This window comes from Carboxydocella sp. JDF658 (assembly GCF_002049395.1).
Taxonomy (GTDB): Bacteria; Bacillota.
Genome location: NZ_BDLR01000008.1, coordinates 1 through 41965 on the forward strand (window position 1 = coordinate 1; position 41965 = coordinate 41965).

Sequence of the window (41965 nt, forward strand, 5' to 3'; positions counted from 1 at the left end):
GGGAATAGGTGCCATGGGTGAAGTCTCTATACTTGATAGACGGTCGGATGATTCATATCATATTTTTTCTGCCGACGGGTTACTAGAATTTTTAGTTGGGGCAAATGTCAATATTGACATTTATTTACAAGACAAAAAAAGCAAACACTAAAAAATACTTCAGCCAGAAAGGGATATAAACTATGGCGTTTAAAACTTTAAAAAGTTTATTAAAAAAACTATTTATTTTTGATGAGTTTATGAGGATGTACTTAATAATGTTCTCTATATTATACGTCATAGGGATATTCAAATTTATCTATCTCATAAACAGTATTATAGGATTCGTTCAATACGTGGGGTTAATGATTGGGCTGCTCATAGTTATTGTACTTGGTCTTCACTTCTTTCAATTTCTATGTAGGTTGGTTGGCATGGACAAAATCTATACTAATATGAAGCAGATTATAATGAATAGAAATAAGAAAAACTAATCATTAAAGATGCTTGAAGAGAGTACTACTCTATTAAGGTATGATTTATTGGGGTATGTAAATAGTTTTGTGTAAATGGTTTTTCCCTGGTAATTGAGGGCATACTATAAACGGCTCTTACATTTCATGAGGATAGGGCTCTGCTGGGGAGCAACCTGAGCGCCTGAAGTGGTTCTGCCAGGGGGGATTTCCCCCTTTTTTCTTCCTCCTTGGGAGAACAAAAGCGTAAAACCCCGGGGAGTTGGGGGCAGAGCCCCCAAGCATCCTTATTGCAGTTTATTAGATAAGCGATCACCAAAATATATTACTAATTGTGACATACATCTACCCCAGTCTCTGATTGGCATTGTCCATTTTTTGCTTATTTCCTGGGTTGCAAGATAAATTATCTTGCGCAAAGCATCATCCGTAGGATAAGCCGTTTTGGTTTTACATATTTTACGCAATTGTCTGTGGTAGCCCTCAACAATGTTTATTGTATATATGAGCCGGCGGATTTCTTCAGGGTATCTAAAATATGCCGTAAGCTCAAGCCAGTTTCTTTCCCAGGATTTTATGACTAATGGATATTTACTTCCCCATTTTTCCTTGAATTTTTCAAAATTCAGCTCTGCTTCTTCAAGAGTTAATGCTTTATAGATTGTTTTAAGATCTGTTACCAAGGCTTTACTATCTTGTAAGAAACATATTTTAAGGAATTTCTAATTTGATGGATTACACATAATTGTATTTCTGTCTGTGGAAATACAGCCGCAATAGCCTCAGAAAAGCCGGATAAATTATCCTTTGCGATAATTAAAATATCTTGTACACCGCGGTTTTTAAGATCGTTCAAAACTCCCAACCAAAAACTAGCACTTTCATTTTCACCGATCCATATCCCGAGTACAACTTTAAAACCATTTAGGTTAATTCCTAAAACTGTATATGCAGCTTTATTAATAATACGTCCATCCTGACGTACTTTGAAATGGATGACATCAAGAAATATGATTGGATAAACTGGCTCAAGAGGTCTGGATTGTCATTCCGTTATTTGAGGTAATATTTTATCCGTTATTTTGCTGATTAATGCAGGGGAAACTTTTATACCATAAATTTCTTTTAAATTGTCCTCAATATCACGATTGGATATTCATTTTGCGTACTTGGTATTATTAACCATTTACACAAAACCCTAAACATTCTCATTTATTGCTTAAGCTTACCAACAAGTGCGCCGATAGGCGCTTTTTTTAGTGCGCCCGGCATGGGCGTTGTCTATAGGGTGGAAGTCCCGAACGGCGAAGGTAGCAGTAGCCGTAGCGACAATTAAATAACGCCCTGAACAATGCCTACTGGCAAAGTCAGGGTTTGAAGAGTTTAACTGAACGTTATCATCGCATTCGTCAAGCTTGGTGAACCGCCGTATACCGAACGGTACGTACGGTGGTGTGAGAGGACGGGGGTTAATCACCCCCTTCTACTCGATTGTTTTGCGAGCTGGCTCCCTAATTTTGACACATACTCCTAATCTCAAGTTTTCATACCTGTTCAGAGTTCTGGCAGCATCTGTTTGATTTTCCTTATCACGAAGAATAGCTATTTCCCGTCTTTTTCACCAAGAAGTTTCTTTAGCTGCTCATTTTCCTTAGCAAGCTGCTTGTAATCAGGATAAATTTCATTAATAGTTGAATGACCCACTGACACAGATTGATGTTTGCCTTGTTTGTATTCTCTTGGCCAGCGGCTGACCATATTAGGATTCAGCTCATGCCTTCTTGCTACTATGGCATTATTTCCTGTTTCCAGCGCATCCTTAATGACTAATATCGCCTCCTAACATTTTTTAAACTATTAGTCGCAGTGTCCAAATTAGTTAGGGAGATAAAAAGGCAACCAGAAAAAATCCCGATTTACAAACTGGAAAAATAGTGCTAATATATAGTTAGCTGTATTATGTGTATTAATACGGATAGTGGGCCTGAGAAAGGAAGGGAATAAGGATGCTTCAACTGGATTTCAGGAGCAGGATGCCGGTTTATGAACAGCTTACGGAAAAAATCAAAGAGCTCATCGTCCATAACGTCCTGAAGAGCGATGAGCAGCTCCCTTCAGTCAGGGAACTGGCCCTTGAGCTTACTGTCAATCCCAACACCATTCAAAAAGCTTACCGGGAACTGGAACGCCAGGGTTATATCTATTCCATCCCGGGGAAAGGGAGTTTTGTTACGCCCAAAGAGAAAATTGACAACAGCCGGCGTCGAGAAGAACTTATGGAACAACTGAAAAAGGTAATTGCCGAATTGTTGTACCTGGGGGTTCCCGTCGAGGAAATCCGGGAGACTGTTGAAAAAACCAGAAAAGGGGGAAAGGGTACATGATTGAAGTAAGACAGCTGGTCAAGAAGTTTGGCAAACTTGAGGTGCTCAAAGGCCTGGACCTGAATGTGCACAAAGGGTCGATCTACGGGCTGGTGGGAGCCAATGGAGCCGGAAAGACTACCTTGCTCAAGCTAATTGCTGGTATTTACCGGCCGGACCAAGGAAGCATCCTGGTGGAGGGACAGCAGGTCTTCGAAAACAACCGGGTAAAGGAGAACATAATCTTTATCCCCGATGATCTCTTTTATTTTAGCCAGTATTCGATCAGGGAGACAGCGGATTTTTTCCGACAGGTTTATCCGACCTGGGATGAAGACAGGTTTACTGAACTGACGGAGGTTTTTGGCATTGATGTTAAACGCCGGGTAACCAGGCTGTCCAAAGGGATGAAGCGGCAGGTCGCTTTCTGGCTGGCTCTCTCCGTAAAGCCCCGGGTGCTTATCCTGGATGAGCCTCTAGATGGGCTGGACCCCATGATCCGCAGCAGGGTCAAAAAATTGCTGCTGGCCGATGTAGCTGAGCGTGAAATGAGCATACTCATTTCCTCCCATAACCTGCGGGAACTGGAGGATATCTGCGACTATATGGGGATTCTTCACGACGGCAGAATAATCATAGAGAGTGAGCTAGACACCTTAAAACGAGGGATTAGTAAGGTTCAGATCGCTTTTTCGGAAGGGATACCGGAAGAATTGCTAAAGGCAGAAAACATTTTGTACCACGAAAAGAGAGGTAGTGTTCACCTGTTGATTATGCGGGGAGATGAGCAGGCCATTAAAACCCAGGTGCAAGCTTTTAATCCCCTGCTGCTGGATGTGTTGCCGTTAACTTTTGAAGAAATCTTCGTATACGAGATGGGAGGGGTTGGCTATGACATCCGGAATATCCTCTAGTAAATGGGTTGTGTTTAAAAGCGCGGTGAAGAGGTTCAAATGGCTGGGCATCCTCTATGCCGTAGCGCTGTTTCTGGAATTGCCTCTGGTTTTATGGATGGCGCTCAGTAAACAAAAAGCCATCCAGGGAAATCTCTGGGCCGAGGTCGCCAGTAAAAGTCTCCAGCCCCATATCTTGTTCCACCCTGTTGCGCACCTTACCAGCATAGCCGTGGCGGTGATTTTCGGATTAATACTTTTCTATTACCTGCAAAATGACTGGGCCAGCACCTTTTTCCATAGCCTGCCCATTAAACGGTGGTCCCTTTACTGGCAAAACCTCCTGGCTGGGTTGACCCTGATCTGGCTGCCGATCCTGATTAACGGGCTGTTGCTATACGGAGTTATGGCTGTTTTTGGAGTGACGGAAGTCCAGTGGCCCAAGCAATATGCATATGACCCTGCAATGGAGATGGTTAATGCCAATCTGACCAATGCAGTTCCCGTCGGTAAGCTTGTTGCTTTCTGGTTGTTCCTGAATTTATTGATGACCGGATTGTTCTATATATTTACCGTGTTTGTCGGCATGCTCACCGGCAATGTGCTGCTCCAGGGAGCATTAACCTTTATTGGCCTGATATTGCCTTTAGGACTGTATTTACTGATAAAATTCAACCTGTGGAAGCTGTTATACGGTTTTCCGAGAGACATTGATGAAAGCACCGTGCTGTGGCTGTCCCCTCTGGTCAGATACCTGGATTATCAGAGTTACCAGCTCCTGTTTAAATCACAGGCAGGATATATATGGTATGGGGTAGCTGCTGTGTTGTTCTGTCTGATTAGCCTTTTCCTTTACAGGAAAAGGCATGTGGAGGCTGCCGGGGAAACCCTGGCTGCCGGGTGGATACGCCGGGTATTCATATACGGAGTGGCGACCTGCGCGACTCTGACCGGTGGCCTGTACTTTAGCACACTCAATGAAAGCAGCACCGGAGCATTATACCTGGGATATTTTATCGGCGGGGTGCTGGGTTATAGCATCGCCGACATGATCGCCTATAAGTCCTTTCACTTTTATAGGAGATGGAAGGGGATGGTGGTTTTCGGCGCTGTCTTCATCGTGCTTCTCGCTTCAGTCAAACTGGACTTGTATGGCTATCAAAAATATGTCCCGGAACAGGATGAGGTAAAAGAAGTGTTCTTTAACGGCCTGAACAGGGATAGCGTACCGGCTGTCGAAAGTCTGAAAGGGCAGGACAACATCAGGCGGGTGCGTGAACTCCACCGGCAGATCATCAAGCTGGAAAAGGAGAACCGGAACCTGGAGAAATCTTTAAACAGGCCGATACCCGACGGTGCTTTCAGACCCGAAGAGCCCAGAAGGGTTATGACAGCTGATATAACTTATGTTCTGGACAGCGGCCGCAAGGTTAAGCGGACATACATGATTGACATGGACCGCTACCGTGAGTTTCTCTACCCCATATTCAATTCTGAGGAAACAAAGAGAAGTATCTACGGGCGCCTGTTCAAAACCGATGTGAAAAAGATAGACGAGCTAAATATAAGCAACTATCATCTGGGTAAAAGTGTCCGCATCTATAAACGGGCGGAAATAGACGAAGCTCTGGCGGCCCTGAAAAAGGATGTGTTAAATGTCTCTTATGAAGCAGCCGTGGAAAACAAGCGGCCAACCCTGGCGATGTTTGAATTTATCGCAAAGACGAGCTGGGAGAGTAAGTACGTTTACTATACTTTGAATTATTATGAGGACTTCAAAAACTTTACAGCTTTTCTGGAGAAACACGGTTATATGGAAGAACTGTTCCTGAACCCGGAGGATGTGTCCGAAATAATTGTGAAAAAAGCTGGTTCCGCTGAGACCGTGGCAGTGAAGGATAAGCAGAAGATAAAGGTACTCTTGAACTGGTGCAACCTGGAGGATGAGCGGGCCTACCTCATGAGGCAGCAGCAGCCGGTCAACAAAGGGATGGTTGAATATTACGGCAAAATAGTAACGAAAAAGGGCAGCCCCATCTTTGTTGTGTTTGATAGCAGCCCTTATGCTCAGCAGTTGATTTTTAAAATGATGCAAGAGAAGTAGAGGAACTGGGACAAATTAGTTTTCTTAGGCGATCTTTCTTATCGTCGGTAACATTCCGCGAAGGGAAGATCGTCTTTTTTTATGGGCTGCATTTAGGAACCAGGTTTTCATTAACCAGGCGCAAAAAAGCCTGGACCGGAGCGGAGATTTTAGTGTCCTTGTGCCGCAGTAGCTTGATTTCCCGGCGAATGGTGAGTTCGGGTATTTTGATCACCTGCAAACTGCCGGCACAGACTTCTTGATCAATTACAAAGCGGGATAAGAGGGAAATACCCAGGTTGGCAGCTACAGCCTGTTTAATCGCCTCCAGGCTGCCGAATTGCATGGCGACTTTGATTTTTTTGCCCAGCAGTTGCAAACGTTGTTCCAGGGCAATCCGCGTACTGGAACCCGGCTCCCGTAAAATAAAGGGTTCGGCCAGTACTTGTTCCAGGGTAACTGTAGTTTCCCTGGCCAGGGGATGGTCTATAGCTGTAACTATTACCAGTTCGTCATAGGTGATGGTTTTAGCTTTGATTTGGGGATGAGCAATGACTTCGCCGCCACAGAAGGCGATTTCCAGCTCATGTTGCAGCAGTTTTTGCTCGATTTCCTGGGAGTTGCTAATTTCCAGCACTACTTCTATACCTGGATAGAGCTTGCGGTACTGGCCGAGAATCCGGGGCAGCACATAAATGCCGGGGGTGGTACTGGCTCCTACTAGCAAGCGGCCTTTGCCCAGGCCTTTCAAGTCCTTGAGGGCATTTTCAGCCTCTTCCAGCTGGTTGAAAATTTTACTGGTGTAATGAAATAGAGTTCGACCAGCCTCTGTCAAATAGACCTTACGGCCGAGTTTTTGGAATAATTCCAGGCCCAGTTCCTGTTCCAGATTTTTTATTTGCACAGAGATGGTAGGTTGACTGATCAGCAATTCTTCCGCTGCTTTAGTAAACCCCTGGTGTTTGGCTACGGTATGAAAAACTTTAAGATAATTTAAATTCATGCTCTCACTCCTGACGCATGACAAACAGTCATTGATATTATCAATTGATAACATTGAAAAGATATATTTTTATTATAGATGATTTTACTTTAAAATGAAAGTAAGCAAAAGATGGGGAGATGAGAACATGAAAGAAAAAATCAAACAGATACTGGCGAAGCGAGCCAAAATACAGTGGTTTCTGGCCCTTGGTTTCATCGCCTTGAATGGAGTATTGTTTTTCGTAACACCCAGGGCAGCCTATATTCCTTTTTTTGTCTTACCATTGATGATCATTAGTGTTTTTTTCTGGTCCCGGGCCTTTTGCGGCTGGGCCTGTCCACGGGCGGCTTTTCTGGAAAGAATTTTGAGCAAGGTGAGTTTAAATAAACCGGTACCGAAGTGGATGAACTATTACTGGGTCAGTGCCCTTGTCTTTATTGTCCTGATTTCCAGGGTAACCTATGTTGGCTTTACCAGGGGCTTGCTGGCTGCCGGTTTTCTGCTCTGCCTAGTTCCTACCATTGGTGCTTTGGTAGTCGGCTGGTATAGTCCTAAATCCTGGTGTGCTATTTGTCCCACCGGTACTTTGCTGAAAACCCTTGATCGCTTGCAAATTGCCCGGTTTAAAATCGCAAAGGAGGGCAAATGTACCAGTTGTGGTGCGTGTGACCGGGTTTGCCCTATGGGAGTTGAACCTTCAAAAGTACCATTGAACAGTGGCATTGAGCAGATGAACTGTACCCAGTGTGCCATCTGTACAGCCAGTTGCCCGTACAACAGCTTGCATTTACCGGAAAGGCTGAACAATCATATTAAACAGGGGGTAGCGGTAAGATGAAAGTGGGAATTATTCGTTGCCAGCAAACGGAAGATATGTGTCCCGGGACCACCGACTTCGCAGTGGCCAGAGAAAACAAAGGAGTTTTTAGTACCTGTAATGAACCCGTCGAAGTGATTGGTTTTGTCAGCTGTGGGGGTTGTCCGGGGAAAAAGAGTGTTACCAGGGCGGAAATGCTGGTTAAACGGGGGGCCGAGGCTATTGTACTGGCATCCTGTATTACCAGAGGTAATCCCATTGGCTTTGCCTGTCCGCACCAAGAGACAATGATAGCGGCGATTAAAAAAAGACTTGGGGATCAGATGAAGCTCATGGATTGGACTCACTGACAGATAGCTGAGGGGAAAATTTCCCCCGGCTTTTTTTATGATAAATATGATAAAATAATAAAGAGAGGGGTGACTGGTGATCAAGATTACTTTAGAAAAGGCATTACAAGAGTACAAACGGCTTAATTACGCTCGGGATGAATATCGAATCTTACATAAATATTTTTTACAGCAGGAAATAGCAATGGATGTTGACCTTAAGGCGAATCTGGAGAAGTTGCTGATCAAATGCGCTGATGGGATTGGCAGTTATACACGGGATAAGGGCAAGCTTACCAGAATCTTAAATCATTTTTTTAATTTTGTCAGTCAAAAGTATCAGCTTGACATCGAGCCGGAAGATTATTTTCCTGTCTTTAAAACCCTGGAGAAAAGCGAGCGCATGGTCGCTTTACTGAAATATTTACAGGAAAAACCCAGGACCAGAAAGGAAATCGCTGAACACTTTCATATAACAGAGAGAGCGTTAAGGGATAATTTGCAGGAACTACAATCAGGCTTTACTTTTCTAGGTTATACGATGAAAATAAAAGTGGACCCCCGAACGAACACGTATGATTCCACTATACACCCTGTTTTCTTACCTCTGAATCTCAGCGAGGTTTATGCACTTACAGTCGGTCTGAAGCTGATGGGCCGGGATTCGGTATTCGGTGATATTTTTTACTATATCGCTGACAGTATTTTTCAGCAGTTATCATCCTATGCCAGGCAACGGATAGCCGGGAAAGCAAATGAAGTAGGCATCTCTTTCAATGAGATCCCGGCACTGGTTTACAGAGCCGAAGATGAAATTATCGCTTCCGGTCGGGATCAGCTGCTGGCCTATTTTCTCAAATCCGGTGCTCCCTGCAAGATTGAGTATAATACCGAGGCAGGTATCCAGACTATTACCGGTAAAGTAAATTATGTAAAATCAGGCAGAAATTATTTGACCCATCGAATCATTGTTCAAAACGAAAAGAAGCAGGTAGAAATAGACTATGATCAAATTCTTAGCATCCAGTTTACCCGCTCTGAAAATTGAAGCTGAGCTTCCTTAACTACCAGGAGCCGCAATGTTAAAATGAAGAAAAAAACAAGGAGGTAAGGCTGATGTTAGTTAAGGAACTCAAAAAACTTGCAGAAAAAATCCGGCAGGGACAATGGCCCGAACTGGCCAAGGGGGAGTATTTGTGGCAGGGGGCGGATGTGATTATCGCTCCTAAGCTGACTGCCAGTCTGAAGGAGTGGGCTGGCGATGACTGCCTGGTGCTGGACTGGTCGGGTTTGCACAGGAAAAACCGGGTACTGGTCATTTCTGAACATGCACGGGAAATCAGCGCTCTTTTTTACACTCTCCGCGATTTGTTCAGAGATTATATCGACTTCTGCAACAAATATTATTTCTATGGACAGCTCGCCATTAAGGCCCGGGCTGCCATTGCTGCCGGTGCGGATTTGCAGACCATCTTACTGGCAATTGTCGCAGAAGGGCAAAAACTGGCCATTCTACTGGCAGGACGATTGTACTTTGCCTACGGCTCCAATATGGATGAGGCGCAAATGGCTCAACGCTGCAAGGGTGCTATCCTTATCGGCAAGGCTCGACTGGAAAAATATAAATTTTTAATCAACTCAAGAGGTGTGGCCAGTATTATCCCGGACGAAAACAGCTTTGTAGAGGGGGTTGTCTGGAGCCTGACGGAACAGCATGAGCAGGAGCTGGACAGGTACGAAGGAGTAGCGAAAAACTATTATTATAAACAGGAAATTCCGGTAAGTATAGAGGATATAGAGGCGCATGCCCTCGTCTATATTGCTGCCGATCAAACCCCGGGTCAGCCTCGTCCCGGCTACCTGGAAAAAATCCTGACAGCGGCGGAGAAATTCCAGTTCTGCCCTGAGTATAGAAAGGAACTGGCAAGCTGGCGCAGTATATAGAAAACATTTTATCTATTGACAATCGCAAGTTGTCTATTATAAAATATACTATACCCTGTAAATCAGGTTGGAGGGACCCGCAATGGCAGACAAGCAACAGGAAAAGGTAGTGGCAGAAAACCGTCAGGCCCGCTTTGAATACGAAATCCTGGAGGTCTATGAGGCCGGTCTGGAGCTCAAAGGCACAGAAGTCAAAAGCCTGCGAGCTGGCAAGGCCAACCTCAGGGACAGCTTTTGCCTGATAAAAAATGGTGAAGCCTGGGTCCACAACCTGCATATCTCTCCGTATGAACAGGGTAACCGTTTCAATCATGATCCTACCCGGGTGCGGAAATTGCTCCTGCACAAGCATGAAATCATGAAACTGTTTGGGGCTATTTCCCAGAAGGGGCTGACTATCGTCCCCCTGAAAATCTATTTTACCCGGGGGAAAGCGAAAATGGCCATCGCCCTGGCCCGCGGCAAAAAGCTGTGGGACAAACGCCAGGACATGGCCGAACGGGATGCCAAACGGGAAATTGAACGGGCTTTCCGCGACCGGCAACGTCAATAAGGGGGCGTACTGGTTTCGACGGGGGCTGAATGAGCGTCAGTAGCGAGCCGGGGTTCCATCTGCCCGTTAAGACGGTGGGAAAACAACGAATGCCAACGAAAATTACGCTTTAGCTGCTTAATTTCAGCTAACCTCCAACCCTCTGGGCTCCGGGTGAGGGCTTGGGGGTCACATTGACGGAGCTGGCCTGGCCCCAATTCTCGGAGGGGCGAGGCGAGATTTATCGAGATAGCTGCTGAAAAGCCTGTCGGTGGGCGTTTCAGCGGTGAAAGCTAAAACACCTGACTGCGCTCGGAGAAGCTGGCGTGGGTTCGCCTTCGGACAGGGGTTCGACTCCCCTCGCCTCCACCATTGAAAACCCTAACAGTAAGTTTTACGTCTAAGCCGTTATCTTTAGAGTGTAAAACTACTACTGAATCAACATATTCCTGCAATACCTGCTTTTTATCTTCATCGTTATCGGAGAAAAGCAGGTATTTTTTATTTTCCAGTACTTAATAATTATTGCCTCATCAAAATGATGGTGGATAGCAAGATGGGCGCAGCAGCATAAAACAGCGGGTACGCGGTTCGTTATTGCTCATCCAAACCCTTACGGGTTTCGCATACCCGCAAACCGTTATATGAAAGACTATGCCTTTTAAATATTCTGCGTTTGAGAGAAGTGTTTTTTTCAGTTAAAAATTCCCCCATTAGTTTAAAAAAAGATATTAATATTTATACTTTTCTTGAACCCATCGTTTGGTTTCTTTTAATCTTTTTCTAACAGCCTGAGAAGGTATTCTTCATAACTTAATTCGACTAATGCTGCCTCTTCTTCAAAATATTCTTTATTTCAGTTGTTTTTTAGTTGTGTAGCATATTTTTGTATTATATATATATTTTTGTAGATGAGAGTAGGATGATGATTAAATGTGGTATAATAATTCTGAGGTGAGATTTATGAATACAGCTAAGAGTATTTTATTAAAATTAATTGATGAAATTCCAGAAAGTCAAATACGAGAAGTTATTGATTTTATTTTATTTTTAAAAAATAAGCAGGATAATCAGGTATTCAAGGATTTATTGTCTGCCAGTGAGAGCAGTATAGATTTTTGGAACAATGATATTGATGATGAGGTATGGAACAATGTATAGGCAGGGCGATATCTTATTAATTCCTATTCCTTTTAGTGATTTGACTTCCAACAAAAAACGCCCTGTCCTTGTTTTATCTAATGATAATTATAACAGCAGAACAGAAGATATAGTGGTTGCGGCTATTACATCAAACCTTACAGCAAAGGATTATATTGTAATGCTTACCAGTAGCGACCTTGATGAGGGAACCTTGAAGGTGGATTCCTGTATAAGGGTGGATAAAATTTATACATTATCTCAAAGTATTGTTATAAGTAAGTTTGGTCAGCATGTTTGCACAGCAGAAAATTAGCTGTTATGCTCTTTAGTATAAAGAGAAGTGGGATTTGAGAAAAATATAGTGAGGTGACAAAAAATGAAGACTATGAAGGCCTTTGTTATGAAGCGCATTGGTGAGGTTGGATGGCTTGAAAAACCCGTGCCTCCCGATCCAGGTCCAAACGATGCTATTATTAAGCCAACTGCGGGTTTGGTTTGTACCTCAGATGTCCATACTGTGGAAGGTGCAATCGGCGAGAGGGAGAATCTTACCCTCGGGCACGAAGTTGTAGGTGTTGTTTACAAGGTGGGTAGCGAAGTAAAGGGCGTAAAAGAGGGGGATCGGGTTGCTGTTGGTGCGATAACACCCTGTTTTAAATGTGAAAACTGCTTGCGAGGTTTTCCTTCTCAGTGTACAGACATGTTAGGTGGGTGGAAATATGCCAACGTTAAGGACGGCACCTTTGCGGAATACGTCCATGTAAACGATGCCGATGCTAATTTAGCTATCATTCCTGAGTCTGTCAGTGATGAAGCGGCAGTCTACACAGTAGATATGATGTCAACTGGTTTCATGGCAGCTGAAAATGCCGATATTCCATTAGGTGGTACTGTAGCAATTTTTGGACAGGGACCTGTGGGACTGATGGCAACGGCAGGGGCACGATTGCTTGGTGCAGGTCTAATTATTGTTGTGGAGGCTGTCCCCAAACGTCAGGAACTTGCTAAATATTTTGGAGCTGATATTATCGTCGATTTCACTAAAGTAGACCCGGTGGAGGAAATTTTAAGGCTGACAGACGGAAAGGGAGTTGATTCTGCGATAGATGCAGTTGGGTCGCAAATTATTTTTGAGTCCTGCGTAAAAGCTACTCGACCCGGTGGTACCATTTCCAATGCGGGTTACCACTCAAAGGGCGATTATGTTATGATTCCCCGGTTAGCCTGGGGTGTAGGGATGAGCGATAAAACTATTAAAACAGGATTGTGCCCGGGTGGAAGGATACGCCTGAGCCGCTTACTCAGGCTAATTGAGACAGGAAAAATCGACCCAACGCCTTTAACTACTCATAAATTCTCGTTTGGTGAATTAGAAAAGGCCTTCCATCTGATGAAAACAAAAGAAGATGGAGTGATTAAACCGCTTATCATTTATTAATCAATTAAGGGGCATGTCCAGAAGTAGATAAGAACTTTTGGACAAATGCCCCTTTTTATATTTTTATCTTAAAAAAGATAGCATTACTGCGATTAGAGCCGCTGGTGTTCAGTTCTTTTGATAATCTCATTCTGCAAAGCTTCACTGAGGTCACAAAAATAGTCACTATAACCGGCCACCCGCACAATCAGATCCCGGTAGCGTTCCGGCTGGCGCTGCGCTTCTCGCAACGTGGCGGCACTGACCACGTTAAACTGAATGTGATGCCCTTTGAGACGGAAATAGGCGCGAATCAGGGCCATCAGCTTATGAATACCTTCTTCTGTTTGCAACAGGCCAGGGGTGAATTTCTGGTTCAAGAGAGTACCACCGGTGCGAAAATGGTCCATTTTGGCGGCAGACTTGATCACAGCCGTGGGCCCAAAGCGGTCAGCCCCCTGCACAGGTGAAATCCCCTCGGATTGGGGTTCCCCTGCCCGCCGTCCATCGGGGGTAGCGCCGGTGACTGCCCCGAAGTAGACATGACAGGTAGTGGGCAGGAGATTGATGTGATAGGTTGCCCCCCGGACCGATTTGCGTCCTTCGATAGCCTGGTAGTAGGCTTCAAATACTTCCTGCATTATAGAATCAGCAAAATCATCATCATTGCCGTATTTGGGAGTTTTGTTCTGCAAGAGCTGGAGCAAATCCTCCTGCCCCCGGAAATTTTGGCGGAGGGCGGTGAGCAATTGTTCCATCGTAATGGTACCATCGAGAAAAACATGTTTTTTAATAGCTGCCAGGCTGTCGGTAAGGGTAGCTATGCCTACTCCCTGGATATAGTTAGTATTATAGCGGGCTCCCCCGGCATTATAGTCTCTGGCATTGGCGATGCAATCATCTATTATAATGGACAGAAAGGGAGCGGGCATGTATTCACCATAGAGTTTTTCGATGATCTGATTTCCTCGTAATTTTATCTCCAGGAAATGCTGGAGCTGTTGTTTATAAGCCTGGAACAGTTCTACATAGCTGGTAAAGGTAGTGGGGTCGCCGGTTTTCGGCCCCAGCTGTTTGCCGGTGCGAGGATCGAGACCGTTGTTGAGGGTGATTTCCAGTACCTTAACCAGGTTAAAGTAGCCCGTAAGCCAGTAGGCTTCTTTACCGAAAGCTCCGGCTTCCACACAGCCGCTGGTACCACCGCAGCGGGCATCTACCAGAGATTTGCCCTGGCGTACCAGCTCAGCGACGACGGCATCGGCATTAAAGACCGAGGGCTGGCCCCAGCCTTTGGCGATGATCTGACAGGCCCGTTTCAGGAAGTCATCGGGGTTTTTCTGGCTGAGCTGGATATTGGAGCTGGGCTGCAGCAGGCGCATTTCATCGATGACATCCAGGATAAGGTAAGTAACCTCATTGACTCCATCTTCGCCCTCAGCAGTCAAGCCGCCGCAATTGATATTGGCAAAATCGGTGTAGGTGGCACTTTCCTGCAGGGTAATACCTACTTTAGGGGGAGCAGGCTGGTTATTGAATTTGACCCAGAAGCATTGCAGCAGTTCCTTGGCTTGTTCCGGAGTCAGGGTGCCTGCTGCTATTTCTTTTTGATAAAAAGGATAGAGATGCTGGTCCAGTCGCCCGGGATTAAAGGCATCCCAGATATTGAGTTCGGTGATGACACCGAGATGGACAAACCAGTAGGCTTGCAGGGCTTCCCAGAAGGTGGAGGGAGCTTGAGCCGGGACTTTGCGGCAGATGGCAGCGATTTGTTCCAGCTCCTGGCGGCGCCGGGGGTTGGGTTCACTGGTTGCCAGCTGCAGGGCTTTTTCTGCATGGCGTTCGGCGTAGCGGATAATAGCGCGGGCGCAAATGGCCATTGCCCTCAGTTCCTCCTGTTTCCGATAGGCTTCGGGGTCATGGAGGTAATCAATCTGTTGTAATTGCTGTTCAATCTCCCGCAGAAAATCAAGAAAGCCTTTGCGGAAGACTTTGTCATCCCCGGCGGTATGGCCGGGAGCCCGTTGCTCCATGAATTCTGTAAATATCCCGGCTTGATAGCAATCAAGCCATTCCTGGCTCATCCGGGCAAAAATGCGGTCCCGCATGGAGCGGCCCTGCCAGTAGGGGATGATTTTTTCCGCTTGAATACGTTTTTCTTTGTCACTGACCCGGAAGAAGATTTTTTCCCGGCTGTCAATGATGGTGAAATCCTCCAGAGTATGACAGCAGAGCTCGGGGTAGGTGGGGGTGGCTTTGGGGGCCGGGCCCCGTTCGCCCACAATTAGTTCATCTTCGCCAATGTAGATGGTTTTGCGCTCCATCAGGGCCTGAAAAACCAGAGCCCGCAGGACCGGGATGGAAACCTTGCCGGAGTATTGCTGGTAAACCTCGGTTACGATTTCGGCCCGTTCAGTAGAAAGGGTAGGGATAGCTTCCAGGCTTTGCTGGCGGAGTTTGGCAACCCGTTCATTCACTGTAATCAACCTCCAATCTGTATCTGCTCACAGTAGGGTTTTAAGGCTTCTGCTATCGCCTGCATTTGTTCAGGGGAAGGTTCGGGAGTGCCTTCTAGTGGATAGGGTTGGCCCAGACGGCGGTATTTGTCCTGCGCCAGAGCGTGGTAGGGTAACAGATTTATCTGTTTCACCTGCCCCAGTTCCCGCAAATGACTCTGTAATAAAGTGATTTGTTCATCAGTATCAGTGATACCGGGAATGATGGGAAGGCGCAGGAAAAAGTTTTTTTTCTGTCGTACCAGCCATTTGAGATTGCTTAGAATAAGCTGGTTGGACACTCCCGTAAAATATCGATGTTTCTCCTCAGCCAGCAGTTTGAGATCATACAGAAAGAGGTCGGTGTAAGGGGCGATTGCTTCCAGACTGGCCAGAGGTGCGTAGCCACTGGTATCTACAGCAGTATGGAGGGCCTGTTTACGACAGGTTTGCAACAGGGCCAGAAGAAAGTCAGGTTGGGCCAGGGGTTCGCCGCCGGAAAAAGTCACTCCTCCCCCGGATTCCTCATAGAAAACCCGGTCCTGGTTAATGGTGTCCATGACTTCGGATACAGTAACCCGGCGTCCTACCATCTCCCGGGCCAGGGTCGGGCAAGCAGTAGCGCAATGACCACAGTGCTGGCAAAGAGAGCGTTTCCTGGTAGCCTGGTGGGGGCAGGCGAATTGGCAACGCCCACAACCAATACAGCGCCGGGTAGCAAGCAACAGCCGGGGGTGAAAACTCTGGCTTTCAGGATTATGACACCACTGGCAACGCAGGGGACAGCCGAGGAAAAAGACGGTAGTCCGGATGCCGGGGCCATCCTGCAGGGAAAATTTCTGGATATTAAAAATCAGGCCGGATTTCATCTTATCACCTCAAATGGATATATAAGCAAAAAAGATGCCGACTGCAGACCGGGCTAAAAACAAGCCCCCGTACCAAAAATGGTACAGAGGCTGTCCCAACTATGGGATTACGTCTCGTCTTTGGGACGCAGGCCGTATTTTTTCAGTTTATTGTGCAGGGTTTGTTTAGGAAGGCCCAGTAATTGGGCGGCTCTGGTTAGCTGGTAATCTGCCTGCTGCAAAGCTGATTGCAGCAAACGGATTTCCAGGTCTTGCAGGGCTTGTTTCAAGGGTAAGGGCGGTTGAGTCCAATGAGGCTGGTTTTTGGGTCCGAACAAGCCGGGATGTTCCCGGGGTAAATCGGCTAGAGTAAGCAGGGGACCATCGGCCAGGTTGATTGCGCTTTCAATAACATGCTCCAGTTCCCGTACATTTCCGGGCCAGTTATGCTGCCAGAACAGCTCCAGGACTTCTGATGCTAGGCCCGTGATCTTTTTTCTTAATTTTTGCCGGTATTTTTGCAGAAAATGCTGGGCAAGTAAAGGAATATCTTCTTGCCGTTCCCGCAGAGGAGGTAAATGAAAGAAAATCACATTCAAGCGGTAATAGAGGTCCTGGCGCAGCCGTTTTTCCTCTAATAACTTGAGGGGATGTTCATTGCTGGCGGCAATTACGCGCACATTAACGGTACGGGTCCTGGTGTCACCGAGACGCCGGACTACGCCATCCTGGAGTACCCGCAGGAGCTTGGCCTGTAGCTCTCGATCTAGAGAGTTGATCTCATCCAGAAAGAGGGTACCGCCATCGGCCAGTTCAAAGAGACCGGGACGGTCTTTGGCCCCGGTAAAACTGCCGGCACAAGTGCCAAAGAGCAGGGATTCCAGCAGTGAGGGTGGCAGAGCAGCGCAATTCTGAGCAATAAAGGCATGGCGCTGCCGTTCTGGACAGGCGTTATGGATAGCCTGCACCAACAATTCCTTGCCAGTCCCGGTTTCACCGTATATGAGAATTGGCGAGGGACTGCAGGCCACCTTGCGGGCCCGGTGGAGGATATCCTGCAGAATCGGGTTCCTGGTAATAATATCGGCAAAAGTGTAGCGGGTACCATTACCCCGAGCAGGGTCAGTTTTTTTGTGACTTGCCAGTTGTTTTTGCAGGGCTAGAATTTTTTCCGATAGCTGGACTACCTGGGTCAGATCTTTAAAGATTTCCACCGCTCCCACCAGTTGGCCGTTTTCAAACATAGGGATGGTAGAAGTGACAGTGGCTACCTGCTTGCCCTGGTAGTTGGTATAATGCTGGACATGGTTGAGCAAAGGCTGACGCTGGCGCAGGACATAGTAAAAGGTACTGGTTTCCTCGGTGAGGCCTGGAAAGACGTCCAGAATATTTTTCCCAATAGCTGCTGCCGGGTCTATTCCACCGATATTGGTGGCAGGTTCGTTATAAAAAATGATATTGGCTTTAGTATCAGTAACAATGATTCCTTCATCCAGATTAGCCAGGATTATATCCAATAGATGTTTGTAATCCACCCCTATATCCCCCTTTGCTGGCTGTATGGGTGAACAAATTCTCCATAGCCGGGGGAAAGTCCTTTTTTGTTAGGTTAAACTACCAATTAAGGGGATGAGATTATACTATCACCACTGCTGCTATAATATCCCGTTGTTTAAAGTTATAACCCCTGTGTAAAAAGAAGAGAGGCCATGTGGCCTCTTTTCAGTCATCATGTTCTCCGTCATTCTGTTCTCCATCATTTATACCATCATGGTCATTGTCTTCATCACCATCGAGAACACCATCATGGTCAGTGTCAGGATTTTTAGGATCTTCTTTTAATACAAATTCTCTACCATTGCTGATTTTGTCCCCATCATCATCTTCATCAAAGTCCATAATACCATCATCATCAGAGTCACTATCGATGGGGTTGGAGCCTATGCTAAACTCCTGGGAATTAGAGAGTCTGTCCTTATCAAAATCCTCGTCACCGTCTTTCATACCATCCCCGTCTGAATCAGCTTTCAGCGGGCTGGTATGGATCACAAATTCCTGATAGTTGTTAAGGTTGTCTCGGTCCAGGTCTTCGTTTCCATCTTTAATACCATCTCTGTCACTGTCAGGGTTTAGAGGGTTGGTGTGAACAAGGTATTCCTGAAGGTTCGTCAGTTTGTCATGGTCCAGGTCTTCATTACCATCCTTGATGCCATCCTGGTCGGTATCGGCTTTTACCGGATTCAAGCCCAGGTAAAATTCCTGTTTAACAGTAAGGCCGTCCCGGTCCGGGTCAGTGTTGGCCAAATTTCGATAAATGCTGAGATGATAGCGCAATTCCCAGCTGTCAGGTATACCATTATGGTTTTTGTCTTTGCTTACTTTGGCATTGGCCGGGTTTGGGCTGCTACCAAGAAGGACTAAAGTAGCGAGAGCGATTGGAGCCATGGTAAAAAAGACTTTCCGTTTGTTCATAAAGAACCCCTCCTTAATTTAAAATCTTATCCCGAGCAAGCAGTTAAATTAAGGAGCTCGCCCGGCAGCTGGCTGGCATGGCTTTGCAGCATTAGCCCCTATAGCTTTGTGTCGCCGCCTTTCGACGGTTTTACTCTTTTCGGTTATCATATTATACGTTTTCAAAAAGTATTTTAGGGGGGATTTCTGGGAATTAAAAAAATTTTCCCCAGGCGAGAGAGTGCCATTTTGGAGAAATGTTATGCCCCTTGTTTAAAAATGAACAATTGTGCTACACTAAAAGAAATCTCATAAAGCAGGAGGTTAAATCATTGAAAGTAGCGGCAGCAGTGGCAAAAACCTATGATTATATTGAAGTGGAAGCGGGAGTCCAGGAGGTTCTAAACCAGTTTGGTGGCATGGAAACTTTGATTAAGCCGGGGGAGAGGGTGCTCATCAAACCCAATATGCTGGAAGGACTGCCTCCGGAGCGAGCAGTAACCACCCATCCGGAAGTAGTAAGAGCGGTAATTCGTCAGGTAAAGAGGGCCGGCGGCATACCTTTAGTCGGAGATAGTCCTGGAATTGGCAGTGGCATGAAGGCGGCGGAAAAAAACGGCATAGCCGGGGTATGCCGGGAAGAAGGAGCGGAATTGCTGGCATTTGCCGAATCAGCGGAGTATTCCTTTCCTGAGGGAAAAGTAATCCGCAAGTTCCATTTGACCGGTGAACTGCAACAGGTGGATAAAGTTATCTCTCTGGCCAAAATGAAGACCCATTCCTTTATGGGCATCACCGGGGCCGTCAAGAATTTGTTTGGCTGCATAGTGGGTCCAGGCAAAGCTCAGTTTCACCTGCGCCTGAAGCGACGGGACGATTTTGCTGCTATGCTGGTTGACCTGGCCCTGCTGGTTAAGCCGGTTTTTTTCCTGGTAGACGGAATTGTTGGGATGGAAGGCAATGGCCCCCGTAATGGTTCGCCTATTCAAGCGGGAGTGATTTTGGGCGGCACTAATGGCTTTGCTGTTGACCTGGTCATGGGTCAGATGATGGGTTTCAACAGTGAGGAATTGCCGGTATCACGGCTGGCCCTGGCCCGGGGGCTGGTACCGGGGTTGAAGAGGATTGAAGTGGTAGGCAGTGGCCGGGAGTTACGCTGGAATTTTCAGCCCCCCTATAACCTGGAGTCTCTGGATGGGCGGGTCCCGCCTTTTCTGGTCCGCTTTTTCCAGAACCAGTTCACCTATCGGCCGGTTATGAATGAAAAGTGTACCGGTTGCAGCCGTTGTGCCCAGCATTGTCCACCGCAAGCCATAAAGATCGAAAATGGGAAAGCGATGGTAGACTATGAGCAATGTATTCGCTGCTATTGTTGCCAGGAACTCTGTCCCTTTGATGCTGTTATTCTGGAACAGGGATTATTGCTCAAACTGTTCGGTCGGAAAAAGTAACCATATGCCAGTGGCAGGCATATACTAAGACAAGAAGCTTAATCAGAGCAGAAGGGATTATTGGGTCAGCTACAGCTAGCGGTATTTATGGCCTGGCTAAAGCGGCTATCAAAGAACAAACAACCCCGTGAGTACCAGGGCTCACGGGGTTTATTTTATGATCTGCACACGCTTTTGTTTACGCAGCACCAGGCGCCAGTAGATGCCTTCCCAGCCGGTGAGGGAGTGGTCATTAACAATTTGTTTGGACATTAACTCAAAAGGGCTGCGCGCTACCAGTTGTTCTACTTCTGCTTCGGTAAGGCAGCAAAGCTCGGGCAGGCCACAGCCGGGGATATCGGTCCAGAGGGCGGTAAAAACGGCAATTCCACCGGGTTTAAGCACTCTCCAGGCCTCATCTAATACCTGCTGCCGGTTTTCCTCGATGCTTTCTGTAAAAACATGAAGGAGCCCAAAGCTGTAAATGGCATCAAAGGAGAATTCCCGGAAGGGCAGATTAAGGGCATCAGCCACCAGGCACTCGAACTCTGCTTTTAAAGCCAGCCTACCGATAGCTTCAGCATCAATGTCTACAGCTACCACTTGCAGGCCTTGTTCAAAAAAATACAAGCTATCCCGCCCATTGCCACAGCCCAGGTCCAGAACTGGGCCTTTGGTAGCATGGAAAAGGGGAAGAACCCAGCGGGCAGTCTGGCTGGGTGGAGTATTTTGCGCTTTTTCACTGGCAAGCAGAGTATGAAAATCAAAGGCCATGGGCTGGTTGCCTCCTGTAATTAGACATATCCTTATACAATTTACCAGTTTTATGCTAGATAATCAACAGGAAATTTCACGAAAAAACAAAATATGTGTCTGTATTTTATGCAGGGCAAAAAACTTGCATTTTTGCCTAAAATCAGGTATTATAAGGAATGTGTTAGCACTCTATTTAATTGAGTGCTAATAGTACATAAAGAGGAGGTTTCTCAGTGATGATTAAGCCGCTTGGAGACAGAATTGTCATTAAGCCCTTGGCATCGGAAGAAGTAACTGCCAGTGGGATTGTGTTACCCGATACAGCCAAGGAAAAGCCCCAGGAAGGGGAAGTAGTAGCTGTCGGCAATGGCCGTCTGCTGGAAAATGGTGAGCGGATAGCCCCGGAAGTCAAAGTAGGTGACCGGGTGATCTACTCCAAATATGCCGGTACTGAAGTGAAATATGAAGGCGAGGAATATCTCATCCTGAATGAACGGGATATCCTGGCTGTAATCGAATAATAAGGGGGTTTAGCAAGTGGCGAAGCAGATTATTTTCGGTGAAGAAGCCCGGCGGGCTCTGGAACGGGGGGTAAATACCCTGGCTGAAGCTGTGCGGGTAACTCTGGGCCCCAAAGGCCGCAATGTGGTTCTGGAGAAAAAGTTCGGTTCCCCGCTGATTACCAATGACGGGGTTTCCATCGCCCGGGAAATCGAACTGCCCGATCCCTTTGAAAACATGGGTGCCCAGCTGGTCAAGGAAGTAGCGACCAAAACCAATGATGTAGCCGGTGATGGTACCACTACTGCGACTGTGCTGGCCCAGGCCATTATCCGCGAAGGTTTGAAAAACGTGGCTGCTGGTGCCAATCCCATGATCCTGAAAAAAGGGATTGAGAAGGCTGTAGCCGTTGCTGTTGAGGAAATCAAGAAAATGGCCCGTCCGGTAGAGAGCAAGGATGCTATCGCTCAGGTTGCTTCCATCTCTGCTGCTGATCCGGAAATCGGCAACCTGATCGCTGAAGCCATGGAAAAAGTGGGTAAGGACGGGGTAATCACCGTTGAGGAATCCAAAGGTATCGGTACCACCCTGGATGTTGTGGAAGGGATGAATTTTGACAGGGGTTATATCTCCCCCTATATGGTAACTGATGCCGAGCGCATGGAAGCGGTGCTGAATGATCCCTTTATTCTGATCACTGATAAGAAAATCAGCTCCATTCAGGAAATTCTACCTGTTCTAGAACAAGTAGTGAAAACCGGTAAGCCTTTGTTGATCATCGCTGAAGATGTGGAAGGGGAAGCCCTGGCTACCCTGGTGGTTAACAAACTGCGGGGCACCTTCAACTGCGTAGCCGTCAAGGCTCCTGGTTTCGGCGACCGCCGCAAGGCTATGCTGGAAGATATCGCTATTTTGACCGGTGGCCAGGTTATCTCCGAAGAACTGGGCCGCAAGCTGGATGCAGCTAACCTGTCCATGCTGGGTCGGGCCCGTCAGGTCAAGGTAACCAAGGAAGAAACCGTGATTGTGGATGGGGCTGGCTCTGCTGAAGAAATTCAGAAGCGGGTGGCCCAGATCCGCAAACAGTGGGAAGATGCCACTTCCGAATATGACAAGGAAAAACTGCAGGAACGGCTGGCCAAACTAGCTGGTGGGGTAGCGGTAATCCAGGTTGGTGCTGCTACTGAAACCGAAATGAAAGAAAAGAAACTGCGCATCGAAGATGCTCTCAATGCTACCCGGGCTGCTGTGGAAGAAGGAATCGTCGCCGGTGGCGGTACCGCTCTGGTGGATGTAATTCCGGCTCTGACTGCCATTGAGGCTGAAGGCGATGAAGCTACCGGTGTGGCTATCGTCCGCAAGGCCCTGGAAGAGCCTCTGCGTCAGATTGCCAATAACGCCGGTCTGGAAGGCTCCGTAATAGTTGAAAAAGTCAAGAGCATTGATCCTGGTATTGGCTTCAATGCTTTGACCGGTGAATATGTAGATATGATCAGTGCCGGTATCGTGGACCCGGCCAAAGTTACCCGTTCTGCTCTGCAGAATGCTGCTTCCATCGCTGCTATGTTGCTCACCACTGAGTGCCTGGTAGCCGATGAGCCCAAAAAAGAAGAACCGGCCATGCCCGGTGGCGGCATGCCTCCCATGATGTAAGCCAAAAGAAGGCAGGGATAATTCCTGCCTTCTTTTTATGTGTCATCGTCGAGAAAGTTTTTGGCGAACTCAGCCTGGTCCAGCAATACCAGGGTCTGATATTCATTGACCAGCAGTTTAAGCAATTTTAAAAGCTTATCAATAATTTCTCCCGTTTTCACTGTACGCTCTACGGCTTCATCGATTTCGCTGCGATGGGAGAAGGCGTTGGCACTGAGCTGATTGGCGGCACTGGCCATAGATGAATAGGCGGAGGCAAGGGTACCGAGAAAGCTGATGGTTTCCGAGAGCCGCTGTTTGACATACTGTAGAGCAGTTTCGGTTTCCGGGGGAAGCAGATTGCGAAATTGCTGCTCTTCCTGGCTCATGCCGCCATTCCTCCTTTCACCCTCATTTTATGCATGGATGGGAAGAAAAAGAAATATATCTTATAGTAATGGAAGGAGGGATTGGTGTGGAATGTAGCAGATGGGAAGGTCAACTGCGGGAGGTGATGGTGCAGGCAGTCTGTGCCCGCGGTGAGAAAAATCATATTCTGGAGTTTCAGCTCAAGCCCCTGCATCCAGCCAGCAAAGTCCTGGGCTGCTGGGCGGCAGATCATAACTTTTCCGGTTCTATAATTGGCGATACTGTGATTATAAATGGTGATCTGGAGCTGACCGTCTGGTATGCCTATGAGCAAAACCAGAAAACGGAGCTGCTGAGGGAGAGGCTCAACTATCTCTGTGAGATCGAACTGGAGAATCTTACTGGTCGGCTGGAACAGGGGGAAGAATTGCATTTAACTGAGGAAAAAGAACCCCAGGTCAGCTCTTATTATCTGGAGGGAGAAGAGATCAAGGGTGCGGTGGAGATTGGTTTTACCGCTGAAATCATGGGATTGACCAAATTGCGGGTATTAGCTTATCCTGCCGAAGAAGATTAAGAAAAAAGAAGGAAAAAGAAAAAAACTGTCGAAAATACAATTAAGAGAAAGAGAGAAAGTGCAAGTTGTTACGAGGAGGGAATATGATGGACTGGCGCCGGATCGCGCTGGCTGTAACCGTTGGGTTGGGGCTTGTCCTTTTTTTATTTGGTTGTAGTGGGGACAAGCCAAAAAAGGTAACTGAACGACAACCGGCGGCTGTCAGCCAGGAACAATTGAGAGCTTTTGTTACCACTCTCTCCGGGGTAATAAACAAGGAAGCAGAAGGGTATCAGAAGCTGATTGACAGTATCAAGGCCCTGGGATATGGGAAAACAACACCGGCCCAAACCAAACAGGAAGCCGAAAAACTTCTGGCTTTGAACCAGCAGTTGAGGCAGGAACTGGATGGCCTGCAAACCACTACCCGGGAAATGGAGGAAGCGGAAGGCAATATCGCTACCTGTATTTATTTGCGCAATCAGGTAGTAGAGAAATTTGTTCAGCGCCTGGCCAAATCTCCTGCGCCCAAAACCAGTGAACTAAATGGGGTTTTAAAAGAGTTACGGGAGTCAGAAAGTTTTGCTGAAGCTGCCTCCGGCAAGCTGGCTGTTTTGAAGCAACAGGTAGGCATGGAATAAGGGTTTGCGAAAACCGGCTCAAGCTGGTTTTTTTTTCTTTCTTCATAGGCATAGACTTTTTTCACCGAATTAGGTTATATTTAAGGCAGGGAGGAATGAAAAATGGCCAAAAATACTCGCAAACAAACCTTATTATCTTTTGCCAAGTTATTTGGGGCTGCGTTACTGGGAGCTATCGGACTGGATCAGGTCAAAGAAGGGCTGGTATTACTGGCAGCGGTGCCGGGGACATCCTGGCCGGAAGCTCTGGTGCGTCTGGGCCTGGGCTCGGCAGCATTGCTGTTTGGGCTTTATGTGATATTGCGTTTTGTTTACCACTATGACAAGGCACGGGGACGGGTCAAAAACAAAATCAAGTTTCTGGAGTAGATGAGAATGGATAAAAAGTTTAAGATCACTATCTATTCCAAAGAAAATTGTTGCCTATGTGACAAGGCTAAAGCCATTATCGACAGGGTGAAGCGTTACTGGGAACTGGAAGTGGAAGAAGTGGACATCACCATGGATCCGCAGCTGTTTGAGCTGTATAAGGAGAAAATTCCGGTAGTGGCCATTGATGGTGAACCGATATTTTTTGGTAAAATCAGCGAACTCTGGCTCAAGCGGGAACTGGCGAGGAGAGGAGAGTGAGAGCTTTGGAATTGAAACTGGACGAGCTGGCCGGTCTTTGTGAAGGGCTGGACTTGCCTGCCTACTGGGTGGACCGTTATGGTTTTATCCAGTGGGCTACATCTGCTGCCCTGCAGCGTTTAGGCTGGCCGCAAGGGCTCTGGCAGGGACGGCGGATCAGTGAAATGATGCCCCAGAGCCGGATTTTTGAGGTCCTGGCCGGAGGACAGTCTCTGCGCTGTCGGGAGCTGACCTATATCGGAGAAACAATCCAGATCTCCTATCAACCCTGCTGGCGGGAAGGAGAATTGCTGGGAGTCTGGGCGGTGATCGAACAACAGGAAAAAAGCTGTCTGGAACTGGAAGAAGAAGAAATAGGCGCTTCCCGACTCTTAATTCAAATGTACGAAACGCTGCTGGGTGACCTTCTATTAGGGCTGGCGGTAGTGGACAGCAATGGGGTCATCATTACCGTCAACCAGTACTGGGAAAAACTGTTCGGTGTCAATCTGGCTGAAATCCAGGGTATGCCTCTTAAAACCCTTTTTCCCGAAAGTCACATGGGTCAGGTCCTGGCTACCGGTCAGCCCCGGATCGGGGAAACCTGGACCAGGGATGATGAAGTCTATTTCCTCTCTGAATTGCCTTTACGTTGCGGTGAATTGATTATTGGCGGCCTGGTCAAACTGGTGCCGGTGGAAAATGTCGAAACCCGGGATCTGGTGGCTCGCTATCAATTGCTGGAACGGAAGCTGCTTTTTTACCAGAGTGAGCTTTCAGCTTTAAAGCATGAGGAAGACCCCTTTGTGGCCATTATTGGCGAAAATCCGCATATGGTGAAAGTTAAGAATATGGCTCGCAAAGTGGCTCGCGGTGATGCTACGGTTCTGATTCTGGGAGAAAGCGGTACCGGAAAAGAGGTTTTCGCCCAGGCTATACATCGGGCCAGTCCCAGGGCTGATCAGCCTTTTATCAGTATCAACTGTGCTGCGATTCCGGAAAATCTGCTGGAAGCTGAGTTGTTTGGTTATGAGGAAGGGGCTTTTACCGGGGCGGTAAAAGGCGGTAAGGCCGGCAAGTTTGAACTGGCTCATGGCGGAACCCTCTTTCTCGATGAAATCGGGGATATGCCGCTGGCCATGCAGGCCAAAATCCTGCGAGCCCTGCAGGAGCGCCAGATTGTCCGCGTAGGCGGACACAAGCCCATTCCTGTGGACGTTCGGCTGATAGCCGCTACCAATCGGGATCTGGTAGCCATGATGCAGGCCGGGGAATTTCGCAGCGACCTTTATTATCGCTTGTCAGTAATTACTTTACAGTTGCCGCCACTGCGGGAGCGGCGGGATGATATTCCGGCCCTGGTTAAGATGTTGATTGAGAAGTTTAACAAAAAGTATCTGACTTCAGTAGAGGGTTATGACAAGGAACTGGAACGATTTTTGCTAAGTTATAGTTGGCCGGGGAATGTGCGACAGCTGGAGAATGTGCTGGAATATGCTTTTAATATGCTGGAACCAGGGCAGAAACTGCTTACTTTGCAGGATTTGCCGGAACAGGTTACCGGGGGTGGACCGCTGGGAGAAAATGACCTGCGCCTGGAAACAGTAGTAGCGCGGGCGGAGAAAAAGGCGATTCTGCAGGCACTGCAGGCAACCAGAGGCAATCGGATGGAAGCGGCCCGGCTACTGGGGATCCAGCGTTCAGCCTTTTATCAGAAGTTGAAGAAATATGGCTTGTCCGGCAAGGAGGAGGACCATGATTAAGCGATTGATGGATGCGGCCAGACAATTGCATAAAAGTACCGGTACCGTGCCGCCACCGTCAGCGCTGGAAGATATGATGCTGGATTTGACCCGGCGGGCTTTGCATCTGGCGCGCGGTAAAGTCGAGCGCTGGGTATCCACCACCTGCGGGTATTGCTCTACAGGCTGTGGTCTCTTGCTGGGACTGGAAGGGGATACCCCGGTGGCGATCCGTGGTGATGAGGCCTGTGCAACCAACCGGGGCCAGCTCTGCATAAAAGGAGCCTATCAGTGGCGAACTCTCCGGCATCCGGAACGGGCTACCACGCCAATGGTCCGCAAAAACGGACAACTGGTGCCGGTTTCCTGGGAGGAAGCTTTGCAGGTTGTTGCCGACAAAATACGGGAAGCCATAGCGGAACAAGGGCCGGAAGGAGTAGGTATTTATGGTTCCGGTCAGCTGACTCTGGAGGAGAATTATGCCCTGACCAAACTGGCACGGGGGGTACTGAAAACACCTAATTTTGATTCCAATACCCGACTCTGTATGAGCGGGACAGTACAGGGGTTGATCAAAGTTTTTGGTGCTGATGGGCCACCGGGTTGTTATGAAGATCTGGACCTGGCGGATTGTTTGTTGATTTTCGGTTGTAATCCGGCGGAGATGCATCCACAGCTGTGGCGGCGTATGCTCAAGAACAAACTGGAACGAGGAGCCCGCTTGATAGTAGTTGATCCGCGCCGCACCATACCAGCACGAGTAGCAGATTTACATTTGCAGCTACGGCCAGGTACTAACATCTATTTGCTAAACGCTATTTTGCATGTACTGTTCCGGGATAATTTAATTAACCGGGAAGAAGTAGCCCGGCTGGCGGTCGGTCTGGAACGGGTAGAAGAAATCGTGAAAAAATATTCTCCAGCAGAAGTGGCTCCCCTTTGCGGGGTGGCGGCAGTGGATATTGAGCAGGTGGCTCGCTGGATTGCTGAAGCCAAGGCAGCTACCACTGTTTTTGTCCAGGGGGTTACTCAAAGTGCTGCCGGGGTGGAGGCTGTTTCCACCATTTGTACTCTTCATTTGCTGACCGGACATATTGGACGCCCGGGAGCGGCGCCTTTTTCCCTGACGGGGCAGGCGGCGGCCATGAGTGCCCGGGAGGTGGGAGCCAGTGGTTTCCTGCCTGGTTACCGCAACTGGCAGAATCCCCGGCATCGCCAGGAAGTGGCTGTTTACTGGGGGATTAAGCCGGAAGAATTACCCGCAGGTACCAATGATATTGGTATCATGCTGGACATGATAGCCGAGGGCAAACTGAAGGTACTGTGGAATATTGCCACTAACCCGGTGGTTTCCCTGCCTGAGCAGGCAAGGGTTCGGCCTTTGCTGGAAAAAGTATTTCTCATCGTGCAGGATATCTTTTATCCAGTAGAAACCGCGCAGTATGCTGATGTTTTCCTGCCAGCTGCTCAGTGGGGCGAGAAAACCGGTACTTATACCAACTCGGAACGGCGGGTGAACCTGGCGGAACGGGCGGTGAATCCGCCGGGAATGGCCAAAACGGATCTGGAAATCATTCAGCTGGTAGCAAAACGACTGGGAGCTGAAGAGGCTTTTGCCTGGCCGGATCCGGAAGCGGTTTTTGAGGAGTGGAAAGGACTGTCCCGCGGTCGGCCCTGTGATATGAGTGGTATTACCTATGGCTTGATCCGCCAGGAGCGGGGAGTACAATGGCCTTATCCGGCCGGGGGTGTTAGCCAGCAGCGGCTCTATACTGATGGACATTTCTGGACTGATCCGGAACAGAGCCAGAGTTACGGTGATTTTAATCAGGCTGCGGGAAAGGCCTGGCTTTTTGCTACGGATATACCAGGGGAAATTTTGCGTCCAACTGAGGAATATCCTTTCTATCTAAATACCGGCCGGATTATGGAACATTACCATAGCCGGACCAAAACCAAACGCATTCCCGAGATTCAGCAATTAGCGCCAGAACCCTTTCTGGAAATCAATCCGCTGAACGCTCAGACCCTGGGGATCAAGGAAGGAGAAAAGGTACGGATTGTTTCTCCCTGGGGGACGGCCGTTGCCCGGGCACGCTTGTGTGATACCGTTGCTCCCGGCCAGGTTTTTCTGCCCTTTCACTTCGGAGATGCCGATTACCAGCAACCAACTGCGGGCAACAACCTGATCGGCAATGTAGTTAACCCTCTCAGCCGTCAGCCATTGTTCAAACTGGGAATCTGTCGCCTGGAAAAGTGTCCTGATTAACGGACACTTTTCCGCATTTTTGGACACTTTTTATGCAAGAGGCGGTAGCCAGGTTACAACCGGTAAGTGGCATAAAATTTGCTAACTCAATATTTGCCTGGATTAATTCTATAACATAAAGTGAAGAGAAAAACTTTCTCAAAGCGAAGGAGGGAAAAAGGATGTTCCAACAACAAGGCAAAGGGATTTTGCTGGGAGCCGTGCTGATGCTGGCTTTAGTAGTTTTGTTTACCGGCGGCATGGCTTATACTGACAGCGGTGCGTTTTGCAGTAGTTGTCATGTTATGGCAGAAGCCCATAAATCCTGGCAAAACTCGTCTCACCGGGAGCTCAAATGTAATGAGTGCCACGCCCCCCATAACCTGGCGGCAAAAATCCCCTTTAAGGCAAAAAGTGGCCTCAGAGACGTCTGGGCGGTAACTTTAGGGGATGTACCTGCCCAGATTAAAGTGACACCGGAATCGAAAGCAGTTATCCAGGCTAACTGTGTTGAATGCCATCGCACTACGGTGAGCCGGACCCACGTGGAAAAACTTTCCGGCCAGGATTGTACCTTCTGTCACCGGGGTCTGCCCCACGGCAGAACGCAAAAATAGCAGAGGAGGGATACATATGTGGCAAAAGGCGAAAAAATGGTTATTAATCGGTATGTCCATTACCAGCATTTTTGCTCTGGCTGCCTGTGGTTCTAATACCAGCAGTCAGCAGGGTGGGGTTGGCTTAAGTGAGGAAGAAGCTGTAGATTCATCTTTGTGGAAGGATAAATATCCCCTGCAGTATGCCAGCTATCTGAAAAACAAAGAGGGCGGGATGACAGAATTTGGTGGATCTGATAAGGTTCCCAAGGCGGATACAGAGCCGGAAATCAAGAAGCTGTTCGCTGGCTATGGCTTTTCCAAGGATTATAATGAAGACCGGGGTCATGTTTATGCCGTTGAAGATGTAACTTCCACCAAGCGCTTAAAACCGAATACCCCGGCAACCTGTATGACCTGTAAATCCACCCAGGTGCCCCTTTTCTACAAAAAACTGGGAGAAGATGGGTTTTATAATACCTTGTTCAGCGATATTGCAAAACAGACTAAACACCCCATTGGCTGTTCTGATTGCCATGATCCCAAAACCAATGAACTGAGAGTTACCCGTCCTGCTTTCATCGAAGCGATGAAAAGAAGAGGTATTGATGTCACCAAGGCAACCCGCCAGGAAATGCGCAGCTACGTTTGTGGTCAATGTCACGTGGAATATTATTTTGATAAAGGCAAAGTTTTAACTTTCCCCTGGGATAATGGGTTTGGTGTAGATGATATTGAAAAATATTATGAAGCCAAAGGCTTTAAAGACTGGGAACATCCTGATTCCAAGGCACCCATGCTGAAGGCACAGCACCCTGAATTTGAATGGTGGATTACCGGTACCCATGGTACTGCTGGGGTAGCCTGTGCTGACTGCCATATGCCCTACATGCGGGATGCTTCCGGGGAAAAATATTCTTCCCACTGGTGGACCAGTCCCCTGAAAACTCTGGAACAGTCTTGTACCAAGTGCCATACCCAGGGCACAGACTGGCTGAAACAGAAAGTACATGATATCCAGTCCCGGACCTGGGAATTGCAAACTATTGCTTCCAAAGAAATTGCCAAGGCTCATGACCAGATCAAACTGGCTCTGGCTACTCCCGGGGCAGATCAGAATCTGATTGCCCAGGCTCAGCGCAAGGTAGTGCAGGCCCAGTGGCGCTGGGACTGGATTGCAGCGGAAAACTCCCGCGGTTTCCACAACCCCGATATGGCTCTTAACACTTTAGGTAAAGCTATCCTGATGGCCAAAGAAACCCAGGAACTGGCTCAGCAGGCGATGGCCAAAGGTCAAAAGGCACAACCAGTTAAACCGGCCCAATAAAGAAGAGTTCCCGGCAGTTAATGCCGGGAACTTTTTTGCATTGGTATGATTTTTGCATATAAAAAAGATTGAAAAGGAGGTGGCGGGAACAGGATGGAGAGAAAACGGCAACTGGCCCATTTACTTGGGGGCGGCATAGCCATGTTTGTTCTCCTTTTTTGACCAAAAACCAGGGTTTTTCACTGGCAGCCCCCTCGTTTGGTGCCTCGGCTATGCTGATTTTTGCCCTGGGAAAGGGTCAGCCGGCTGAAGGGAAAAATGCTTTCTGGGGACAAGTCCTGTCTGCCTTGGCCGGAGTGACAACAGCCAAAATCCTGGGCACTACCTGGTATGCAGTAGCGATAGCGGTTTTTCTGGCTTTTCTGGTGATGCTGGTCACCGACACCTTTCACCCTCCTGGGGGTGCTACTGCCTTCCTGGCCTGTGATACAGGCCAGGGCTGGTGGTTTGTGCTCCTGCCCGTAGCCAGCGGAATAGGTATCATGCTGCTTATCCGTTATATATTCTACCGGCTCACTGAATTAATTCCTGAATCCCGGGTTGAGGTGGAGGAAGGATAACAGGTGTCCTGAAAGATGGACAGTTTTCTTTCTGATTGCACAGTAGTGGAGCAAGCAAGGTTAGCTCATTTTCCTGAAAGGTGGTTTTTCTTAGTCCAATGGAAGTCAAATTTCTCACACAAATTGGTACTGGGAGTTCTGCTACTCAGGTTAGAGAGGTTTTATTAGCTGCTGTGAAAGCGATTGTGCAGGCAGTGGGAGAGCGGGACCGTTATACCAGACATCATTCTCAGAATGTGGCTGAATATGCCAAAATTATTGCCCGTGAGCTGGATTTGCCGTCGGAATAGGTGGGAGAGTATCTATCTTGCTGCCTTGTTTCACGATATAGGTAAAATTGGGGTTCCCGACCAGGTTTTAAATAAACCAGGCAAATTAGAGGAAAACGAACTGGTACTGATTAGAGAACATCCATTGATTGCTGGACGCATTCTGGAAAGTTTCGGCGAGTTCAGGGATATTCTCCCTGCCATTACGCAACATCATGAACACTGGGATGGGAGCGGTTATCCTTTTGGTTTAATTGGGGAAGCTATTGATTTGGGTGCCAGGATAATCGCTGTTGCTGATGCTTTTGATGCCATGACCAGTGATCGAATCTATCGTCCGGGAATGCCTCAGGCCCAGGCTATTGACATTTTGAGTAAAGGGGCAGGTCAGCAGTGGGACCCCCGGGTGGTGAACGCTTTTATTAACTGGTGGGAAAAAACCTATAATCCCCGGGGTCGGCACGACTGGCAAATGAAACATATACAGACTATTTATCAAAACTTTTTAAAGGATACGACTGGTGGAAAAGTATTACTCCTTGACGAAAAAGAGATCGAGCAATTTCTCAAACCTCTGCAGTGTTTTGCGGAGCTGCCCATCGAAAATGGTTTGCATTTAAGCTGGTCAAGGCAGTTATTCAGTGACTGGCTGGGGGAGCTGGGACTGGACCAGGTATATCAACAGACCTATCAACTGGTCTTCTCTGAGCTGGTTAGCAATATGCTCAAACACGCTGAGAAAGGGACAATCCAGTGGGGCCGAAATAGTGCCGGGGAAATTGTACTCATTGCCAATGACCAGGGCCAGGGTTTTGTGCTGGAAAAATTGCCGCAGAGCATCATGGTCAGCGGTTTTTCCACCAAAAAGTCCCTGGGCTGGGGACTTCCTTTTATACTGGAGCACTGCCGACAACTGGTGATTGCGAAAACGAAAAGCGGTACCTTTATTGCAATCAAACTTGGTTGTGAACAGATTGCAGGCATGGGCTAGACTATTTAGGTGTCCATTTTGGTGGACTGAGTTCCATTAATAAGCACAATTTTAATATGCAAAGCCGTGCTAAACCGCCTCGGGCTGGTTGGCACGGCTTTTGCTTTGTTGTTGGCCGCAAGCAACAGCGTTTACATACCTTTGTGAAGGGAGGGAACAAAGTGGAAAAAATGTGGCGTACTGCAACAAATCTGATGGTTTTTCTCACCTTACTGGCAGTTGCCACCATTGGCCTGATGGGCAAATACTGGCTAATCGGTGATAGCCGCGGAGTTTTCATCTATGGTGGCATCTTTTTTATGATTTCCGGTATTGCTCTCTATGTCTGGAAAAGTACAGTATTTCCCAATGAGGAGGTAGAATGGCGTGACTAAACAACAGGACATGTCCAGGCGCAAGTTTTTAACCCTCCTGGGGGGTATACCGCTGGCTGGTATTGTAATATCATCCACCTCAGTCTTTACCCAGTATCTGTATCCCCCTGAATCCCTGCGGACTCCACCCAAGCCAATGGAGGTGGCAGCTGAAGGGGAGTTAAAGGTAGGGGAGTTGAAGGAATTTGAATACAATGATGCTCCGGCGGTACTGGTGCAGGTGAAAGAAGGGGAATACAAGGCCTTTTATCGCAAATGCACTCACCTGGGCTGTGTAGTGATTTTTAACCAGGAGCAAAAAGTTTTTGATTGCCCCTGCCATGGCGGCAAATTTGATTTGAACGGCAATGTGTTGGCCGGGCCACCGCCGGCTCCCCTGACCCAGCTGGCAGTTAAAGTCGATGGTGGCAAGATTATCGTCAGTGAGAGGAGTGCGTAACCGATGAAAGCCTGGTTGATCGAACGTTTTGGCACCGGCTGGCTGGAAACCTGGAAGGAGATCAAGGAACATCCGGTTCCGCCTCATGCCTTGAATCCCATCTATTGTCTGGGTGGCTTAACCTTTCTCTCTTTTTTGATCCAGGCTGTGACCGGAATCATTCTAGCTCTTTATTATCGGCCCACACCGGAAGAGGCCTATGCTAGTATTCAGTTCATTATGGAGCAGGTTTCCTTTGGGGCCATGATTCGTTCTGTTCATCACTATGCGGCTAATATCATGGTTTTGCTGGTCATGTTGCATATGCTGCGGGTCTTCTATACCGGTTCCTTTAAAAAACCGCGGGAACTGAACTGGGTAGTAGGGGTATTGCTCTATCTGCTCACTCTCGCCTTCGGTTTTACCGGCTATCTGTTGCCCTGGGACCAGGTAGCTTACTGGGCTTCAGTGGTTGGCACCGAAATCATGGGTGGAGTACCGGTAATTGGTAAATACCTGATGATTTTGGCCCGTGGTGGACTGAAAGTTACTGAATTCACCCTCACCCGTTTCTATGTCGCCCATGTCATTATCCTGCCCTTGCTGGCTATCCTCCTGATGGGTTTGCACTTCCTGATGGTTAGGCTGCAGGGTATATCGGAAGAACTGTAAGGGGGATGGAAAATGGCAAATAGCAAATATAAAAAAGGCACTATTCCCTTTATACCAAACCATTTGCTGACTGAAGTTGCGGTTGCCCTCTTTTTTATCGGTATCATCCTCTTTTTATCCGGGCTTATTCCCCGGGAACTGGGCGAGCCGGCCAACAAGCTGGCTACCCCGGAACATATCAAGCCGGAATGGTATTATCTCTGGATGTTTGAAATGTTAAAACTGATCCCCTCCAAGATTTTAGGACTACTGGCTTCCGGGGCGGTATTCGTAGTTCTGGCTCTGATCCCCTGGTTGGATAAGAGCCCTTATCGCCGGCCCAGCCAGCGGCCAGTGGCTTCAGCAGTAATGGGCCTGGCAGTAGTAGCAGTCATTATCTTGACCATTATGGCCTGGTAAGAGAAAAAAGGAGGCGAGGCCCATGCTGGATAAAGCCTGGGCGCTGATTGGCGGGGCTCTCGGTTATGGCGTTTTACGCATGCTGAAAGATAAAAACGGGCTGGTGCGCCCGCCGGGAGCCCTGGAGGAAACAGCATTTCTGGCTACTTGTGTACGTTGTGGGCAATGTGCCACCGCCTGTCCCTATCAAGCGATTAAGATTGCCGGTCCAGGCAGTGGTTTTGGAGTTGGCACTCCCTATCTTGCTGTCAGGGAAAATCCCTGTCGCCTCTGTGCTAATTTTCCTTGCATCAAGGCTTGCCCAAGTGGAGCTTTAAAGCCGGTCAAGGAACGGAAAGCAGTACGCATGGGAGTAGCTCGCTTAAACCGTAAAACCTGTTTATCCTGGCAGGGGATGCGCTGTGAAATCTGCTATCGCAATTGTCCTTTTCTGGATGAAGCAATTTACCTGGATTTGCAGCCCAACAGGAAAACCGGCTATCATACCATTTTTCAAGTTTGGGTCAATGAAGAAAAATGTACCGGCTGTGGAATCTGTGAACACTCCTGTCCGGTGGAACAGGCAGCAATTGTCGTTGACCCGGAGGGGCGGTGAACAAGATGAGGAAGTGGACCTGGTTACGGCGGCTGGTACAGGTACTGGTGATCGGATTACTACTAAGTCAGTTATTTGGTTTCAAATTTTTCAGCGGTGACCTCAATGCTTCCAATCTGCTGGGTATTCCCCTGACCGACCCCCTGACAGCGTTGCAGTATCTTTTACTGGACCAGCTGGCAGAAAAAATCTTGCTGGGAGCACTGTTGATTACAGCCTTCTACTGGCTACTGGGGGGTAAGACTTTTTGTAGCTGGGTTTGTCCGGTGAATACAGCAGGGGAACTGCTGGATAAGTTGCGCCACTGGCTGGGGCTGCCGGAGCGAAAACTTGACCATGGCTTAAAATACCTGGTGCTGGGGCTGGTGTTGCTTTTAACCCCCATCCTGGGCTATCCGGCCTTTGCTCCCTTTAATCCAGTGGGTCAAACCAGTATGGCCCTGGCCTTTGGTCTGGCAGGAGCACTGGTGCCCCTGTTGCTGGTGCTTGCTTTTGAGTTACTGCTTTACCGGCGGGGCTGGTGTCGTAGTCTCTGTCCCATTGGAGCCTTTTATGCCTTGCTGGGGCGACTGAGTCCCTTCGTAGTCACCTACCGGCAGGACCAGTGTGTGAATTGCCGGGCCTGTGCCCGGGCCTGTCCCATGGGAGCTGATACTTTAAACGGCCCTCTGGTGCAGAAGGAAGCGCTGGTTACTGACTGGGACTGTACCCGTTGCGGCAGTTGTATTGATGTCTGTCCGCAACAAGCTCTGCAATATGGCTGGAAACTGAAGCGAAAGGGGAGAAAAGACCAATGAATTTATCCCGTCGGGATTTTATCAAATCTATCGCTGCTGCTACGGCAATGGCAGCTGCCGGTTGTTCAGCACAAAAGCCGGGAGAAAAGGTGGGCCTGGATAAAGGCACGGTAGAAGTGGATGAATGGCGTAAAGCCACTTGCCGCTTCTGTGGTACCGGTTGCGGCATTATGGTCGGGATCAAGGATGGCAAGGTTGTAGCTAACAAGGGAGACAAGGAGTCACCGGTTAACAAAGGGCTGAACTGCGTAAAAGGCTATTTTGTCCGCAAGATTTTGTATGCTGAAGACCGGCTGAAAAAGCCCTTGATCCGCAAAAACGGCAAGCTGGTGGAGGCCAGCTGGGAGGAGGCCCTGGATCTGGTGGCCCGGAAGTTCAAGGAAGCCATTGATCAGTACGGTCCAGACTCCGTAGGGATGCTGGCTTCCGGACAGATGTATGTCTGGGAAGGATATGCGGCAGTCAAACTGTTTAAAGCTGGTATCGGCACTAACAATATTGACCCCAATGCCCGCTTCTGCATGGCCAGCGCTGTTGCCGGTTTCATGACCACCTTTGGCAAGGATGAGCCCATGGGCTGCTATGAGGATATTGAACATGCCAATGTCTTTATCACCTGGGGCAACAATATGGCGGAAATGCATCCTGTGCTTTTCTCCCGGGTAACCGCGCGCAAGCTGGCTGACAAAAGCGTGATAATGATCGATATCGCGACCCGCCGTACCAGGACTACCGAGATTGCAGATGAATATCTGCAATTTGTTCCCGGTACTGACCTGGCGGTAATGAACGGGATCGCTAATGTAATTATCAATGAAAAACTTTATGATGAAGAATTTGTCAGCAAGCATTGTGTCTTCAAACGGGGTAAAGAAAATATCGGCTATGGTCTGGAAGACGGGGCTAAATTCAAGGATGAGCCGCAGCCCATGACCTTTGATGAGTACAAGGCTTATGTGGCCAAATATACTCCTGAGTATGTCCAGCAATTAAGCGGCGTTCCGGCAGACAAAATTCGCTGGCTGGCTCATCTCTTTGCCGACAAGAGCAAACGCATTATGTCTTTCTGGACCATGGGCTTTAACCAGCATGTACGGGGTACCTGGGCCAACAACCTGGTCTATAACCTCCACCTGCTGACCGGACAAATCTGTAAACCGGGAGCCACCCCATTCTCCCTGACCGGCCAGCCCAGTGCCTGCGGTACAGCCCGGGAAGTCGGTACTTTTGCCCATCGCCTTCCGGCCGACATGGTGGTGGAAAATCCCGAACACCGGGCCATTGCTGCGAAAATCTGGAATGTGCCAGTGGAAAAGATTCCGGCCCAGGTGGGTTTCCATGCTACGGAAATGCTGCGGGCAGTGGACTATGGCAAGATTAAGGTGCTGTGGGTGATGTGCAATAACCCCCTGGCTGCCGCTCCCAAAGCCGGTCGCTGGCGCAAGGCCTTTGAAGAAAACAAGGCGTTCCTGGTAGTATCTGATGTTTATCCCAACCAGACCACCAAATTTGCCGATGTCGTGTTGCCGGCAGCCATGTGGGTAGAGAAGGAAGGTATGTACGGCAATGCCGAGCGACGGACCCAGCATCTGGCCAAGTGTACTTTGCCTCCTGGCGAAGCCAGGGACGATCTGTGGCAAATCATCCAGATCGCCAAACGGCTGGGCTATGGTGACCTCTTCAACTATCCCGGGGTGGACAAATATGATGGCGCTCATCCGGAAGGGGAAAGCGAGTTGAAAAAAGCCCTCTGGGAAGAATATCGCCAGTTTACCATCGGCAAGGGCAAGGACCTGGCTCCTTATGAAGAGTATGTCAAGCACCGGGGCCTGCTCTGGCCGGTAGTGGACGGCAAAGAAACCAAACGGCGCTATGTGGAAGGGGAAGATCCCTATGTCAAGCCCGGGGAAGGCATTAAATTCTATGGTAACCACAAGGAAGGGGACCGGGCTGTTATCTGGGCCCGTCCTTATGAGCCCCCGGCAGAAGTGCCCGATGCCGAATATCCCTTCTGGCTCTGTACCGGCCGGGTGCTGGAGCACTGGCATACCGGTACCATGACCCGTCGGGTTCCGGAATTGAAAAAAGCGGTGCCCAATGCCTATGTGGAAATCAACCCGGCGGATGCGGAGCGGCTGGGTATAAAGAATGGCGATCTGGTCAAGTTGACAACCAGGCGCGGTTCCATTACCGCTCCCGCTATGATTGACGGGCGGGGCAAGCCGCCGAAAGGCTCTGTCTTCGTACCTTTCTTTGATGAGGAAATTCTTATTAACCTTCTAACTCTGGATGCTTTCTGTCCTATCTCCAAACAGCCTGACTATAAAAAATGTGCGGTGAAGGTGGAAAAAGCATGATCAACCGCCGGCAATTTTTCAGCTCCCTGGGTTTGAAAACTCTGGACTGGGCCAGACAAGCTCTGGTCCAGCTCCTCAGCCAGGAAGACCTGTGGTTGCGGCCTCCAGGTGCCTTACCGGAAGAAGCCTTTTTGTTAGCCTGCACCCGCTGTGGACAGTGTGTCAATGCCTGTCCCCGGGGGTGTTTGCGCCAGCTGGGGCCTGAAGCAGGGACAGCTGTGGGCACACCGATCCTGGCATTTATAGCTGGCAAGGCCTGTAATCTCTGCGGACAATGTGCAGCCAGCTGTCAAAACGGAGCCCTGGCTTCGAACCAGGTGGGAAAAACCCTGATAGCCAGGCTGGATGCGGAAAGATGTTTGGCCTGGCAGGGAGCAATGTGCCGTGTGTGTTATGAGAGTTGTCCTAAGTTGGGAAAAGCATTGATTTTAACAGATTTTCAATACCCCACGGTAATTCAGGAGGAATGTGACGGATGCGGGTGCTGTCAACTGGCCTGCATTCAGTCCGATCCGGCAATAGCCATAAGGAGGCGAGAAGATGGCCAGCAATAAATACTTGCTACCAATGATCTTTACCATACTGGTTACTATCCTGTTCGGCGCTACCTTCGCTCTCAGCTGGGAACCTTTTATCGCCGGCCCGCCGCCGGCGAAAGTAAATCCGCCCACTATCCCCCATACCCTGCAGGGACGGGAAGGGAAATGCATACTCTGTCATAAAGATGCCGCCGGGGTTAAAATCCCCCGCACTCCCCATCCCGACCGGGCGAACTGTCTCCAGTGCCATGTCCCCAATTAAATAAAGGTGGTGGACGCGATGGTGATTTCCGGATTGTACATTCAAGTTAAGGAAGAGATGATGGAAGAGGTGGCAAAGCAGCTGGCTGCTCTGCCCGGGGTAGAGGTGCATGGCTGCTTTCCGCCGGGAAAAATTATTATTGTCCTGGAAAGCAAAAATGAAGATGATGCCCATGAAATGGTAAGCCAGACTATTGTCAACATTCCCGGTGTCCTGGGGGCTTACCTGGCCTATTGTAATTTTGAAGAACTGGTGAGCTGAAAGAGGGCTCCTGCCCTCTTTCAGCTTGGAGAGGAGGTTAGAAGATGATTACCTGCAAATGCGGTTATCAGCACCATGACACAAGCAAAATCATCAACAAACGCGATTTGCATGGCCGCCTGCGCCCTGAGTGTGCTATCTGCGGGCGACGGATTATCATCCGTTCCGTTTCTCCGCGGGAGTACAAAGACTTGCTCAGCCGGAATAGAGCCAGTTAACAGGGACCCCTTGGAGCAAAGGGGTCCCTTGCTTTTGCTTCCGTTTAAGGGTAGAATGAAAACAAAACAGGGGGAAGGTGGAACAGGACGATGCAGGTTAATGGGATTATTCTGGCTGGTGGCCGCAGCAGTCGTATGGGAAGAAACAAGGCGCTCCTGCCTCTCCAGGGGAAAGTTTTTCTGGAACGCATCCGGCAGGCGATGTTGCCTGTAGTGAAAGATATTATTCTGGTCAGCAATGAACCGGAGTGTTATCCTGACTGGCAGGGCTTCCTGGTGACGGATATCATACCACGGCGAGGGCCTTTAAGTGGCATCCATGCCGGGTTGACTGTTTCAGACTGCCACTATAACCTGGTGGTGGCCTGTGATATGCCTTTTGTCAGCACGGAGCATTTGGAGCGGTTGCGCAAGGAAGCAGAGGGCTATGATGTGGTGGTGCCGCAACATGGTGATTATTTGCAGCCCCTGTTTGCTGTTTATAGTCGCAATTGTATTGCCGCCATTGAAAACTGTCTTCTGCGGGATATCCGGAAAATTATTGCCTTTTACCCCCAGGTTAGGGTCAAGTTCTTGCCGGTGGAACGCCTGGGCGACCCGGCGGAAATGGAGCAGGTCTTTTTCAATGTCAATACTCCTGCCGACTGGCAGCAGGCCCGGCAGCTGGCAGGAGAGATAGAGGAGGAAAAGCGGCATGAGTGAACGTTACTCTGTACATACTACTATCCGCTGGCAAAAACATGAACGGACAGAACTGGAGGATCCTATAATCAGGGAATCACCTCTGACCATTTACCTGAATGGCAAGGAGATGGTTTCCCTGCTCTGCACGCCCGAATATCAGGAGGATCTGGCTCTTGGCTTTCTAACGGCAGAAGGGCTGCTGGAAAACCCTGATGATCTGCTATCTGTTCGTCTGGATGAGGAACAGGGAGCAGTCTGGGTAGAAACCCTGCGCACTCCCATGATTGCAGAACAGCTTTTCCTGAAACGGTTTATCACCACCGGCTGTGGCAAGGGAACCACCTTTTACAATGTTATGGATCACAGCCTGGCCCGGCAGGAGCGTATACCCCTGCAGGTCAAGGCTGAGGATCTGGTAGAGCTGATGCGGGAAGTGCAGCAAAAATCCGAGCTTTATCGCCTGACCGGCGGTGTACACAGTGCGGCTCTCTGTCAGGGCCGGGAAATTTTGCTTTTCCGTGAAGATGTGGGCCGGCACAATGCGGCTGACAAAATTATGGGCTATTGTTTCCGCCACCGCATTCCTATGGAGGATAAAGTCCTCCTGACCAGTGGCCGCATTTCCTCGGAAATCCTGTTGAAAGCGGCCAAAATGGGAATCGGGGCCATTGTCTCCCGCTCAGCACCTACTGACCTGGCCCTGCAGCTGGCAGAAGAACTGGGTATAACGGTGATCGGATTTGTGCGCGGCAGCCGCATGAATATCTATACCAATGCAGAGCAGGTGATAGAATGAAAATACCGGTTCTGGCCTTTGTCGGTACTTCCAATTCCGGCAAAACTACATTGTTAACCAAGATAGTTTCCCTTCTCAGCCAGCAGGGTTACCGGGTGGCAGTGGTTAAGCATCATCACCATCGTCCCCAGCTGGACCAGCCTGGGAAAGATACTTACCGCTACGCCGAGGCCGGGGCTCAGGTGGTGGTCAGTGCTTCCCCGGAAATGACGGCTTTTCTGGAATACCGGCCGGAACCGCCCCTGGCAGCCATTCTGGAGAGGATAACAGATGTGGATATTATCCTGCTGGAAGGGTTTAAATGGGAACCGGTGCCCAAGGTGGAAGTTATCCGCCGGGAGATAAGACAACATCTCATCTGTCAGCCTCAGGAATTAAAAGCAGTAGTGGGAGATATCATTTTTCCTGAACTGGATATACCTCAGTTTGATATCAATGATACGGAAGGAGTGGCTCGGTGGCTGGTCGCCAGTTATCTAACCGCCAGTTAACAGTTTTGCTGGTCAGTGGAGTTATTTTGCTTGCTGCCATCTGGCTCTGGCCCTGGTTAAAAAACCTGACGGCGGCCCGTCTGGCCGCTACCGTCCTGGGTTGGGGCTGGGCGGGCAGGGTAGTAG

General features: G+C 48.6%; 47 protein-coding genes, 1 other RNA gene, 1 pseudogene and 1 riboswitch. Of the genes and pseudogenes, 40 read left to right on the forward strand and 9 right to left on the reverse strand.

Features of this window, described 5'->3' with window-relative positions; all coding sequences use genetic code 11:
- Window positions 1-739 precede the first annotated feature (739 nt).
- Together JDF658_RS02095 and JDF658_RS02100 are read right to left on the reverse strand one after the other, a co-directional pair.
- Window positions 740-1608, reverse strand: a pseudogene (locus JDF658_RS02095) (IS256 family transposase); the annotation flags it as partial.
- Window positions 1609-2054: 446 nt separating this feature from the next.
- Window positions 2055-2285 (reverse strand): transposase, encoded by a 231-nt coding sequence (locus JDF658_RS02100; RefSeq protein WP_079906329.1) that lies wholly within the window; start codon window positions 2283-2285, stop codon window positions 2055-2057.
- Window positions 2286-2458: 173 nt separating this feature from the next.
- Here JDF658_RS02100 and JDF658_RS02105 point away from each other — a divergent pair, with 173 nt between their 5' ends.
- The 3 genes from JDF658_RS02105 to JDF658_RS02115 are packed head-to-tail and all read left to right on the forward strand — an operon-like array spanning window position 2459 to window position 5812.
- Window positions 2459-2836, forward strand: a complete 378-nt coding sequence (locus tag JDF658_RS02105) for a GntR family transcriptional regulator (RefSeq protein WP_079906330.1) — start codon at window positions 2459-2461, stop codon at window positions 2834-2836.
- Entirely contained in the window at window positions 2833-3729 is an 897-nt protein-coding gene (locus JDF658_RS02110; RefSeq protein WP_079906331.1) for an ABC transporter ATP-binding protein, read from the forward strand. Before JDF658_RS02105 ends, JDF658_RS02110 begins: the two co-directional genes overlap by 4 nt.
- Window positions 3707-5812: a DUF6449 domain-containing protein gene (locus JDF658_RS02115; RefSeq protein ID WP_079906332.1), complete on the forward strand. Its 2106-nt coding sequence runs from the start codon at window positions 3707-3709 to the stop codon at window positions 5810-5812. The genes JDF658_RS02110 and JDF658_RS02115 overlap by 23 nt, the downstream gene beginning before the upstream one ends.
- A gap of 79 nt (window positions 5813-5891) precedes the next feature.
- On the opposite strand, the gene JDF658_RS02120 is transcribed toward JDF658_RS02115, so the two are convergent.
- A complete protein-coding gene (locus JDF658_RS02120) occupies window positions 5892-6794 on the reverse strand; it encodes a selenium metabolism-associated LysR family transcriptional regulator (RefSeq protein ID WP_159446530.1) in 903 nt (300 codons plus the stop codon).
- A gap of 127 nt (window positions 6795-6921) precedes the next feature.
- On the opposite strand from JDF658_RS02120, the gene JDF658_RS02125 reads away from it, so the two are divergent.
- The 9 genes from JDF658_RS02125 to JDF658_RS02165 all read left to right on the forward strand — a co-directional run bounded on the left by JDF658_RS02125 (window position 6922) and on the right by JDF658_RS02165 (window position 12979).
- Window positions 6922-7614, forward strand: coding sequence for a 4Fe-4S binding protein (locus JDF658_RS02125; protein ID WP_159446531.1), 693 nt, complete (start codon window positions 6922-6924; stop codon window positions 7612-7614).
- The gene (locus JDF658_RS02130) at window positions 7611-7943 is read left to right on the forward strand and encodes a CGGC domain-containing protein (RefSeq protein ID WP_079906335.1); all 333 of its coding nucleotides are present in this window, start codon (window positions 7611-7613) and stop codon (window positions 7941-7943) included. Before JDF658_RS02125 ends, JDF658_RS02130 begins: the two co-directional genes overlap by 4 nt.
- Window positions 7944-8019: 76 nt before the next feature.
- Window positions 8020-8970: a hypothetical protein gene (locus JDF658_RS02135; RefSeq protein ID WP_079906336.1), complete on the forward strand. Its 951-nt coding sequence runs from the start codon at window positions 8020-8022 to the stop codon at window positions 8968-8970.
- A 68-nt stretch (window positions 8971-9038) separates the two neighbouring features.
- Window positions 9039-9866, forward strand: coding sequence for a gamma-glutamylcyclotransferase family protein (locus JDF658_RS02140; protein ID WP_079906337.1), 828 nt, complete (start codon window positions 9039-9041; stop codon window positions 9864-9866).
- 82 nt (window positions 9867-9948) lie between these two features.
- Window positions 9949-10419 carry an SsrA-binding protein SmpB gene (smpB, locus tag JDF658_RS02145; RefSeq protein ID WP_078665881.1) on the forward strand — a complete coding sequence of 157 codons (471 nt, stop codon included), beginning with the start codon at window positions 9949-9951 and terminating at the stop codon, window positions 10417-10419.
- Window positions 10420-10770, forward strand: a transfer-messenger RNA (tmRNA) gene (gene ssrA / locus JDF658_RS02150).
- 591 nt (window positions 10771-11361) lie between these two features.
- Window positions 11362-11559 (forward strand): DUF2281 domain-containing protein, encoded by a 198-nt coding sequence (locus JDF658_RS02155; protein ID WP_079906361.1) that lies wholly within the window; start codon window positions 11362-11364, stop codon window positions 11557-11559.
- Window positions 11552-11854: a type II toxin-antitoxin system PemK/MazF family toxin gene (locus JDF658_RS02160; protein WP_079906338.1), complete on the forward strand. Its 303-nt coding sequence runs from the start codon at window positions 11552-11554 to the stop codon at window positions 11852-11854. Before JDF658_RS02155 ends, JDF658_RS02160 begins: the two co-directional genes overlap by 8 nt.
- An 87-nt stretch (window positions 11855-11941) precedes the next feature.
- A complete protein-coding gene (locus JDF658_RS02165; protein ID WP_375804185.1) occupies window positions 11942-12979 on the forward strand; it encodes an NAD(P)-dependent alcohol dehydrogenase in 1038 nt (345 codons plus the stop codon).
- Between the two features lie 92 nt (window positions 12980-13071).
- Here the strand turns inward: JDF658_RS02165 and hypD are convergent, their stop codons facing one another.
- From hypD to JDF658_RS02185, 4 genes are all read right to left on the reverse strand, one after another.
- The gene (gene hypD, locus JDF658_RS02170) at window positions 13072-15432 is read right to left on the reverse strand and encodes a trans-4-hydroxy-L-proline dehydratase (protein WP_079906339.1); all 2361 of its coding nucleotides are present in this window, start codon (window positions 15430-15432) and stop codon (window positions 13072-13074) included.
- A 5-nt stretch (window positions 15433-15437) separates the two neighbouring features.
- On the reverse strand, window positions 15438-16319 hold the full coding sequence (locus tag JDF658_RS02175) for a glycyl-radical enzyme activating protein (RefSeq protein WP_079906340.1): 882 nt from the start codon (window positions 16317-16319) through the stop codon (window positions 15438-15440).
- A gap of 107 nt (window positions 16320-16426) precedes the next feature.
- Window positions 16427-17833, reverse strand: coding sequence for a sigma-54-dependent Fis family transcriptional regulator (locus JDF658_RS02180; protein WP_242946595.1), 1407 nt, complete (start codon window positions 17831-17833; stop codon window positions 16427-16429).
- A 187-nt stretch (window positions 17834-18020) separates the two neighbouring features.
- Complete coding sequence (locus JDF658_RS02185) at window positions 18021-18770, reverse strand: hypothetical protein (RefSeq protein WP_079906342.1); 750 nt, start codon at window positions 18768-18770, stop codon at window positions 18021-18023.
- Between the two features lie 60 nt (window positions 18771-18830).
- Window positions 18831-18915, reverse strand: a riboswitch (cyclic di-GMP riboswitch).
- Between the two features lie 166 nt (window positions 18916-19081).
- Here JDF658_RS02185 and JDF658_RS02190 point away from each other — a divergent pair.
- Entirely contained in the window at window positions 19082-20200 is a 1119-nt protein-coding gene (locus JDF658_RS02190; protein WP_079906343.1) for a DUF362 domain-containing protein, read from the forward strand.
- A 150-nt stretch (window positions 20201-20350) separates the two neighbouring features.
- Here the strand turns inward: JDF658_RS02190 and JDF658_RS02195 are convergent, their stop codons facing one another.
- A complete protein-coding gene (locus JDF658_RS02195; protein WP_078665887.1) occupies window positions 20351-20953 on the reverse strand; it encodes a class I SAM-dependent methyltransferase in 603 nt (200 codons plus the stop codon).
- A gap of 218 nt (window positions 20954-21171) precedes the next feature.
- Between JDF658_RS02195 and groES the strand changes: the two genes are divergently transcribed.
- Both groES and groL read left to right on the forward strand, forming a co-directional pair.
- A complete protein-coding gene (groES, locus tag JDF658_RS02200; protein WP_079906344.1) occupies window positions 21172-21456 on the forward strand; it encodes a co-chaperone GroES in 285 nt (94 codons plus the stop codon).
- 16 nt (window positions 21457-21472) lie between these two features.
- Complete coding sequence (groL, locus tag JDF658_RS02205) at window positions 21473-23089, forward strand: chaperonin GroEL (protein WP_079906345.1); 1617 nt, start codon at window positions 21473-21475, stop codon at window positions 23087-23089.
- Window positions 23090-23124: 35 nt separating this feature from the next.
- On the opposite strand, the gene JDF658_RS02210 is transcribed toward groL, so the two are convergent.
- On the reverse strand, window positions 23125-23457 hold the full coding sequence (locus JDF658_RS02210; RefSeq protein ID WP_078665890.1) for a hypothetical protein: 333 nt from the start codon (window positions 23455-23457) through the stop codon (window positions 23125-23127).
- A gap of 86 nt (window positions 23458-23543) precedes the next feature.
- Between JDF658_RS02210 and cotE the strand changes: the two genes are divergently transcribed.
- The 25 genes from cotE (at window position 23544) to mobB (ending at window position 41839) form a co-directional block, all read left to right on the forward strand.
- Window positions 23544-24014 (forward strand): outer spore coat protein CotE, encoded by a 471-nt coding sequence (gene cotE / locus JDF658_RS02215; RefSeq protein WP_159446532.1) that lies wholly within the window; start codon window positions 23544-23546, stop codon window positions 24012-24014.
- 86 nt (window positions 24015-24100) lie between these two features.
- The gene (locus JDF658_RS02220; RefSeq protein ID WP_079906347.1) at window positions 24101-24634 is read left to right on the forward strand and encodes a hypothetical protein; all 534 of its coding nucleotides are present in this window, start codon (window positions 24101-24103) and stop codon (window positions 24632-24634) included.
- A 102-nt stretch (window positions 24635-24736) separates the two neighbouring features.
- Window positions 24737-25003: a DUF2627 family protein gene (locus tag JDF658_RS02225; RefSeq protein ID WP_079906348.1), complete on the forward strand. Its 267-nt coding sequence runs from the start codon at window positions 24737-24739 to the stop codon at window positions 25001-25003.
- 6 nt (window positions 25004-25009) lie between these two features.
- Window positions 25010-25264: a glutaredoxin family protein gene (locus JDF658_RS02230; RefSeq protein WP_079906349.1), complete on the forward strand. Its 255-nt coding sequence runs from the start codon at window positions 25010-25012 to the stop codon at window positions 25262-25264.
- Window positions 25261-27006, forward strand: a complete 1746-nt coding sequence (locus JDF658_RS02235) for a sigma 54-interacting transcriptional regulator (RefSeq protein WP_079906350.1) — start codon at window positions 25261-25263, stop codon at window positions 27004-27006. Before JDF658_RS02230 ends, JDF658_RS02235 begins: the two co-directional genes overlap by 4 nt.
- The gene (locus tag JDF658_RS02240) at window positions 26999-29254 is read left to right on the forward strand and encodes a molybdopterin oxidoreductase family protein (protein ID WP_200805627.1); all 2256 of its coding nucleotides are present in this window, start codon (window positions 26999-27001) and stop codon (window positions 29252-29254) included. The genes JDF658_RS02235 and JDF658_RS02240 overlap by 8 nt, the downstream gene beginning before the upstream one ends.
- A 161-nt stretch (window positions 29255-29415) precedes the next feature.
- Window positions 29416-29850, forward strand: a complete 435-nt coding sequence (locus JDF658_RS02245; RefSeq protein WP_078665896.1) for a NapC/NirT family cytochrome c — start codon at window positions 29416-29418, stop codon at window positions 29848-29850.
- Between the two features lie 16 nt (window positions 29851-29866).
- A complete protein-coding gene (locus JDF658_RS02250; protein WP_079906351.1) occupies window positions 29867-31156 on the forward strand; it encodes an ammonia-forming cytochrome c nitrite reductase subunit c552 in 1290 nt (429 codons plus the stop codon).
- Window positions 31157-31314: 158 nt separating this feature from the next.
- Complete coding sequence (locus JDF658_RS02255; RefSeq protein WP_079906352.1) at window positions 31315-31716, forward strand: HPP family protein; 402 nt, start codon at window positions 31315-31317, stop codon at window positions 31714-31716.
- A gap of 98 nt (window positions 31717-31814) precedes the next feature.
- Complete coding sequence (locus JDF658_RS02260) at window positions 31815-32006, forward strand: hypothetical protein (protein WP_079906353.1); 192 nt, start codon at window positions 31815-31817, stop codon at window positions 32004-32006.
- Complete coding sequence (locus tag JDF658_RS02265; protein ID WP_159446533.1) at window positions 31963-32976, forward strand: HD domain-containing phosphohydrolase; 1014 nt, start codon at window positions 31963-31965, stop codon at window positions 32974-32976. Before JDF658_RS02260 ends, JDF658_RS02265 begins: the two co-directional genes overlap by 44 nt.
- A 161-nt stretch (window positions 32977-33137) precedes the next feature.
- On the forward strand, window positions 33138-33350 hold the full coding sequence (locus JDF658_RS02270) for a hypothetical protein (RefSeq protein WP_078665900.1): 213 nt from the start codon (window positions 33138-33140) through the stop codon (window positions 33348-33350).
- On the forward strand, window positions 33343-33789 hold the full coding sequence (locus JDF658_RS02275) for a ubiquinol-cytochrome c reductase iron-sulfur subunit (RefSeq protein WP_079906355.1): 447 nt from the start codon (window positions 33343-33345) through the stop codon (window positions 33787-33789). The genes JDF658_RS02270 and JDF658_RS02275 overlap by 8 nt, the downstream gene beginning before the upstream one ends.
- 3 nt (window positions 33790-33792) lie before the next feature.
- Window positions 33793-34440 (forward strand): cytochrome b N-terminal domain-containing protein, encoded by a 648-nt coding sequence (locus JDF658_RS02280; RefSeq protein ID WP_079906356.1) that lies wholly within the window; start codon window positions 33793-33795, stop codon window positions 34438-34440.
- A gap of 12 nt (window positions 34441-34452) precedes the next feature.
- A complete protein-coding gene (locus tag JDF658_RS02285; RefSeq protein ID WP_078665903.1) occupies window positions 34453-34839 on the forward strand; it encodes a cytochrome b subunit of the bc complex in 387 nt (128 codons plus the stop codon).
- Window positions 34840-34861: 22 nt separating this feature from the next.
- Window positions 34862-35434 (forward strand): 4Fe-4S dicluster domain-containing protein, encoded by a 573-nt coding sequence (locus tag JDF658_RS02290; protein ID WP_078665904.1) that lies wholly within the window; start codon window positions 34862-34864, stop codon window positions 35432-35434.
- 5 nt (window positions 35435-35439) lie between these two features.
- Entirely contained in the window at window positions 35440-36231 is a 792-nt protein-coding gene (locus JDF658_RS02295) for a NapH/MauN family ferredoxin-type protein (protein ID WP_079906357.1), read from the forward strand.
- On the forward strand, window positions 36228-38588 hold the full coding sequence (locus tag JDF658_RS02300; protein WP_079906358.1) for a molybdopterin-dependent oxidoreductase: 2361 nt from the start codon (window positions 36228-36230) through the stop codon (window positions 38586-38588). The genes JDF658_RS02295 and JDF658_RS02300 overlap by 4 nt, the downstream gene beginning before the upstream one ends.
- Entirely contained in the window at window positions 38585-39142 is a 558-nt protein-coding gene (locus JDF658_RS02305; protein WP_159446534.1) for a 4Fe-4S binding protein, read from the forward strand. The genes JDF658_RS02300 and JDF658_RS02305 overlap by 4 nt, the downstream gene beginning before the upstream one ends.
- Window positions 39129-39389: a hypothetical protein gene (locus JDF658_RS02310; RefSeq protein WP_078665908.1), complete on the forward strand. Its 261-nt coding sequence runs from the start codon at window positions 39129-39131 to the stop codon at window positions 39387-39389. Before JDF658_RS02305 ends, JDF658_RS02310 begins: the two co-directional genes overlap by 14 nt.
- Before the next feature lie 18 nt (window positions 39390-39407).
- Complete coding sequence (locus tag JDF658_RS02315) at window positions 39408-39650, forward strand: chaperone NapD (protein ID WP_078665909.1); 243 nt, start codon at window positions 39408-39410, stop codon at window positions 39648-39650.
- A 44-nt stretch (window positions 39651-39694) separates the two neighbouring features.
- Window positions 39695-39868 carry a hypothetical protein gene (locus JDF658_RS14340; protein ID WP_159071806.1) on the forward strand — a complete coding sequence of 58 codons (174 nt, stop codon included), beginning with the start codon at window positions 39695-39697 and terminating at the stop codon, window positions 39866-39868.
- Between the two features lie 90 nt (window positions 39869-39958).
- Window positions 39959-40570, forward strand: coding sequence for a molybdenum cofactor guanylyltransferase (locus JDF658_RS02320; RefSeq protein ID WP_079906360.1), 612 nt, complete (start codon window positions 39959-39961; stop codon window positions 40568-40570).
- The gene (gene fdhD, locus JDF658_RS02325) at window positions 40563-41348 is read left to right on the forward strand and encodes a formate dehydrogenase accessory sulfurtransferase FdhD (RefSeq protein WP_078665911.1); all 786 of its coding nucleotides are present in this window, start codon (window positions 40563-40565) and stop codon (window positions 41346-41348) included. The genes JDF658_RS02320 and fdhD overlap by 8 nt, the downstream gene beginning before the upstream one ends.
- The gene (gene mobB, locus JDF658_RS02330) at window positions 41345-41839 is read left to right on the forward strand and encodes a molybdopterin-guanine dinucleotide biosynthesis protein B (RefSeq protein WP_078665912.1); all 495 of its coding nucleotides are present in this window, start codon (window positions 41345-41347) and stop codon (window positions 41837-41839) included. Before fdhD ends, mobB begins: the two co-directional genes overlap by 4 nt.
- Window positions 41840-41965: the final 126 nt, after the last annotated feature.

Coding starts and splice junctions, on each gene's coding strand:
- JDF658_RS02105 (WP_079906330.1), top strand. CDS start 2,459: ATGCTTCAACTGGATTTCAGGAGCAGGATGCCGGTTTATGAACAGCTT.
- JDF658_RS02110 (WP_079906331.1), top strand. CDS start 2,833: ATGATTGAAGTAAGACAGCTGGTCAAGAAGTTTGGCAAACTTGAGGTG.
- JDF658_RS02115 (WP_079906332.1), top strand. CDS start 3,707: ATGACATCCGGAATATCCTCTAGTAAATGGGTTGTGTTTAAAAGCGCG.
- JDF658_RS02120 (WP_159446530.1), bottom strand. CDS start 6,794: ATGAATTTAAATTATCTTAAAGTTTTTCATACCGTAGCCAAACACCAG.
- JDF658_RS02125 (WP_159446531.1), top strand. CDS start 6,922: ATGAAAGAAAAAATCAAACAGATACTGGCGAAGCGAGCCAAAATACAG.
- JDF658_RS02130 (WP_079906335.1), top strand. CDS start 7,611: ATGAAAGTGGGAATTATTCGTTGCCAGCAAACGGAAGATATGTGTCCC.
- JDF658_RS02140 (WP_079906337.1), top strand. CDS start 9,039: ATGTTAGTTAAGGAACTCAAAAAACTTGCAGAAAAAATCCGGCAGGGA.
- smpB (WP_078665881.1), top strand. CDS start 9,949: ATGGCAGACAAGCAACAGGAAAAGGTAGTGGCAGAAAACCGTCAGGCC.
- JDF658_RS02155 (WP_079906361.1), top strand. CDS start 11,362: ATGAATACAGCTAAGAGTATTTTATTAAAATTAATTGATGAAATTCCA.
- JDF658_RS02160 (WP_079906338.1), top strand. CDS start 11,552: ATGTATAGGCAGGGCGATATCTTATTAATTCCTATTCCTTTTAGTGAT.
- JDF658_RS02165 (WP_375804185.1), top strand. CDS start 11,942: ATGAAGCGCATTGGTGAGGTTGGATGGCTTGAAAAACCCGTGCCTCCC.
- JDF658_RS02175 (WP_079906340.1), bottom strand. CDS start 16,319: ATGAAATCCGGCCTGATTTTTAATATCCAGAAATTTTCCCTGCAGGAT.
- JDF658_RS02185 (WP_079906342.1), bottom strand. CDS start 18,770: ATGAACAAACGGAAAGTCTTTTTTACCATGGCTCCAATCGCTCTCGCT.
- JDF658_RS02195 (WP_078665887.1), bottom strand. CDS start 20,953: ATGGCCTTTGATTTTCATACTCTGCTTGCCAGTGAAAAAGCGCAAAAT.
- groES (WP_079906344.1), top strand. CDS start 21,172: ATGATTAAGCCGCTTGGAGACAGAATTGTCATTAAGCCCTTGGCATCG.
- JDF658_RS02210 (WP_078665890.1), bottom strand. CDS start 23,457: ATGAGCCAGGAAGAGCAGCAATTTCGCAATCTGCTTCCCCCGGAAACC.
- JDF658_RS02220 (WP_079906347.1), top strand. CDS start 24,101: ATGGACTGGCGCCGGATCGCGCTGGCTGTAACCGTTGGGTTGGGGCTT.
- JDF658_RS02225 (WP_079906348.1), top strand. CDS start 24,737: ATGGCCAAAAATACTCGCAAACAAACCTTATTATCTTTTGCCAAGTTA.
- JDF658_RS02230 (WP_079906349.1), top strand. CDS start 25,010: ATGGATAAAAAGTTTAAGATCACTATCTATTCCAAAGAAAATTGTTGC.
- JDF658_RS02240 (WP_200805627.1), top strand. CDS start 26,999: ATGATTAAGCGATTGATGGATGCGGCCAGACAATTGCATAAAAGTACC.
- JDF658_RS02245 (WP_078665896.1), top strand. CDS start 29,416: ATGTTCCAACAACAAGGCAAAGGGATTTTGCTGGGAGCCGTGCTGATG.
- JDF658_RS02250 (WP_079906351.1), top strand. CDS start 29,867: ATGTGGCAAAAGGCGAAAAAATGGTTATTAATCGGTATGTCCATTACC.
- JDF658_RS02260 (WP_079906353.1), top strand. CDS start 31,815: ATGGAAGTCAAATTTCTCACACAAATTGGTACTGGGAGTTCTGCTACT.
- JDF658_RS02265 (WP_159446533.1), top strand. CDS start 31,963: ATGCCAAAATTATTGCCCGTGAGCTGGATTTGCCGTCGGAATAGGTGG.
- JDF658_RS02280 (WP_079906356.1), top strand. CDS start 33,793: ATGAAAGCCTGGTTGATCGAACGTTTTGGCACCGGCTGGCTGGAAACC.
- JDF658_RS02285 (WP_078665903.1), top strand. CDS start 34,453: ATGGCAAATAGCAAATATAAAAAAGGCACTATTCCCTTTATACCAAAC.
- JDF658_RS02290 (WP_078665904.1), top strand. CDS start 34,862: ATGCTGGATAAAGCCTGGGCGCTGATTGGCGGGGCTCTCGGTTATGGC.
- JDF658_RS02295 (WP_079906357.1), top strand. CDS start 35,440: ATGAGGAAGTGGACCTGGTTACGGCGGCTGGTACAGGTACTGGTGATC.
- JDF658_RS02300 (WP_079906358.1), top strand. CDS start 36,228: ATGAATTTATCCCGTCGGGATTTTATCAAATCTATCGCTGCTGCTACG.
- JDF658_RS02305 (WP_159446534.1), top strand. CDS start 38,585: ATGATCAACCGCCGGCAATTTTTCAGCTCCCTGGGTTTGAAAACTCTG.
- JDF658_RS02310 (WP_078665908.1), top strand. CDS start 39,129: ATGGCCAGCAATAAATACTTGCTACCAATGATCTTTACCATACTGGTT.
- JDF658_RS02315 (WP_078665909.1), top strand. CDS start 39,408: ATGGTGATTTCCGGATTGTACATTCAAGTTAAGGAAGAGATGATGGAA.
- JDF658_RS14340 (WP_159071806.1), top strand. CDS start 39,695: ATGATTACCTGCAAATGCGGTTATCAGCACCATGACACAAGCAAAATC.
- JDF658_RS02320 (WP_079906360.1), top strand. CDS start 39,959: ATGCAGGTTAATGGGATTATTCTGGCTGGTGGCCGCAGCAGTCGTATG.
- fdhD (WP_078665911.1), top strand. CDS start 40,563: ATGAGTGAACGTTACTCTGTACATACTACTATCCGCTGGCAAAAACAT.
- mobB (WP_078665912.1), top strand. CDS start 41,345: ATGAAAATACCGGTTCTGGCCTTTGTCGGTACTTCCAATTCCGGCAAA.